The following is a 55085-nucleotide window of genomic DNA, read 5'->3' on the forward strand; positions in this document are numbered from 1 at the left end:
TACTCGTTGATGGCGGCGACGACGCCGGCACCGACGGTGCGGCCGCCCTCGCGGATGGCGAAGCGCAGCTTCTCCTCCATGGCCACCGGGACGATCAGCGTGACGTCCATGGTCACGTTGTCGCCCGGCATCACCATCTCGGTGCCCTCCGGCAGCGTGCACACCCCGGTCACGTCCGTGGTCCGGAAGTAGAACTGCGGCCGGTAGTTGGTGAAGAACGGCGTGTGGCGCCCGCCCTCCTCCTTGGTCAGGATGTAGGCCTCGGCCTTGAACTTCGTGTGCGGCTTCACCGAGCCCGGCTTGCACACCACTTGGCCCCGCTCGACGTCCTCGCGCTTGGTGCCGCGCAGCAGAACGCCGACGTTGTCGCCCGCCTGGCCCTGGTCGAGCAGCTTGCGGAACATCTCGACGCCCGTCACCGTCGTCTTGGTGGTCGCCCGGATGCCGACGATCTCGACTTCCTCGCCCACCTTGATGATCCCGCGCTCGACCCGGCCCGTCACCACCGTGCCGCGGCCCGAGATCGAGAACACGTCCTCGATCGGCATCAGGAACGGCATGTCGATCGGGCGCTCCGGCTGCGGGATGTAGCTGTCCACCGTCGCCATCAGCGCCAGGACGGCCTCCTTGCCGATCTTCGGCTCCTTGTCCTCCAGCGCCATCAGCGCCGAGCCCTTGGTGATCGGGATGTCGTCGCCCGGGAAGTCGTACTTCGACAGAAGCTCGCGCACCTCCAGCTCGACCAGCTCCAGAAGCTCCTCGTCGTCGACCATGTCGACCTTGTTGAGGAACACCACCAGCGCCGGAACGCCGACCTGACGCGCCAGCAGGATGTGCTCGCGGGTCTGCGGCATCGGGCCGTCGGCCGCCGACACGACCAGAATCGCGCCGTCCATCTGCGCCGCGCCCGTGATCATGTTCTTCACGTAATCGGCGTGCCCGGGGCAATCCACGTGCGCGTAGTGCCGGTTGGCCGTCTCGTACTCCACGTGCGCCGTCGAGATCGTGATCCCGCGCGCCTTCTCCTCCGGAGCCTTGTCGATCTGGTCGTAGGCCGTGAACGTCGCCCCGCCCGTCTCCGCCAGAACCTTCGTGATCGCAGCCGTCAACGACGTCTTGCCATGATCAACGTGGCCGATCGTGCCGATGTTGCAGTGCGGCTTCGAACGCGTGAATTTTTCCTTGGCCATGATTCCCGTTCCTGCGGCGGGGACCGCTCGGTCCCCCGGATCCTGGTCGGCCGCCCCGAACTCGGTCAGGGGCGAAAAACGCGGTCCGCTTAGAGGGTCGGCCGCTCGCGATCAAGGTCCGGCGCAAACCGCGGCCCGGCACGGCGCGGCGCTGTCAAGCTGCGGCCCCGGACCATGAACCGGTAAGTATTGATACCCGCCGATATCGGTGGACGCTTTCGGGCTACACTGTGGCATCGAGGGCATAGCGGAAGTGCGGCAGCCAAGCTTAACTGCGGCAACGATAGATCGCCTGGATCCCGCTATCATGATGAAGAAGCTTCTCCTCGCAAGCGCCGCGACGGCCCTGGTCTCGACGGCCGCCGTCGCCGCCGACCTGCCGCGCCGCGCCCCGCCGCCGGTGTTCACCCCGGTGCCGGTCTTCACCTGGACGGGCTTCTACGCCGGTCTCGAGTCGGCCTACACCTTCACGGATCGCGAGCGCATCACCACGGCCGGCGTCCTGCCGGGCAACGCCAACAACGTGGCGCTCGGGCGCCGTCCGGCGCTGACCTCGACCTCGCAGGACGGCTTCGCCAACATCGGCGGCACGGCCGGCTACAACTACCAGTTCACACCCGGCTCGGGCATCGTGGTCGGTGTCGCCAACAGCATCGACTGGACGGACATCACCAAGAACCGGGTCGTCCTCGGCACCGGCAACGTCGCGGGCGGCCCGCCGAACATCAGCCAGTACCGCCAGAGCCTCGACTGGCTCGGCACGCTCACGGGCCGCGTCGGCTACGCGTTCGACCGCGTGCTGGTGTACGGGATGGGCGGCCTCGCCTACGGCAACGTGTTCCACGACGCGAACTTCTACACCCCCGGCGGGGCCCTGCAGTTCGCCGGCCGCTACGACGACTTCAAGACCGGCTTCGCCTACGGCGGCGGCATCGAGTTCGCGCTGCCCACCGACAGCTTCCTGAACAACTTCGCGGTCGGCCGCTACCTCGGCATCAAGTACGACGCCATCACGGTCAAGGCCGAGTACCTGCACTACGATCTCGGCAGCCAGAGCGTGCTCGTCGGCGCCATCCCGGGCGTCGGCACCGGCGCGTACATCTCGCGCTTCCGGACCGAGGGCAGCATCGTCCGCGCCGGCTTCAACTACAAGTTCGGCGGCTTCTAGGCGTCAGAACGATCGGTCCGGGATCGCATTCCCGGGCCCCCCTTCGAGGGCGTGTGCCGGAACCGGCGCGCGCCCTTTTTCGTGCCCAAGCAAAGCCCCTGCAGGGATACGGCAACGGCATAGGGACTACGATACTCGCAGGGATGCCGGAATCACCCAGACGGCCGAGTCGTCACCTTGTCATCCCGGGGCCGCGACGTGCAGCCCGGGATCCCGATCCACCGCGGATCAAGACCTTGCACTGTCAGTGGCACCGGATTGACCGCCTCCGGCCTGCCCCTGCGGGTCCGGCCTCGCCTGCAGCGCCTCGGCGTGACGGGGCAGTCGATGGAACGGCCAATCTCATCACCGGCAGATGACAAGATCCGAGAGGTCAGCCCGCCGCTCGGACGAGCCCTTCTCTCGTCAGATCGCCCGGCGCGCGGGGACCACGCCCGCGTGCGCGCGAGCCGCGCCATGCGGCGGCCCCGACCTGGGATCGGCCCCGCTCAGCAGGCGCGCAGATGCGCGATCAGCCGTTCCGCCCCCGTCTCCGGAGCCCCGGTGTTGAGGATTCTCAGATCGGCATCGACCTGCGCCTCACGGGCGAGGCGTGCGGCGAGATCGCCATCCTCCGGCCGGCCCCGGGCCGCGAGGCGCCGCGCCAGGATCTCGGGGGGCGCCGCGATCTCGACGACGCTGACCTTCGGACAGGCCGCCCGGGCCTCGGTGACGATGCGACGGGAGACGTTGCAGACGACCACATGGCCGCCGGCCACCAGACGGCCCGCTTCCGCCGGGAGCGCATAGCCCAGGCCGTGGGCGCGCCAGCTCAGGATGAAGCGCCCCGCCGCGCAGCCTTCCGCGAAGCCGGCCTCGTCGATCTGGTCGTTGTCCTCGTCCGCCGACGGGGGGCGCGTCACGAGGCGACGGGGGAAGACGTAGCGCGGATCATCGGCCAGCGCCGTCCGGGCCAGCCGGATCAGCGTGTCCTTGCCGGCCCCGCTCGGGCCGACCACGAGGACGAGGCAGCCCGGCATCAGGCGACCCGCAGGCCGGCGCGCCAGACCTCGCGGACCACCGGCACGCCGTCGGCGCGCTTCACCCGCACCAGATCGGCCCGCAGGCCGGGTTCCAGGGCGCCGCGGTCGGTCAGGCCAGTGGCCCGGGCGGGGTTGATCGTGACGGTGGCCAGCGCCTCGGGGAGCGTGATCGAAGGAGCCTGCTCGGGCAGCAGGAAGGCCGCCATCAGCAGGCTCGCCGGCACGTAATCCGAGGACAGGATGTCGAGATGGCCGGCCTCTGCCAGTGCCAGGGCGGCGACGTTGCCGGAATGCGAGCCGCCGCGGATCAGGTTCGGCGCGCCCATCATCACGGTGATCCCCTGCCCGTGCGCGGCCTCCGCGGCCTCCAACGTGGTGGGGAACTCCGCGAGGGTCACGCCCTCGCCCGAAGCCAGCTCGACATCCGCCAGGGTGGTGTCATCATGGCTCGCGAGTGGGATCCCCATCTCGCGGGCGAACTGGACCAGGGCCGGCCGATTCTGCGCGTTGAGCGCCCGGCCGTCCCGGATCTTGCGCGCGGTGTTGGCGCGGATCTCGTCCAGGGGCCGGCCGCCGCGGGAAGCGTAGGTGTAGTACTTCTCCATGTCGCGGAACTGGCGCTGGCCCGGGGTGTGGTCCATCAGCGAGATCAGGCCCACCGGGTAGCGGGCCGTGAAGGCCGCCACCGTGTCGAGCACGTCCGTTGAGGGCAGCTCGCAGCGCAGATGCGTGCGGTGCTCCGCCCGGAACAGGTCGCCCTCCCGCGCGGCGGCGATCGCCCCAGCGAGTTGCTCCAGCTCCGAGCCCAGGCCGCTGCCGTCCGGATCGCTGCCGGCGCGCAGCGAATCGAACACCGTGGTGATGCCCGAGGCGGCGATCTGCGCGTCGTAGGCCAGGACCGCGCCGAGCGGGTGCCAGCGCACCTTGGGCCTGGGGGCGAAGTGGCTCTCGAGATGGTCGGTGTGCAGCTCGATCAGCCCCGGGATCAGGTGGTCGCCGCCGAAGTCGAGGCCGCGCACGGGCGCTCGCCCGGTGCCGATCTCGGCGATGGCCCCGTCGACCACGGCGAGCCAGCCGTGCTGCACTCGGTCCGGCAGGACCAGGGTCGCGTTCTCGATGATGAGATCGTCCATCGTGACTCCTCAGGCTGCCCGGGCTTGCGCGAAGCGCGTGACGTCGACCACCCGGGTGGCCACAGCGTCGCGCATCTCGCTGTCGTGGAAGATGCCGAGCACGCCGGCCCCGGCCGCCAGCTTCTCGCGCACCAGTTCGGCCACCACGGCGCGGTTGCGGGCGTCGAGGGAGGCGGTGGGCTCGTCGAGCAGGAGCAGCGGCCGGTCGGCGATCAGCCCCCGGGCGATGTTGACCCGCTGCTGCTCGCCTCCCGAGAAGGTCGCTGGGGGCAGGCTCCAGAGCCGTTCGGGCAGATTGAGCCGGGCGAGCAGGTCCTTTCCGCGCGCGCGGGCCGTCGCCGCGTCCAGGCCGCCCTCGCGGCCGGCGGCCTCGACCACGTCGAAGGCCGAGACCCGCGGGATCACCCGCAGGAATTGCGAAACGTAGGCGATGACCCGGGTCCGCAGGGACAGGACCACCCGCGGGTCGGCCCGAACCATATCGACCGCGGCGTCGCCGTCGCGGACCAGGATCGCCCCGGCGTCGCAGCGGTAATTGCCGTAGGCCATCTTCAGGAGCGAGGATTTGCCGGCCCCCGACGGTCCGCCGAGCACCACGCACTCACCCGCCGCCACCGAGAGGCTGACGCCGTCCACCACCGGCAGCACGACGCCGCCGCGCAGGTGCAGGGTGAAGCTCTTGGCGACATCCTGGAAGGTCAGAAGCGCGGTCATGCGGCGAGCACCGAGGAGACGAGGAGCTGGGTGTAGGCGTGCTCGGGATCGTCGAGCACCTGGTCGGTGAGCCCGGTCTCGATCACCCGGCCGGCGCGCATGACGGCGATTCGGTGCGAGAGCAGGCGCGCCACCGCGAGGTCATGGGTGACGATGATCACCGCCAGCCCGAGTTCCGCCGAGAGCCGCCGGATCAGGTCGAGGAGCCGGGCCTGGACCGAGACGTCGAGCCCCGAGGTCGGCTCGTCCATCAGCACGAGGCGCGGCCCGGTGACGAGGTTGCGGGCGATCTGCAGGCGCTGGCGCATGCCCCCCGAGAACTGGCTCGGCGGGTCGTCCACGCGGCCCGCCTCGATCTCGACCCGGCCGAGCCAGTCGAGCGCCTGCCCGCGGATGCGGCCGTAATGGCGCTCGCCCATCCCCATCAGCCGCTCGCCGACATTGCCGCCGGCCGACACCGCCATGCGCAGGCCCTGGCGCGCATCCTGCCGGACGAAGCCCCAATCGGTGCGCATCAGCCGGCGCAGCTCGGCCGGCCCGAGATCGGCGAGGTCCTGGGTCTGCCCGTCGCGCATCCGGTAGCGCACATGTCCCGAATCGGGGGCCAGCTCGCCGGCCAGCAGGGACAGGAGCGTCGACTTGCCCGAGCCCGATTCGCCCACGATCGCGAGCACCTCGCCCTCGGTCACGTCGAGATCGATCCCCGCGCAGGCCAGCCGGTTGCCGTAGGCCTTGCTCAGGCCGTGCGCGGAGAGGAGCGGCGCGCTCATCGGGTGGCCTCCGCGACCCGGGTCTCGCAGATGTCGGTATCCGAGCAGACGTACATCCGGCCTCCGGAATCGTCGGTGACCACCTCGTCGAGGTAATGGCCGCGGGCGCCGCAGAGCGCGCAGGGCGCGGTGAATTCCTGGACCCGGAACGGATGGTCCTCGAAATCGAGGCTGCGCACGCGGGTGTAGGGCGGCACCGCGTAGATGCGCCGCTCGCGCCCCGCCCCGAAGAGCTGAAGCGCCGGGCAATCGTCCATCTTGGGATTGTCGAATTTCGGCGTCGGCGACGGGTCCATCACGTAGCGGCCGGCCACCTCGACCGGATAGGCGTAGGTGGTGGCGATGTGGCCGTGGCGGCTGATGTCCTCGTAGAGCTTCACGTGCATGGCCCCGTACTCGGCGAGTGCGTGAAGCTGGCGGGTCTCGGTCTCTCGCGGCTCCAGGAAGCGCAGGGGCTCGGGGATCGGCACCTGATAGACCAGGGTCTGGCCCTCGGAGAGCGGCGTCTCGGGGATCCGGTGGCGGGTCTGGATGATCGTCGCCTCGGTGGTGCGGGTCGTGGTCGCGACCCCGGAGGTGCGGGCGAAGAAGCGGCGGATCGAGACCGCATTGGTGGTGTCGTCGGCGCCCTGGTCGATCACCTTGAGCACGTCCGCCCGCCCCAGGATCGCCGCCGTGACCTGCACGCCGCCGGTGCCCCAGCCATAGGGCATCGGCATCTCGCGGGAGGCGAAAGGCACCTGATAGCCCGGCACCGCGATGGCCTTGAGGATGGCCCGGCGGATCATCCGTTTCGTGCCCTCGTCGAGATAGGCGAAATTGTAGCCGGCTTCGGACGAACCCTCCTCCCCCTTTCGGGGCGGGAGATGACCCACCCGCTCGGGGATCCCTGTCGCGCTCATTCGGCGGCCTCCTGCATCCCGGCCCGGTCGCGGCCCTGCTCGAATTCGGCGCGCAGGCGCCGGACGAGCTCCAGCTCCGCCTGGAAATCGACGTAGTGGGGCAGCTTCAGGTGCTCGACGAAGCCGGTCGCCTGGAGGCTGTCGCAATGGGCGAGGACGAATTCCTGGTCCTGGGCCGGGCTTGCCACCGGCTCGCCGAGTTCCTCCGCACGAAGAGCCCGGTCGACCAGAGCCATCGCCATGGCCTTGCGCTCGCTCTGCCCGAAGCTGAGCCCGTAGCCGCGGGTGAATTGCGGCGGCGCCGCCCCCGAGCCCTTGAACTGGTTGACCATCTGGCACTCGGTGAGCCGGACCCGTCCGAGCGGCACCGCGAAGCCCAGCTCCTCCGGCACGAATTCCACCGCGACCTCGCCGACCCGGATCTCGCCCACGAACGGGTGGGTCCGGCCGTAGCCGCGCTGGGTCGAGTAGGCGAGGCCGAGCACGAAGCCCTCGTCGCCCCGCGCCAGCGCCTGGAGGCGCAGGGCCCGGTCAGCGGGGTAATCCACCGGCTCCCGGGTAAGGTCGCCCACGGGGGCGCCGTCATCCGGGGGAGAGGCCTCGATCAGGCCGTCCTGGGCCAGCAGGTCGGTGACCCGCGGGCAGGTCCCGGCATCGTCCCGCGGCTCCGCCTCGGCGGCCGGTTCGACGGCCCCCTCCGCGGCGAGGGCGAAATCGATCAGCCGGTGGGTGTAGTCGAAGGTCGGCCCGAGCACCTGGCCGCCGGGAAGATCCTTGAAGGTGGCCGAGACCCGGCGCTCCACCGCCATGGCGCCGGTATCGACGGGTGTCGAGGCGCCGAACCGCGGCAGCGTCGTCCGGTAGGCGCGGACCAGGAACACCGCCTCGACCACGTCGCCGCGGGCCTGCTTGAGGGCCAGAGCCGCGAGGTCGGGGTCGTAGAGCGAGCCCTCGGTCATCACCCGGTCGACCAGCAGCGCCATCTGCTCGCGGATCTGCGCGACGGAGAGTTCCGGCACGGCCGCATCGCCCCGGCGCGCCTCGGCGAGGAGCCGGTGGGCGTTGTCGATGGCGGCCTCTCCGCCCTTCACGGCCACGTACATGGCTAGCCCTCGGTGACGGCGGTGGAGCGCGGGAGACCGGCGACGCGGCCGGGGGCGGTGAGGATCAGGTCGACGCCCAGCGGGAAGCCCACACGGTTCCCGGCGCACTGGGCGACGAAGCCCTCCGGAAGCGGCGTCAGCGTCACGCGCACGGCGCCCTTGATGCCGGGGCCGGTGAGGCGAAGGCCCTCCCCCGGGGTGATGGCGTCGAGGGCGAGCACCAGGGTGGTGGCGGTGTCGGGATAGGCCGGCGTGCCTTGGGCGAACCGGTCGAGCGGGGGGCAGCGCGCCGGGTCGCGGATCAGCGCGAAGGCGGCCTGCGCCGGATCGTCGGTCAGGGGCGCCCCGGTGTGGAAGCGCAGATACGCGGCGACCTCGGGCACGTCGGCCAGGGCGGCGTCGAGCCAGACCGGCGTGTCGGCATCGGTGAGCGTCAGGGCGACGGCGGCGAGTTCAGGGGTCAGGGGCGCGGGCGGCGCGAGGCCGGGGGCGAGCGGCCGCGACAGGCCGGGCCGGGCGAGCGCGTCCATCACGGCGCGGAAGGTGCCCTGTGCGTCGTGGACCGGATCTGTGAAGCCGGCTGCGAGCATGCTCAATCCTCCCCGCGAGCCAGGGTCAGGAAGTCGACGCGGGTGGCGGCGGTGCGCCTTGCGGCCCGTTGACGTGCCGCGTCGGCCCGCCGGGCGGCAGGTTGCAGGGCCGCCTCGACCCGGGCGCGCCGGGCCGGGTCCTGCCAGAGGGCGTCGAGGGTCGCGGCGAGCCGCGCCTTCGCCCGGTCGCGGCCGAGATGATAGGCGAAGCCGGTAGTCCCATCCGGGACCCGGATCGCCGCCCGGGTCACGCTGACCTCGCCGAGGTTGAACGGCCGCCCGTCGCCGCCGATCCGGCCCGTGGCCATCACCAGCCCGGTCTCCGGCGGACGCAGATCCTCGGTGACCGAGACTTCGAGCGCCCGCAAGGCTGCGTCCAGATCGTCCCGGCTTGCATCGGCGCAGAGCGCCATCACGGCCTGCCGCGCCGCGATCTCCTCGCGTCCCGGGTCAATCGGGCTCGTCGCCATCGCGAATCCCTCAAACGGTTCGTTGTCTAGTCGTGTAGACAACTAGCGCGCCGTGCGCAAATGAAGTTTGGATGACGGCATGGATGCGCATGAGCAGGCGCCCGGCCTCGTCCGGGGAGAGGGGCTGACGGCGTGGCGGCAGATCGCCGACGCGCTCACGGCCGACGTCGTGGCGGGGCGGTACGCGCCGGGGCAGCAGTTGCCGACCGAGGCGGCGCTCGCCGCGCGCTTCGCCGTCAACCGGCATACGGTGCGGCGGGCGCTCGCCGCCCTGGCAGAGGGCGGCCTGGTGCGCGCGAGCCAGGGGCGGGGCACCTTCGTCGAGGAGGCGCCGCTCGCCTACCCGATCGGTCCGCGCACCCGCTTCTCCGAGATCGTCACCGGGGCGGGGCGCGAGGCCTGGGGCGACCTGGTCGCCTCGGTCACCGTCACGGCCGGCCCCGACCAGGCCGAGGCCCTGTCGCTGCCCCCCGGCGCGCCGGTGCTGGAACTGCTGACGATCCATCGCGCGGACGGCGCCCCGATCTCGACGGCGCAGACTTGGCTGCCGCTGCCGCGGTTTTCCGGTTTCGCAGATGCCTATGCCGCGCGCGGCTCGATCACCCGGGCGTTGGCGGCCTGCGGCGTCCACGACTACACCCGGCTCTCGACGCGCATCCGTGCCCGCCCGGCCGACGCCCGCGAGGCGGAGCGCCTCGACATCGCGCCCGGGCGGGTCGTCATGGTGGTGTCGAGCGTCAACGTCGACCCCGCGGGCGCGCGCATCCAGGCGAACCGGACCCTGTTCGCCGCCGACCGTGTCGAGCTGGTGATCGGCGGGTGAGGTCGTCCGAGCCCGCGATCGTATGATCGCGACCGCGCGGTGAGACTGAGACGACCCGACCCCGAACTCAGGGCTCCAGCGAGGGTGTGGAATTCCGCCGGCGCCTGCTCGTTCACAGCGTCACTCCGGGATCCGCTTCGCGGCCCCGGGGGTGACGCGGTGGTTTTTTATGCTGTAGGCGCTTCATCACCCGGCCGCCGGTCCTCTTCGTCAAACGAACGCTTCAGCGCGCGGCCGGCCCGATGATTGCCCGGCGCAGGCGGGTCGAGACCCAGTCGATCGCCGCCACGGTGACGAGAATCATCAGCACCAGGAACGCGACCTGCTTGAGTTCCAGCACGCGGATCAGTTCGGTGAGGTACTGGCCGATGCCGCCCGCCCCGACGATGCCGATGATCGTGGCCGAGCGGGTGTTCGATTCGAAGAAGTACAGCACCTGGCTCGCCAGCACCGGCAGGACCCCGGGGATCAGCCCGAAGCGGATGCGGTGGAGGGCGGAGCCGCCCGAGGCGACGACGCCCTCCCCCGGACGCCGGTCGCAAGTCTCGATCGCCTCCGCGAACAGCTTGCCCAACGCCCCGAAATCCGAGGACGCGATGGCGAGCGCCCCCGCGAAGGGACCGAGGCCGACGACATTGATCCAGATCAGCGCCCAGATCAGCACGTCCACCGAGCGCATCACGTCGAGGCCGCGGCGCACGGCGAAATGCGCGAACGGGTTGGGCACGACGTTTCGGGCGGCGAGAAGCGCCACCGGAAAGGCCAGGATCGCCGCCGTGAGGGTGCCCAGGAAGGCGATGCCGAGGGTCTCGCCCAGCGCGTGCAGGAAAATCCGGAGATGTCCTTCGGGGGACGGGGGCAGCATCAGCGCCGCGAAGGCGCCGAGGCGCCCGAGCCCGTTGAGGAGCCGCCCGAGCGAGAAGTCGAACTGCCAGAACCCGAACCCTGCGAGTCCGGCCAGGAGGCCGAGAACCGCCAGCGTGCGCGCCCGCGCGACCCGATCGGTGCGAAACTGCGCCGGATACCGGGCGCGCAGCCGCGGGAGGTCGGCCCGGGCCGCCGCCCGCAGGGCTTCGGGGCGGGCGGCGTTCATCGGGCGTCCTCCGGGCCGCTCAGCCGATGGCGGACCCGCTCCGTGGCGAGGTCGATGCAAACGACGGTCAGGATTATGAGAACGAGGATCGCACTCACGTCCGCGTAGTAGAAGTTGCGGATCGCGGCCAGGAACTCCTGGCCGATCCCGCCGGCGCCGACGAAGCCCAGCACCGCCGCACCGCGGACATTGATCTCGAAGCGCAGCAGCGCGTAGGAGGCGAAATTCGGGAGCACCTGCGGCACCACGGCGAAGCGTACGGTCTCGATCCACGAGGCGCCCGCGGCGGACAGGCCTTCGACGGGACGCATGTCGATGTTCTCGACCACCTCGGAGAACAGCTTGCCGAGCGCCCCCGTGGTGTGGATCGCGATGGCCAGCACGCCGACCATCGGCCCGAGGCCGAAGGCGATCACGAAGATCAGCGCGAACACCACGTCCGGGACGGTGCGGCACACCTCCAGGAAGCGCTTGGCGAGGATGCGCACCCCGCGCGACCGCACCAAGTTGGCGGCGGCGACGAAACTGAAGGCGAAGCCCGCGATCCCGCCGAGCAGCGTGCCGAGATAGGCCATCAGCAGGGTCTCGCCGAGGAGCGCCAGCCAGCCGGGCAGCCCCCAATACCAGGCGCGGACGTCCGCCAGCGGCTGCGCGAGGCCGATTGGCGGCAGGATCTGCGCGATATAGGCGGTGAACTTGCCGATGTTCTCCACGAAGACGAGCGGCCGCACCTCGGCGGCCAGCCCGGCGAGCAAGGCCAGCGCCGCGACGATGGCGAAGCCGGCCAGCGTGCGGCGGCGCGCGGCGCCGCTCGCCGCCGCGTACAGGCCGGAGAGGGCGGCTTCCCGCTCCGGCGGCAGGGGGGTCAGGCCGCGCAAGGCGGACGCGCCCGGATCAGGACTTCTTGCGCTGCTCGTCGTTGAACTTCAGCATGTCGATGATCGGCTGATAGTCCTCGATCGTCACCGGGGTGAGGTCCTGGTCCTTGCCGTCTGAGAGGCGGTCGAACGCCGCCTTGTCGGCGCGCGGCAGGTCGATGAAGGCCTGGCGGATCTTGCCCTTCAGGTCGTCCGGCAGGCTGGCCAGCATGGCGTAGGGCCCTTCCGGCAGGAAGTCGGACTTGAACACCACCCGGAAGTCCGACTGCTGCATCGGCGTGCCGTCCGGCTTCTTGAGCATGCCCTTGGCGGCCATGCGGGTGACCATCGTGTCGGTCTCGGAGTTCCACAGGTTGGCGGCGGCGTCCACGGTGCCCTGGGTCAGCGCCAGCACGGCGTTCTCGTGGCTGCCGGCAAAGACGGCTTTGGCGAAGAACTTGTCCACATCGTAGCCGGCCCGTTTCAGGAAGAAGCGCGGCGCCTGGTTCCCGGAGGTGGAGTTCGGGTCGACAAGAGCGAGGTTCTTGCCCTTCAGGTCCTCGATCGTCTTGTACGGGCTCTTGGCCAGCACGTAGATCACCGAGTAATAGCCCGAGACGCCGGTCTCGTGCTTCGGGTTCACGATCGGCTGGATCTTCACCCCGGTCATCACGGCCCGGGAGAACGAGGCCGCGCCGTAGAACGCGATCTGGATGTTGCCGGCACGCTGGCCCTCGATCACAGCGGCGTAGTCGCTGGCCACCCGCAGCTTCACCGGTACGCCGACCGCCTTGGTCAGGTAGTTCGCCAGAGGCGCGTAGCGGTCGGTGGTGCCGCTGGCATTCTCCATCGGGATCACCGCCAGGGTCAGCTCGGGATACTGGGCCTTCCAATCCTGGGCGGCGGCCGGCAGGCCGAGAAGAGCGAGCCCCGCGGCGGCGCCGGCGAGGGTGCGTCGGGTGATCATCGTGTCGTCCTTCGTCAGTGTGTGGAAGATGGACCGGCCGGCCAGTGGCCGGCGGCTTTGGTCAGGCTTTTCCCGGTCCGTCGTCGGGCCCCGAAGAGCCGTGCGCCCGGCTCAGGCGCCGATGGCGGCCTCGCGGACGGGGCGCACCGGAACGCTGCCGGACCTCCCCGGCAGGGCCGCCCGCTGCTCCGCCTCGCGCTTCGCGGAATCGTCCAGCACCTCGCCGGCCTCCAAGCCGTAGAGCCGGCGCGCCACGTCCTCGGTAAGGTCGAAGGGGCCGCCCTCGAACACCACGCGGCCGGCCGCAAGGCCGACGAGGCGGTCGCAATAGGCGCGGGCGAGGTCGAGCGAGTGCAGGTTGCACAGCACAGTGATGCCGTAGCGCCGGTTCACGTCGGCGAGCGCGTCCATCACGAGGCGCGTGTTGCGCGGGTCGAGGGACGCCACCGGCTCGTCGGCGAGCAGGATCTCGGGCTCCTGCACGAGCGCGCGGGCGATGGCCACGCGCTGCTGCTGCCCCCCCGACAGGCCGTCGGCCCGCTGGCCGGCGAACTCGCCCATGTCGAAGCTCTCCAGGGCGGCGAGCGCCATCGCCCGGTCCTCCTCGGACCAGAGCCGGAGCAGGGAGCGGTGTGTCGGCACATGACTGAGACGCCCCATCAGGACGTTCGTCATCACGTCGAGGCGGCCGACCAGGTTGAACTGCTGGAAGATCATAGCGCAGCGCGTACGCCATTCGCGCAGAGACCGGCCCGTCAGCGTCGTGACGTCGCGCCCATCGTACAGGATGCGCCCGGAACTCGGGTCGACGAGACGATTGATCAGGCGCAGCAGGGTCGATTTTCCGGCGCCGGACCGGCCGATCACGCCGACGAAGCTGCCGCGCTCGATCCGCAGCGACACGCCGTCCACGGCGCGGCGGCCACCGTACTGACGCGTGAGATCCTCGACGACAATCATACATCCATCCGCTGCGGGGCGGCCGCAGCTAAACGCCGATTACACGACGATTGGATGACGAATACGGGTTCGATTCCGGCCTCCGGGCACCCAGATCTTATGTTAGGCGGCTAAATCACGACTCAAAGCTCGTACCGATCCAGGAAAGCCTCGATCGGAAGGGCGCGGAAATCCGGGAGCGCCCGGCGCAGGCGCCCGTGGTCCCAATCCCACCAGGCGAGGCGTTCGAGACGCGCGGCAATCGGTTCGGGAAAGCGGCGCCGCACCGGCCGGGCCGGGTTGCCGACCACGATCGTGTAGGCCGGGACATCGCGCGTGACGATCGCCCCCGCCCCGACCACCGCGCCAGTGCCGACCGTGCGGCCGGGCAGGATCACCACCCCGTGGCCGATCCAGACGTCGTGTCCGATCGTCACGGGGCTGGCCCGGCGGCGATCGAAGAAGGAATCCTCGTCCGTCTCCTCCGGCCAATAGGCGCGGGCCCGGTAGGTGAAATGCGCCTGCGCGGCGCGCTCCATGGGGTGGTTGCCGGGGTTGATCCGCACACTGGCGGCGATCGAGCAGAACTTGCCGATGGTGGTGTAGATCACCTCGCCGTCCTGGGCGATGTAGGAATAGTCGCCGAGGTCCGTCTCGGTGAGGCGGGTGCGGGCGCCGACCTCGGTGTAGCGACCGAGCCGGCACTTTTCGATCCGGGCGCTCGGGTCGAGGGCGGGTTCGAGGCCGAGGAGCCGCTCAGCCATGGGCCCGCCCGAAGGGCAGGCGCGCCAGGAGCCGGAACGGCTCGATCCCGTCCTGGGACAGGAGGCACACGGCATCGATCACCAGGGGCTCCGGGCCCGAGGCCGCGTAGGCTTCGGCGAGGCGCACATGCCAGGCGTCGCGCTCGGGCGCCGGCAGGGCGTCGGTCAGCGTCATGTGGAACCGAAAGGCCTCGAAGACGTGCGGATAGCCCCAGCGCTCCAGCAGCGCGCGGCCTCGCGGGCCGAGGCGCTCCGGGCGGCGCTTGGCGCGCTCGCACTCCGTCAGGGGCGCCCGCCAGGAATCGAGGGCGGCGACACACTCGGCGGCGAGCAGGCCGAGTTCCGGCGGCGGGGCCTCCGGCACCAGGGCGAGGAACGCGCCGAGCGCCGCGACCGTCAGCGGCCCGACCGTCACCGGGGGATGTGCGGCCGCGAGGCCTTGCGCCGCCGCGATGAGATCGGCTTCCGCTGCGCCCGGCGCGAGGCGCATCGGCGCCTTGAGGGTGGCGTGGAAGCCGTAGACCCGGGCGCCCGCCGTGACGGCGGCGAGGTCGCCGAGGCTGCTCGGATGCTGCACCGCGGCGCCGGAGGTGACGTCGCAGCCGAGCACGGCGTTGCCGAAGGCCGCCAGACGCGAGCCGGGCGCGGGGAGCCAGTAGAGGGCGTAGCGGCGCGTCACGACTCGGCCTCCGGTCAGCCTGCGGTCACGCCGTCGGCGCGCAGGCGCGGTCGGCGCCCGCCCGGCGCGGGCGCACATCCATGGCGTTGCCGCGCCACACGATGGCGCTCTGGACCCAGGCCCCAAGCCAGATCGCCGGGATCAGGGCGTCGCGCACCAGGAAGGCCGCCAGCATGCGCGGCGAACGGTGCCAGCCCGCGCGGGTCGCGAGCCGGTGCTCGGCCAGATAGCACAGAGCGGCGAGGCCGGCAGCACCCGCGAGCCCGGCGAGGCTGCCGGCCCAGAGCGCGACCAGGAGCGCCGGCAGCAGCACGCCGCTGCCGATCTCCGGGGCGAAGAACAGCGGGAAGGTCACCCGCCGCAGCCGCGCCCAGCGCAACTGCCGCGCCCAGACCTCGCCGAAGCCGCGCGGTCCGAGCGGCTGCTCGAACGGGCTCGCCACGAGATAGACGCGCTTGCCGGCGGCACGCACCAGCTTGGTGGCGGCGGCATCCTCGGCGATCTCGGCCGCGAGCGCCTGCAGACCGCCTTGGGCATCCAGGAAGGGCTTGTGCCAGAGCATGCTCTTGCCCTGCGCGAAGCCCAGCCCGAACGTCTCGGCGGCGTATTGCCAGCGCGCCTGGAGCGTGTTGAGGAACGCGCATTCCACCTCGGCCATGAAGCTGGCCGGGCGGGCGCCCGCGGGGGTCGAGCAGACGAGGCCGGTATCGTCCCGCCAGGCGGCCTGGAGGCGCTGGAGATAGTCCGGCGGCATGGCCACGTTGGAATCGGCGAGCACGACCCAGTCGTGGGCGGCGGCGCGCCAGCCGCGCAGGCAGTTGTTCAGCTTCGGATTGTCGCTGACGCGCTCGTCGCCGAGGATCAGGCGGGCCGGCACGTGCGGGTGGGCGCTGACCAGGCGCTCGACCATCGGGACGATCGGATCGGCCGGATCGGCGACGCAGAAGATCAGCTCGTAGGCGGGATAGGCGAGGCGGAAGCTGCGGGACAGCATCTCCTCGCTGAACGCCTCCACCCCGCGGAGCGGCCGCACCAGGGAGACGGGCGCGCCGGCCGGGAAGCGCGACGGGCCGTGGACCTCTCCGATGCGCCGGCCCGCGATCGCGATGCTGGCGATCTGAACGAGGGCCAGGAGCGCGCCGAGGGACAGGGCCGGCACCGTGGCGTCTATCATGCAGATCCCTCGTGCGATCACTCGACCGGTCGCTAGCGGCCGGACCGCGTCAGTCGTGTGACAGGGCTGGAGGCTCCCCGAGGCCGCCGCACTGTCGAGCGGCGGCCCGGGCTGCCCTCGCCAGCCTCAGAACCGGAGGACGAAGTTGCCCTTGACGGCCTGATCCTGCGCCCGGGCGCCGACCTGGCCGGTATAGGCCACCCCGAGCGTGGCGTTCGGCGCGACCGGCAGGTCGAGCCCAGCCTGCGCGACCAGCGCATCCCGGTCGATCGGGACGCCCGCGCTCAGGAAGGCCGGCCCCGTACCGAAGCGCAGCAGCGCTGCCGGGACCACGTCGCCGAATGCCCGCCGGTAGCCGACGAGCCCGTGCGCCGTGACCGGAAGTCCCAGGCCCAGATCCAGGCTCGTCTGCGCCCGCACGCCCGCCGTGGCCGCCCCGAGATCGTAGTCGCGCGCGGAGCTCACCAGCGCCGCCGCCCCGCCGGTCTCCGCGAATCCGTCCCGCCGGATGCCGACATAGGCCGCACCCACGAACGGCTCGATGTAGCTCTGCGCCGCCGGAGCCGGGCCCTCCGTCGACACCAGGACCGCCGGCGCCGCGAACGCGAACCGGTAGCCGATCTCGCCGAAGCCCTGCAGCGTGGAGCCGCCGCCGTGCCCGGTCGGGCTGTCCGACAGCCCATAGAGCACGCTGCGCCGGGTGCGGGTGTCGGTGTCGGCGTAGACCGCCCCGAATCGCAGCGACAGCGGGCCGAGCTCATAGCCGCCGTAGACGCCGCCGAAGCCGCTCTTGAGCATCGCGCTCTCCAGCCGGCCAAACCCCGCGCGGCGGCCGGCGCTGTCGAGGCTCGCCTCGGTGTAGCCGCCGACCACGCCGAGCTGGAACCCGCCCGGGAGGCGCAGGTCGAACCCCGCCGCGAAGCCCGCGATCTGCCGGTCGAGGTCGAACGCGTTGCCGCCCCCGCCCGCGGTCCCGAACGCGCCGAAGCCCTGGCCCCAGACGCCGAACACCTGCGGGTCGAGGGTCCGCACCGGCACGCTGGGGATGACCGGCGCCCGGCCCGGGAGGTCGGCCGTGTAGACGGCCGGCAGGCGGCCGTAATCCACACCCGCGCCCGAACCGCCCCAGCGCAGGCGGTCGAGCACCGCCTCGCGCACGAAGAAGGCGGTCTCGTAGGCGGCGGACACGGTGCTGGCGTGAATGTCGCCCGACAGCGCACGGAAGCCGTCGGCCGCCTCGCCCGCCGTGAACGCCACCGCGCCGTCGTAGGCCCGACTGCCGGCACCCGCGGCCTGGATCGCGTTGGCCGCGGCCACGCCGTTGCGGCTCGTGGCGCTGGCGGCGAGCGGCACGTCGTTGCGGGTCAGCGTCAGGTCGACCTCTGTGGGCCCGTAGCGCAGGCCCGGGGACAGGAACGCGAGGTTCGCGGTCACGCCGGCGAACTGGCCGGAGACGCCGCCAGTGGCGGTCAGGATCGCGTAGGTGGTGCGCGGCTTGTAGGCGTCGGACGCGGCCAGCACCTGCACGGTGCCGCCTGCCAGCGCGGCGGTACCGCCTGCCGCGATCCTGTCGGCCTGGCCGGCGGCGTTGGCCTCGACCCGGTAGGTCGCGCCCGGCGCGAAGGCGACGGTGCCGGTCACGTTCAGCGTCCCGATAGAGCTGCCCGGCGCCACGACACCGCCCGACAGCGCGTTGAGGCCGCCCACCGTGCCCGAACCGCCGAGCAGGCCGCCGGCATTGACCGAGACAATGCCCGTGATGGTGCCGTTGGCGTAGAGCACACCGTCGCTGCCGATGCCGACGTCGCGGGTGAGCCGGTCGGTGGCGTCCATCCGCAGAGTGCCGGTGACGTTCCCGAAGTAGCCGGCGGCCGCATAGAGGTCGATGCGGCTCCAGTAGCTCAGCGGGCTGCCGTAGAAGGCGGCGAGCGCGTTGGCCTCTGTGTTGACGACGATCTGGTTGATCGTGGCGGTGGCGAGCTGGCCGTAGAGGCCACCGTTGGGTGCGATGGTCCTGGCCGCGCCGGTGGAGCCGCCGTAGAGCGGGGCGAGGAGGATCGAGGCATCGGGCCCGCCGGCGGGCGCGGCCTCGCGGGGGGCCTGGGCCACGGAGAGGGTCGGCAGGCCGTAGGTGAGGCGCGTCTGGTAGGCGGCCTGGTTGGCGGCGGACGGGACGTAGGGGTTGCCGGCGGCGTTGGCGGCGCTGCCCGCGCAGGCCGCGACGGTGTTGCCGCACTGCGCGGCGAGGTAGGCCTGGATCTCAGTCTGGGCCCGGATGAACTGGGCGGGCAGGTTGATCGCCGTTCCGGTCATGGCGGCGTTGTTGATGTAGGCCGGGTTTGTGAAGGCCTGCGCGAGGTCGTAGGCCGCCAGCGCCCGGCTGCCGATGATGTCGAGCGGGTAGTGCACGCCGAGCACGATGCGGTCGTTGGCATAGTCGGCCGCGCGGGCGAGCATGTTCTGATACTGCTGCGGCATCAGCATCGCCAGCAGGATGCCGTCGGTATAGGCGTAGGTGGTGTGCCCGCTCGGGAAGGACGGGTTCGTGGCGATGCCGTTGAGCGCCGTCGGGTCGAAGGCGTTGAAGCGGGCCGGCGCCACCTGAACCGGCCGCGAGGAGCCGTAGATGTCTTGGCCGGGCTGGGTGTTGGTCACCCCGTAGGCGAGGTCGTAGACGCTGTTGGTGGTGTTGGGCAGGCCGTTGTAGGTCGGCAGCACGTAGCCGGCCGGCGCCACGGCCGGCACCGCCACGTAGTTCGCCGGGGTCACGCTCGGATTGGTGGCCGCGCCGTTGGCGAAGTAGTTCTTGGCGACGCCCAGGTTGTTGCCCGAGAACGCATACGCACTGGCCAGAAGGCTGACCACGCCGCCGAGGGGTCCGTTGGTGCCCTGGGCGACGCCGCGCTGGTAGATCGGGCCGAGCTGGGCGCCGAGGCCGCCCACGAGCTGCTGCGGGACGATGCCGTTGATCGGAGTCTGGGCCTGCAGGCCGCCGGCGAGATTGGCGGCGACGCCGTAGGTGCCGAGGCCGATCGCCGACAGGTCGTTGCCGACCGAGCCGAGCAGGTTCTTGTCGCTGATGGCCTGCTGCTGCTGGGCGAGGCCGGCCCCGGTGTTAACCGCGAGCGATTGCGACAGGTTCAGACTCAGCGTCGCCTGCCCGGTTGCCGTCGCGTTGAGCGCGAGATAGGGCGCCAGCAGGTTCAGGACGTTGACGCCCGAGGGTGTCGTGTTGACCGTCTGCGCCTGTGCGCCCGAGCTCAGAGCCGCGACCAGCAAGGTCGCGACCGAGACTCCGTGCCTGAAAGTCATGATTGGCCCCCTGATTCCGCGGCCATTCGGCCTGCGGCGGGAGATTTAGCGAGATCTACGAGAACGGATTCGTCATAATGCAGTCATAATTCTTGTCGTTTCTGCCTGTGCCAATGGAGCAACAGATCTATAATTTAGCTGCATCGCCGATTTATTTTTGGTATATTTCGTAATTACGATGATCTGTCGGAAAACTTTCGAGAATTATTTGGTTAATAATCAGAATTTGAGGAATTTATACGATAAACGGCGGTCACATTACTGTATAGTACGTCATCGAACCGTCATCGGGCCATATTAATCCGGGTCGCCAACACAACCGCCGCGCGAGGGTTCATGTCCGATTCCGCCGTGATGCCGTCGGGGGCTGTGAGGGCCGGGCCCGAGGGTAGGCCGCGCCTGGACCACGGGATGACCATGGGCGGGGCGGTCGCCTTCCTGCTCGTGCTGGTGGCCGGCCTCGCCTACGCGGTCGTGAGCCTCATCACCGACATGAACGCCGTCGGCGAGGCGCCGCTCGCCTATGGCGCCTTCGCGCTGCTCGGGCTGGCGCTGCTGATCGCCCTGGGCTTCGAGTTCGTGAACGGGTTCCACGACACGGCCAATGCGGTGGCCACGGTGATCTACACCCACTCGCTGCCGCCTCTGGTGGCGGTTATCTGGTCGGGCGTCTTCAACTTCCTCGGTGTGATGCTCTCGTCCGGCGCGGTGGCCTACGCCATCGTCACCCTGCTGCCGGTGGAGTTGATCCTGAACGTCGGCTCGCAGGCCGGTTACGCGATGATCTTCGCCCTGCTGCTGGCCGCCATCATCTGGAACCTCGGGACCTGGGCCTTCGGGCTTCCGAACTCCTCGTCGCACGCCCTGATCGGCTCGGTGCTCGGCGTCGGCCTCGCCAACCAGCTGATGAACGGGGGCGACGGCACCTCGGGCGTCGACTGGGGGCAGGCGCTCAACGTGTTCAAGGCCCTGCTGTTCTCGCCCGTGTGCGGCTTCGTCCTCGCCGCGCTTCTGCTGCTGGCCTTGAAGTTCGCGGTGCGGCGCAAGGATCTCTACGAGGCACCCGCGGGCGATGCGCCGCCGCCGCCTTGGATCCGCGGCCTCCTGATCCTGACCTGCACCCTGGTGTCGTTCTTCCACGGCGGCAATGACGGGCAGAAGGGCATGGGCCTGATCATGCTGATTCTGATCGGCGCCGCTCCCACAGCCTACGCGCTGAACCGCACCATGTCGGACGACACGACCCCGGGCTTCATCCAGACCTCGACGGCGGCGAGCCGGGTGTTCTTTGCCCGCACGGGCGGCGCACCGCTTCCGGAGGCTGCGCAGGCGCGGCGGTCCGTGACGGATGCCCTGAAGAGCAAGGACCTGAACCAGCCGCAGGTCTTCGCCGCGCTCGCCGCACTCGCCGACGACATCGCCGCCAGCGTGAAGAGCTACGGCGCGCTCCGCACGGTGCCGGCCGCGCAGACCCAGAACCTGCGCAGCGACATGTACCTCGCTGCCGACGCGGTGCGCCTGCTGCCGGGCGCCGGAGCCGACCTGTCGGAGGCCGACACGGCGACCCTGAAGCGCTACACGGGGCTGCTCAACGACGGCACCCGCTACATCCCGGGCTGGGTGAAGGTCTGCGTCGCGCTGGCGCTCGGACTCGGCACGATGGTCGGCTGGAAGCGGATCGTCGTCACGGTAGGCGAGCGGATCGGCAAGACCCACCTCACCTACGCCCAGGGCGCGTCGGCCGAACTGGTCGCCGCCGGCACGATCGGGCTGGCCGAACTCTACGGGCTGCCGGTCTCGACCACGCACATCCTGTCGTCGGGGGTGGCCGGGACGATGGCGGCCAACGGCTCGGGCCTGCGGATGTCCACCGTCCGCAACATGGCGCTCGCCTGGGTGCTGACCCTGCCGGCCGCCATCACCCTGGCGGCGGTGCTGTTCTTCATCCTGCGCCACGTTTTCTGACGCGGCCGGGGCCCGGCGCCGGCCCGCGGGAGAACGGCGACGTCTGCAGCACCGCCCCGAAAAGTGGCCGCCGGCTTCCGGGAAAACCCGATGCAACGCGAAGCGACAGCGCATCGTCCCGGACCCGGTATCCAGGACCATGCGCTGGCAGGGCCAGGGCCGTTTCCGTAATCTACGGAAACGGCCCTGGCTGTCGTGGACGCGCCGGCACGCTCCGCGCTGGAGGCCGCGGCATCCGGAACCCTCACGGGCGCGACATGGCGCGCACGAAGGCCAGGCAGGTGCGGCGCGCGGCCACGCTGTCGATCGCCATGAAGGCCGTCACGAGGTCGGCCGCCTGGGCGACCGCCTCGCCCGGCTCGGCCTCGTCCGGGAAGAACGCGGCGACCGGCAGGCTGAGCCTGCCGGCAATGCACTCCAGCATCGCCTCGCCGCGGACCGTCTCGGGCTTCAGATCCAGCGGTCGTCTCATGGCGCAAGCCACCGCTCAGCCCACCTTGTGGCCGAGCTGGATCGCCTTGGCGATCTGCGAGCGCCGGGCGGCATAGCCGGGCGCGACCATCGGGTAGTCGGCGGGCAGGCCGTAGCGGACCCGGTAGCGCTCGGGCGTGAGGCCGTGGGCGGTGAGGTGCCGCTTCAAGGTCTTGTAGGATCGGCCGTCGATGAAGCTGATCAGCCCCTCTTGCTTGATCGAGGCCTCGATCTGCGCGGCGCTCGGGCCGCTCCAGGACGACGCGGAGGCCGATGTCGCCCCCTGCAGCACCGAGATCGCCGTGTGAACCTGGTCGATCAGCACCGGCAGGTCCCCCACGCCCACACTGTTCCGCGAGACGTAGGCGGCGACGATCGCGCCGACCTTTTCGAGCAGGAACGAGGAGCGGGATTCGAGTGGGTTGGTCATGTGAGGAGTCACTGTTCGATATCTTCTTATCAATACCCCGCGCTTGTCGACCGGAGGTTGAACCACCTCGTGATCAAACAACTGCAAGAGTCCCCACCGGCGGCGGGCTGTTTAGATCACCTCAAGTTGCGCTGCGGCATCTCTTGAAGACAGAAACAATATACAATATGTGTTTCACCGCGTTTGTCCGAAGGCGCGGAACCCTTTTTCCCTTCGCGCGGATTGGGGTCCGCAAAGACAAGTTACTTTTGACTCCATTGTTTTCGACCGAAGGCTTTAACCCGAGGAACAGCTTCAAGCTTTGGTGCGAGACGCTGTTCGAGCGGTTCGTGCCCCTTGAGCAAGAGCGCCTGGACAACGGGCCATTCGAGGGCAAGCTGGATATCGCTGAAGTTGCCCCCTTACTGATAATCCGAATGGCCCAGGGCGCCCTGCGAAGCGAGGCGACGCGCGATGTGCGCCGGCGCAACGGCAAGGACGGCACGGTCGTCGTGATCTTCCAGCTCGCCGGCTGCAGGAGCTGTTCCACGAGCGCGGCCAGCACATTTCCGACTGGCTCTGGCAGCGCCGCCTGGAGGACGCAGCCAAGCGCCTGGCCGACCCGGGCTGCGCCCACCTGCCGGTCGGCACCCTGGCCTACGGAAGCGGCTTCGCCAACCGGGCGCATTTCTCCCGCCGCTTCAAGGACCGCCACGGGATGGCTCCGTGCAAGGATCGCGCAGCGGCGTTCACGGGCACCCCGTAGCCCCGCTCGACGCCCTTGCGGTGGGCGACCTCCAGGTCGTGACGCGTTTCGACGGCTCGGCCCTCGCGATCGGAGGCCGGCACGACGTCGTCCAGACACGCAATGCAGAGGGCGCGAACAACCCTGAAGGCCCCCGGTCTTGAGGCAAATCCATGTTCAGGAGGGGAGATGGTGGGATCGCCAGGACGAACGCTGCCGTGGTCGCACGGCAGCCCGGCACGGCTCGCGTCGGGGCCTGTCCCGGATGGCCAGGACAGAAAAGGACTGTGCCACCCCCAGCCGGTGCCCGGATTTGCTCGCGATCGCGCCACCGAAGCGGACCGGAAGCCTGGAGATGTAATTTTTTACAGACGGCTTTGTATTTATTCTTCTCGGCTGACCATAGATCAGATACACAACCTAGACGATCCATATTGATTGTTCAACATAATGGTAGTATATTTTTTTGACTGTTTACTCGCCGGCATTAATAATTGCCGATCGCTGGGCTTTTTAGTAATTACTAATATCGATCATGAGAACATTGTTTTCGACCGCCGAGATACACCCCCGTAATAGTTTTGAATCCTGGACCGAGACCGTTTCCAAGCTTGGGATACCCCTCAAGGAGAAGCGCCTCGACGACGGTCCGTTCACAGGCACGCTGGAGACAGCCAGTGTCGGCCCCCTGCTCATGGGACGCGTCTCGCATGGGGCGATCCGCAGCGAGGCCACGCGCGACTTGATCCGGCGCAACAACAAGGACGGCATGGTGGGCGTGCTCTTCAAGCTCGCCGGCGTGTCGACGAGCAGCCAGGATGATCGGGCGTCCGTGCAGCGGCGAGGCGACCTGATGGTGATCGACATGCGACCGGCCGTGCACGTTATCGAGCGCAGGCAGCCAATCCCTGTTCCTGGAACTGCCGCGCGAGCGCCTGGAGAGCGTGCTCGGGTCAGCCCGGCTCTACACGGCCCTGACGGTCCGGTCGGACCTCGGCTCCACCGCCCTGGCGATGCGCTTCTTCCAGGAACTGATCCGGGTGCACCGCCAGCTCGCGCCCGAAGCGGCCGGGCGTATGGCCTCGATCGGCGTGGACCTGATCGTGGCCGCCATCGCCGAGCGGCTGGCCCAGGAGGTCCCCCGGCCGCTCCACGGCACCGTCGTGGTCCAGCGCGCCAAGGCCCATGTCGAGGCCCACTTGAGCGATCCGACCCTGGATCCGCCCCGGCTCGCGGCGGCGATGGGGGTGTCCCTGCGCCGGCTGCAGGAGCTGTTCCACGAGCGCGGCCAGCACATTTCCGACTGGATCTGGCAGCGGCGGCTGGAGGACGCGGCCAAGCGCCTGGCCGACCCGGGCTGCGCCCACCTGCCGATCGGCACCCTGGCCTACGGAAGCGGCTTCGCCAACCAGGCGCACTTCTCCCGCCGCTTCAAGGACCGCCACGGCATGACCCCGCGCGAGTACCGGTTCGCGGCCCTCGTGAGCGTACCTTCGGCCGCCGCCGGGTGAGCCGCGCCATTCGGTCGCCCGTCCCGGTCAGCCAAGCCCGTTCAGGCTCACCGGAAACGTGCGTAGAATCCTCCCATGCAACCCCTGTTCTCGACACACGGTCTGCATCCGCGTGACAGCTTCAAGCGCTGGCGGGAGATGCTTTCCGAATTGGGCGCGACGGTTGAGCTGCAGCGCCTCGACGACGGTCCGTTCGAGGCCAGGATGGAGGTCGCCAGGGTCGGTCCCATCGCGATGACCCGCAGCACGATGGGCGCCGTGCGAAGCGAGGCGAAGGCCGGCCTGATCCCGCGTCACGGCAGCGACGGGCTGGTCATGGCGACCTTCACGCTCGCCGGCGCGGCGACGGCTTTCCAGGATGAGCGGAGTTCGGTGCAGAGGCCAGGCGACCTGGTGGTGATCGACCATCGGCCGACCGTGCTGACATCGAGCGCAGGCAGCGGATGCTTGGTCCTGCAATTGCCGCGCGAGCGCCTGGAGAGCGTGCTCGGGCCCACCCGGCTGTACACGGCCCTGACGGTCGGGTCGGACCTCGGCTCCACCACGCTGGCGATGACGTTCTTCCAGGAGCTGATCCGGGTGCACCATCAGCTCGCCCCCGACGCGGCCGCCCGCATGGCCTCCATCGGCGTGGACCTGATCGTCGCCAGCATCGCCGAGCGGCTGGCCCAGGATGTGCCCCGGCCGCTCCACGGCACCGTCGTCGTCCAGCGCGCCAAGGCCCATGTCGAGGCCCACTTGAGCGATCCGACGCTGGATCCGCCCCAGCTCGCGGCCGCAGTGGGGGTGTCCCTGCGCCGGCTGCAGGAGCTGTTCCACGAGCGCGGCCAGCACATTTCCGACTGGATCTGGCAGCGAAGGCTGGAGGCCGCGGCCAAGCGCTTGGCCGACCCGGGCTGCGCCCACCTGCCGATCGGTATCCTTTCCTATGGCTGCGGCTTCGCCAATCAGGCGCACTTCTCCCGCCGCTTCAAGGAGCGGCACGGCATGAGCCCGCGCGAGTACCGGTTCGCGGCCCTCCTGGGCGCTCCGTAGGCCGGGGCGCGGGGCCGGTTCAGGGGCCGCGATCACTCCGGCGCAGGCTCGCCGGCATCGCGAACAGCAGGAGTGCGGCCGCCACGAGGCAGAGCGTCCCGATGACGTAGAGGGCCGGCGTCGTCGACCCGGTCAGGTCCTTGACCCAGCCGACCATCACCGGGCTGACGATGCCACCGAGCTGCCCCAGGGTGTTGATCAGCGCGATGCCGCCCGCCGCCCCGACGCCGGTGACGAGCTTGGCCGGCAGCGTCCAGAAGGTCGGGATCGAGGCGACGATCCCGGCCCCCAGCAGGGCCAACGCGACCATCAGCGGCACGATCTGCCGGTCGAACAGGCCGGCGGTGAAGAAGCCGAGAGCGGCGGCCACCGCGAGCCCGGCGACGAATTTCGGCCGCTCGCCGGAGGCGTCGGACAGGCGCCCGACCACCACCATGCTGATCGCCCCGCAGATGTAGGGGATCGCGGTCAGGAAGCCGACATAGGCGGCGCCGCTGCCGCTGGCGGTCTTGATCAGGTCCGGCCCCCAGAAGTTCAACCCGTAGGAGCCGATCTGGAGGAGGAAATAGATCAGACCGATGAGCAGGAAGCCCGGCTGGCGGATGGCGCCGAGGAGCGAGTGGTCGCCGATCTCGCGGTTGTGGTGGGCGATCCTGTCGGTCAGCAGATCCTTCTCCGGCTCCGTGAGCCAGCGGGCGTCGGCGATCCGGTCGTCGAGACGCATCAGCACCAGGGCGCCGAGCACGAGGCAGGGCAGGCCGCCGGCCAGGAACAGCCATTGCCAGCCCGCGAGCCCCGCGACGCCGTTGAGGCCGCCGAGGATCAGGCCGGCCACCGGCGCGCCGAGGATGCCCGAGAAGGCCGAGGCCACGAACAGGAACGCGGTGATCCGGCCGCGGTGCGAGGCCGGGAACCACAGGGTCAGGTAGTACAGGATGCCGGGGGCAAAGCCCGCCTCCATGGCGCCGATCACGAAGCGCAGGACGTAGAAGTGCCATTCGGTACGGATGAAGATCATCAGCGCCGTGGCGATGCCCCAGGAGATCATGATCCGGGCGATCCAGCGACGCGCGCCCACTCGGTAGAGGAACAGGTTCGAGGGCACCTCGAAGATCACGTAGCCGACCACGAACATGCTCGCGCCTAGCCCGTAGGCGACGTTGCTGAAGCCGAGCTCGCTCTGGAGCTGGAACTTGGCGAAGCTGATGTTGATGCGGTCGAAGAACGCGAACAGGTAGCAGACCATGATCAGCGGCATCAGCCGCCACGCCACCTTCCGGACGGTTCCGGCCTCGGTCACGTCCTCCGGGCGCGCGACGGCGCCGGTTACCGCGATGGTCATCGATATCCTCCCTGGCGTTGCGCGGCCGCGCGTCGAGGACGGGGGGCCGGATGCGCGGGGCCGCCTTCGGGTGGGCGGCTTCGTCGCGCGGCGATTGTCGGAGTCAGGCGCCCTGCGGAACCGGGTGGAGGTCGCAGGGTCGGCCGGCCTTGGCGACCTGGCCCGGCACATCGTGGCCGACCAGCCGCGGCAGGTCGCGGGACAGGGCGATCAGGGCGGGCAGGTCGAGGCCGGTGGGGATGCCCATCTCGTGGGCCATGCTGACCAAGTCCTCGGTGCAGATGTTGCCGGTGGCGCCCGGGGCGAACGGGCAGCCGCCGAGGCCGCCGAGCGCCGCGTCGAAGCGGCGTGCGCCGGCCTGCCAGGCCGCGAGCACGTTCGCGAGGCCGACCCCGCGGGTGTTGTGGAAGTGCAGGGTCAGGCGCTCCGCCGGGACGAGGGCGAGCACCCGCGTGACCAGCCGCTCCACCTGCCGCGGATTGGCCATGCCGGTGGTGTCGGCGAGCGTCACGCCGGTGATGCCCAGCGAAAGGTAGCGCTCGACCTGCGCGATCACCCTGTCGTCCGGCTGGCCGCCCTCGAACGGGCAGCCGAAGGCGGTCGCCACCGTGGCATTGATGCTGACCGGGGCACCGCGCACCGAATCCATGATCCGCGCGAAGCCGGCGATCGAATCGGCCGGGCTCATGCCCATATTGGCGCGATTGTGGGTCTCGCTCACCGAGGCGACGAGGTTGATCTCGTCGACGCCCGCCGCCAGCGCCCGCTCCGCGCCCTTGGGGTTCGGCACCAGGGCCACGTAGACCGTGCCGGGCCGGCGCCGGATTCTGGAAAACACCGCGGCGGCGTCGCGCAGGGCCGGCACCGCCTTGGGCGAGACGAAGGACGAGACCTCGATGCGGGAGAAACCCGTACCCGAGAGCGCGTCCACGAGGGCGATCTTGTCCGCCGTCTCGACCCAGGCCGCCTCGATCTGGAGACCGTCGCGGGGCGCGACCTCCTGGACGAGCATCGCAGCGTCGGTCATTTCACGGCTCCCGCGTCGCGCAGCCTCTGGATCGCGGCGGCGTCGAGGCCGAGGTCGGACAGAACCGCGTCGGTGTGGGCACCGAGCGCCGGGCCCTGCCAGTGCACCGCCCCGGGGGTACCCGAGAGCTTAGGCACGATGCCCGGCATCTTCACCGGCGTGCCGCCGGGGAGTTCCGCCTGGAGGATCATGTCCCGGGCCTGGTAGTGCGGGTCGGCGACGATGTCGGCCACCGAGTAGATCCGCCCGGCCGGGACGTCCGCGGCATCGAGCAGAGCGAGCACCTCCTCGACGCTCCTGGCCTTCGACCAGTCGCCGATCACCCCGTCTAGCATCGCGGCATGCTGCGAGCGGCCCTCGTTCGAGCGCATCCGCGGGTCGTCAGCGAGGTCGGGGCGGCCGATGGCGTTCATCAGCCGGCGGAAGATCGGGTCGCTGTTGCCGGCGATCACGACGAAGCCGCCGTCCTGGGTCGGGTAGGTGTTGGACGGGGTGATGCCGGGCAGCGCGCCGCCGGTGCGGGTGCGGATCTCGCCGAGCAGGTCGTATTCGGGGACCAGGCTCTCCATGACGTTGAACACGCTCTCGACCAGCGAGACGTCCACCACCTGCCCGCCGCCGCCGTTCACCTTGACGTTCAGGATCGACATCAGCGCGCCGATCACGCCGTGCAGCGAGGCCAGGGTGTCGCCGATGCTGACCCCGACGCGCGCCGGGGGGCTGTCCGGCGAGCCGGTGGTGTAGCGGATCCCGCCCATGGCCTCGCCGATGGCGCCGAAGCCGGGCCGGTCGCGGTAGGGTCCGGTCTGGCCGTAGCCGGAGATGCGCACCATCGTGAGCTTCGGGTTGAGGGCCGAGAGCACGTCCCAGCCGAGCCCCAGCTTCTCCAGGCCGCCGGGCCGGAAATTCTCGACCACGACGTCGGCGCTCGCGGCGAGGCGCTTGACGATGTCGAGCCCGTCGGGAGACTTCAGGTTGACGGCGATAGACTTCTTGTTGCGCGACTGGAGGTACCACCAGAGCGAGGTGTCGCCGTGCATCTTGCGCCAGGTGCGCAGGGGGTCGCCGCCCTCGGGCGCCTCGACCTTGATCACCTCGGCGCCGAATTCGGCCATGAGCTTGGTGGCGAACGGCGCGGCAATGAGCTGGCCGAGTTCCAGCACGCGGATGCCGCTGAGCGGACCTGACACCGTCGTTCTCTCCCTGTCTTTGCACCGAGAATACGACCGGCAGGCCGGCGAAGTCCAAACGCGATGCGCCAGCCTGCGTTCTCCGGATGCGAACGCTCGGCACCGTGCGCCGAAGCGGTCACCGGTTCGGCGCAGGCCAGGATGCGGGAGCGAAACCGTCAGCCTCCGGCCGTGCGCAGGTGGTCGAGGAGCAGGGCGGCGGCCGGCGGCAGGGCGCCAGGCCGGACCACCAGGGTGAGCGTCCGCGTGGCCCACGGGTCGGTCAGCGGCACCGCGGCGAGCCGCATCTGCGGCCCGAGCAGGGCGTAGACCCCCGCGGGGATCGTTCCGAGGCCCATCCCGGCCTGCGCCATGCGGCAGATCCCGTCGAAGCTCGGCACGTGGATCCGCAGGCGCAGCGGGCGCCCGAGGCGCCGGGCCTCGTCCCGGAGGGCCGCGTAGATCGAGCTCTCGGCATGGAGGCCAACATGATCGTAGTCGAGGGTATCGGCGAGGGCGACCGCGCCGCGTCCGCTGAGCGGGTGGTCGGCCGGCATCACCAGAACGAGGTGGTCGCCGCGATACGGGTGGGCGGAGAGCGAGCGGGTATCGGTGCCGCCGGCGCAGATCCCGAGATCGGCAACGCCCTCCTCGACGCCGAGCACCACGCCGCCGCTCGGCCGCTCGGCCAGGTCGACGCGGATTCGCTCCTGAGCGGCCAGGAAAGCCTGGAGGTCCTCGGGCAGGAACTGGACGATGGCCGACAGGTTGGCGAGCATCCGCACGAAGCCGCGCACTCCGTGCGCGTGCTCGGCGAGTTCCAGCGCCATCTGCTCCGCGCTCGCCAGCATCCGGCGGGTATGGTGCAGCAGGGTCTCGCCGGCCGGCGTGAGGCGCATGCCCCGTGGCTCGCGCGTGAGGAGCGCGCAGCCCAGCGCGTGCTCCAGCTCGGCTAGGCGCTTGCTAACCGCCGAGGGGGCGATCGCCGCCCGCCGCGCGGCGCCGTTGAGCGTCCCCGCCTCGCAGATCGCCGCGAACAGGCGGAGCGTCTTGAGGTCGAGGCGACTCAGGGTGGCTGCGGCGGGGAGCGGGTCGGGAATGTCCGCGTGCCTCCCGGTCGGCGGCATCCGGCCAGCGCCCTCAGTCCCGCGACCCGACCGGCTGGCCATGCGTACCGTAGCCGAGCTTCGCGCCCTGCCGGTTGACCAGGCCGAAGCGCAGGACCGCCTGCTCCAGATAGTCGACGGCGTCCACGAGATGCGCACGCGCCGCCGCGATCGTCTCCTCGCCCTCCTCGACCGGCGTCTCGGCGAGCTTCACCGCGGCGATCAGGACCCGGTCGCGCTCCTCCTCGATACGCCGGTCGCGCTCGACATGGCCGCGGACCTTGGCGTCGAAGGCCTCGATGACGGACCAGGGCAGCGCGTCCTTGTCGACCGGTGGCCGGAAGGCCAGCGCGTGCCGCCGCGCCGCCGCGGCCGCCGCTCTGACATGGTCGGCGAGTTCTGCGTCCATCTCGGTCTCTCCGCGCAGCCATGCCTGCCGTCGCGAACGTCGGTCCCGCCCGGCCGGTGCCGATGCCGTTATCGGGCCGCGCCGCAAACCTTCAAGCAGCAGGCGCCGGGGGCCTTACCTTGGCGGTTCGAGCCCTTATCTCTCGCGAACGTGATCGGTGGACCGGGCCCGGTCCGGAGGGGAGTGACTCCGATGGAATCGATATCGAATGCCGGCCCCCTGCGGGCGACCGCCGCGGCCCGTCTGCTCGGCCTGCTCGCGGTGGTCCTGGTCGCCACCGGGCTCTCCGGCTGCGGGGCGATCAACCGGGTGCCGACCCTCCAGGAGCAGGCGAAATCAGCCTGGAGCGAGGTGCAGAACCAGTACCAGCGCCGCGCCGACCTGATCCCGAACCTCGTCGAGACCGTGAAAGGCTACGCCCAACAGGAGAAGGACGTGCTGATCGGCGTCACCGAGGCGCGGGCCAAGGCGTCGAGCGTGAAGGTCGACGCCTCGACGGTCACCGACCCGCAGAAGTTCAAGGAATACCAGGACGCCCAGAACCAGCTCTCGGGGGCGCTGGGCCGGCTGCTGGTGACGGTGGAGAAATACCCCGACCTCAAGTCGAACCAGAACTTCCTCGCCCTGCAATCCCAGCTCGAGGGCACCGAGAACCGCATCGCCGTGGCCCGGCGCGACTATATCGGCGCGGTCCAGGCCTACAACACCGAGGTCCGCACCATCCCGGGCCGCTGGATCGCCGCGATCTTCTATCCCGACGCCAAGCCGATGGAGACCTTCACGGCGACGCCGAATGCCGACCGGCCGCCGAACGTGAAGTTCTAGGGGCGGCCGATGGGCCGGAGCATCCCGACGCGGGTGCGGCTCGCCCTCGCGCTCGGCGTCCTCGCCGTCTGCCTCGCGGTCTACGCCGTCGGGGCGCTGGCGGCCGACCTGACCTTTCCGGCGCTGACCGGCCGCGTGGTCGACGCGGCCGGCATCCTCACGCCGGACCAGCGCGGCAAGCTGGACGCCAAGCTGAAGGCGCACGAGGACAAGACCTCGGACCAGGTCGTCGTGGCCACCGTGCCGAACCTCCAGGGCACCACCGTCGAGGATTATGCCAACCGGCTGTTCCGGGCTTGGAAGCTCGGGCAGGCGAAGACCAATAACGGCGCCCTGCTGCTGGTGGCGCCGGCCGAGCGCAAGGTGCGGATCGAGGTCGGCTACGGGCTCGAAGGGGCGCTCACCGACGCGCTCACCCGGGTGATCATCGCCAGCGCCATCACCCCCCGCTTCAAGACCGGCGACTATTACGGCGGCCTCGACGCCGGCGTCGACGGGATGCTGTCGATCCTGTCGGGCGACGCCCAGGAGTGGCAGCGCAAGCCGCAGGTGCGCACCGACGAGGTCGATCCCGCGCAGGTCGCGGCCCTCGTTCTCCTGTTCCTGGTCGTGCTGTTCGTGGCCTGGCGGATGACCCGAGGCGGCAATCGGGGCGGTCCGGCGGGCCGCCGTGGCGGCATCGTCCTCCTGCCGGGGCCCGGCTCCGGGGGATGGAGCGGCGGCTTCTCGGATGGCGGATCGTCCGGCGGCTTCGGCGGCGGCTTTTCCGGTGGGGGCGGCTCGTCCGGCGGTGGAGGGGCCTCGGGTGACTGGTAGGATCGCGGAGGTGCTCTCCCCGGAGGCGTGCGCGCGTCTCGCCCGTGCGGTGTCCCGGGCCGAGGCCGGCACGTCCGGCGAGATCGTCGTGATGATCAGCCGGCGCGCGGGCACCTACCGGTCGGTGGTGCTGCTCGCGGCCCTGATCGCCGCGCTGATCCTGCCCTGGCCGCTGATCGCTCTGACGGGCTGGAGCGCCGCATCCATCCTGCTGGCGCAGGCGGCCCTGGTGGCCGCGATCCTGGCAGCGAGCCAGAACGAGCGGCTGCGCCTCACCCTGGTGCCCCGCCGCCTGCGTGGCGCCCGGGCCCGGGAGGCCGGGCAGCGTGCCTTCTGGTGCCGGGGCCTGAACCGGACCCGGTCCCGCACCGGCGTGCTGCTCTACCTGTCGCTGGCCGAGCGTCACGCCGAGATCGTCACCGACCTGGAGGTGCTGCGGCATATCCCGCCCGAATCCTGGGATGGAATCCTCGCCGATCTCGTCCGGGCGCTGGCGCGCGGCGATGTCGAGGGCGGCCTGACGGCGGCGGTCGAGCGGGTCGGCACCTGCCTGGCGGAGCATCTCCCGGCCGGTCCCCGGGATCCGGACGAGTTGCCGAACCGGGTGATCGTCGCCGATTAGAGCGCGCCGCATCGTTGTGCGCGGCCGCACCAAGTCGTCCCGGTCGCCGGTAACTGCGCCGGCCCGCGAGCGATTCAGCCTGTACGGGCCCCGCGCGTCGCGCGGTGCCCCCGGATCGTCGTCGCATACCGTCGACGAGACCGCCCAGAGAGACGGAGCGATGCGGATAACGGCGGCATCGCCCAAGGAGGCCGTGATGAAGATCCTGATCGCCGCGACGCCGCTCACCGGCCACGTCAACCCGCTGCTCGCCATCGGCTGCGAAGCCGCCGCCCGCGGCGACGAGATCCTCGTGCTCACCGACGCGGCCTTCCGGCCGAAGGTCGAGACGGCGGGCCTGCGCTTCACGCCCTATGCCGACAACGGTTCGGCCGCGTTCCGCGAGACCGGCCTGCCCGCCGGACCGGAACGCTACCGGCGCGAATTCCAGCGGCGTTTCATCGATCCCATGCCGGTGCAGGCCGCGGCCCTGCGCGCGCTGATCGCCGACGAGGCGCCGGACGTGATCGTGGCCGGCAGCATGTTCCTCGGCGTGCTGCCGCTGCTCCTCGACACCGCCCCGCGGCCGCCGATCGTCACCGCCAATGTCAGCTTCCTGTTCCTCGACCGGCCCGATCACGCCCCGGTCGGCCTCGGCCTGCCGCCGGCGCGCGACCGGGCCGAGCGGATCCGCTACGCGGCCATGAAGGCCGGCATGGACGCAGCCTTCGCCAACCCCGTGCGCGCCTACGCGGACGGCCAGCTCGCGCGGCTCGGCCTGCCGCCGCTCCCGGCCTCCCTGCCACACTCGATCGTCGTGCTGCCGGACCTCTTCCTCCAGCCCACGGTGCCGGGCTTCGAGTACGATTACGGCACCCTCCCCCCGGGCGTGCGCTTCATCGGCCTGCTCCAGCCCTCCGCCCCGCCGGCGCCGCTGCCGGACTGGTGGCCGGAGCTGTTGCGGGCCAACGCGGCGGGCAAGCCCGTCGTGCTGGTCACCCAGGGCACCCTCGCCAACGCGGATTTCGGCGAGCTGGTCGAGCCGGCGCTGGCCGCCCTCGCCGACCGGGACGACCTGCTCGTCCTGGCCACCACCGGCGGACGGCCGGTCGAGGCGCTGCGGGGACCGGTCCCGGCCAATGCCCGCGTCTCGGTCTTCCTGCCGTTCCGCGAGTTGCTGCCGCGGGTAAGCGTGCTCGTCACCAACGGCGGCTACGGCAGCGTCTCGCAGGCACTGGCGTCCGGCGTGCCGATCGTGTCGGCCGGGCTCACCGAGGACAAGGCGGAGGTAAACGCCCGCATCGGCTGGTCCGGCGTCGGCCTCAACCTCGCCACCAACACCCCGAGCGCCGAAACCCTGCGCGAGGCGGTGGCGCGGGTGCTCGACGAGCCCGGCTTCCGGCAGCGCGCCGTCGCGCTGCGGGAGGCCTTCGCGGCGCGGGACGCGATGGCCGGCATCCTGGGCGCGGTCGACGACCTCGCCCGCTCCGGACCGGTGCGTGGCGGCACGGGCGCCGCGATCCCGCTGGCGAGGTCGGCATGAAACCGGCCCTCGACCGCGCGGCGTTGCGCGTCGTCGTCGATCTCAACCGCTGCCAGGGCTACGCCCAGTGCTGCTACGCGGCGCCGGACGCCTTCACCTTACGCGGGCATGAGATCCTGTTCTACGATCCCGCGCCTCCGGCCGAGCGGCGCAGCGCGATCGAGCGGGCCGTGCAGGCCTGTCCGGTCCGCGCCATCAGCCTCCAGGCCGGGGCGGATGACGGAGGCGCAGCATGAGCCCGGAACCCGCCGGCATCGTCGTGGTCGGGGCATCGCTCGCGGGCCTGCGCGGGGCGGAGGCCCTGCGGCGTGGCGGCTATGACGGGCCGCTGACCCTGGTGGGCGCCGAGGCCCACCGCCCGTACGACCGACCGCCGCTGTCGAAGCACGTGCTCGCCGGGGAGCTGTCCCCGGAAGCGACGCGCCTGCCGGAACTGGCTTCCTTGCGCGCCCGCTGGCGGCTCGGGAGCGCGGCGGTGGCGCTCGACCGGACGGCCCGCGCCATCCGGCTCGCGGACGGAGCCGCTCTGGCCTACGAGAAGCTCCTGATCGCCACCGGGGCCGAGGCCCGGCCCTGGCCGGTCGAGACCGGCGGCGGGCTCGCCGGCATCCACACATTGCGCGGTTGCGACGACGCGGCCGCCCTGCGTGCCGACCTCGTGGCAGGCCCGCGCCGGGTGCTCATCGTCGGCGGCGGCCTGATCGGCTGCGAGGCGGCCTCCTGCCTGCGCGACCTCGGCCTGCCCGTGACCCTGGTCGATCCCAACCCGACGCCGCTGGCCCGCTCGCTGGGAACCCTGGTCGGCGGCGTGGTCGCCGCGTGCCTGCGCGAATCCGGCGCCGTGTTCCGCCCCGGCACGCAGGTTCTGAGCTTCGAGGGCGACGAAGCGGGCCGCGTGGCCCGGGCCCGGCTGGCGGATGGGGGCGTCATTGAGGCCGATCTCGTCATCGCGGCGCTGGGCGCCACTCGGGCGACCGGCTGGCTCCGCGGGGCCGGCCTGATGGCCGATGCCGGCGGCCTCACCTGCGACGCGGCCTGCCGCGCCCGCGACACGGACGGCGCGCCCTGCCCCGACATCTATGCCGCCGGCGACGTGGCGCGCTGGCCGATCCGCCTCTACGGGGGCCGCCCGGTGTCGGTGGAGCACTGGGGCAACGCCGTCGAGCAGGCAGTCCATGCCGCCCGCAACATGCTGGCCGGCCCCGGCGACCAGCGGCCCTACGAGCACCTGCCGGCCTACTGGTCGAGCCAGTTCGGGATCAACATCAAGGCGGTGGGCCTCACCGAGGGGGCGGATTCGATCGCGGTGGTGCAGGGCTCGCGCGCGTCCCGGCGCTTCCTCGCCGTCTACGGGCGGGCCGGGCGCAGCATCGCGGCGGTTTCGTTCGACCAGGCGCGGTGGCTGCCCGCCTATGCCGCGGCGATCGCGGCCGGGGCCGCCTTCCCGCCGATCGTCGACGCCACCGACCAGCCCCGTGTGGAGACGGCCGTCCCCGGCTTCCCGCCGTCGCGCGCTTCCCGCCCCGCCGAGCCCGCCCATGCCTGACGACGCGCTCTTCTCCGCGGTGATGGACCCGGCCAACCGCGCCGACCCCTACCCGCTCTACGCCCGGCTGCGCCAGCGCCCGGTCTGGCGCCAGCGTGGCGGCAGCTACGTGGTGAGCAGCCATGCGGCGATCCGCGCCCTGATCTTCGATCCGCGCCTCAGCTCGGAGGACCTGCCGCCGCCCCGCCGGCCGCGCACCGGCAATCCGCTCAGGGATTTCATCCTGAACCCGATCAAGAACCGCATCAGCGCGACGCACCGCCCGCTGATCTTCCGCGACCCGCCCGACCACGACCGGCTGCGCAGCCTGGTGATGCGTGAATTCTCGATCGCCCGGGTGCTCGGCCTGCGCGAGCGGATCGCCCGGGAGGTGGACCACCTCCTCGATGCCTGCCGGGGGCGCCCGGAGATCTGCTTGGTGAGCGACCTCTCGTACCCACTGCCCGTGGCGGTGATCTGCGAGCTGCTCGGTGTCCCCGAGGCGGACGAGCCGCAGTTCCAGGCCTGGGCGACGCAGCTCGCCACCGCGGTGGAGCCGGATGCGCGCCACGATGCGGAGACCCGCCGCCAGATCGTCGGCGCCTTCGACGAGATCGCGGCCTACATGCGCGACCTCATCCGCGAGAAGCGCCGCCGCCCGGCCGACGACATGCTCAGCGGCCTGGCCGCGCCCGGGCCGGGCGGCAGGAAGCAGATGAGCGACTTCGACCTCATCGCCACCTCGGTCCTGCTGCTGGTCGCGGGGCACGAGACCACTGTGAATCTCGTCACCAACGCCATGCTCACCCTGCTGCGCCACCCGCCGGAGCTGGACCGCCTGCGCGCCGACCCGGAGCGGGCGCCGCGGGTGATCGAAGAGGTGCTGCGCTACGAGCCGCCGGTGCATTTCCGGACCCGCAAGGCGCTGGGCTCGATCGCGCTCGCCGGCGAGACGATCCCGAAGGGCGCCCCCGTCATCCTGCTCTTCGCCGCCGGAAACCGCGACCCCGAGCGGTTCGCCGCGCCCGACCTCTTCGATCCCGACCGACCCGACATCCAGCATTTCGGCTTCGGCGGCGGCCTGCATTACTGCGTCGGCGCGCCCCTCGCGCGGCTCGAGGCCGAGATCGCCCTGGTGGCGCTCAGCCGCCGCCTCGTCGCCCCGCGGCTGCTGCGCGATCCGCCACCCTACCGGCCGGGCGCCTCGCTCCGCGGACCCGAGCAGCTGGGGATCGGCATCGACGGGATCGCCTGAGAGGAGGCCGGAGTCCCGGGAAGGTCGATCTCGGCCCGCAAGCCACCCCCGGGCCGGTTCACCAGGCGGATCTCGCCGCCATGGGCACGCACCGCGGAGCGGGCGATCGCGAGCCCGAGCCCGATGCCGCCGGTCTCGTCGCTGCGCGCATCGTCGAGCCGGGTGAAGGGCTCGAACAGGCTCTCGACCCGGCCCGTCGGCACGCCCGGGCCGTCGTCCTCGACCTGCACCCGCACCACGTCCCGGTCCTGCGCGACGGTGATACGGGCGCAGCCGCCGTAGCGGATCGCGTTCTCCACGAGATTGTCGAGGGCCCGCCGGAGGGACACGGGCCGGCCGTGGAACGGCAGCGCCGCCGGGGCCGAGAGCGTCGCGTTCCGGCCGAGCGCCCGATGGTCGTCGACGAGCGCGCGCGCCATCCCGGCGAGGTCGAAGGTTTCCGGCGCCTGCGCGACCACGTCGTCGCGGGCGAAGGTCAGCGTCGCCTCCACCATCCGGCGCATCTCGGCGAGCGTACGCACCATCGGCTCGCGCAGCTCCGGATCCTCGACCATCTCGGCGCGCAGCCACAGGGAGGCGATCGGGGTGCGCAGGTCGTGGCTGATCGCCGCCAGCATCCGCGTTCGATCCTCCACGAACGCCCGGAGCCGTGCCTGCATCAGGTTGAAGGCGGCGCTCATCCGGGCGAGTTCGCGCGGGCCGCGCTCCGGCAGGGGTTCGACCGCGGCGCCGCGGCCGACCTGCTGGGCCGCGGCCGCGAGGGCCGAGACCGGGCCGACCACCCCGCGCAGGCCGAACCCGACGACGACGAGCACGGCGGCGACGCTCGCGGCGAGCTGGGCGAGGCCGATCCGCAGCCAGGGCGGAGTCGGCAGGAATACCGGCGCCTCACCGTTGAGCCAGCGCCCGTCCGCCAGCCGCACCGAGACCCGCAGCGCCTCAGGGGGGGCCCGGCGCGGCGCCTCGTCCGGATCCTCGCCGAGATCGCGCTCGACCAGCTTGAGCCGCGCCGAACCGGGATCGATCCGCATCCGGCGCTCCAGGATCGCCGCGAGCCGAGTCTCGTCCGGGTCCATGGCTGCGGCCTCGACCGTGCTGTCCGCGCCGATCGAGAAATGCCGGCGCGGCGAGCCGTAGGCCGCGATGACGCCCGGCACCGCCTCGGGGGGCACCCGATCGATGAGGCGCGCCAGCGTCGCAACCCGGTCGATGACCTGCGTTCGCCCGGCGGCGCGCCCGACCCGGGTCGTCTCCTGGGCGAACATCGCGAAGGCGGCCGCCTGCGCCGCCACCACGGCGAGCACCAGCAGCAGGCCGAGCCGGCCGCCGAGGGAGCGCGGGACCGGGGACCTCACGGGTTCGCCCGCATGTCAGAGTTCCCGCACATCGGCGGCGAGCACGTAGCCGCCGCCCCAGACCGTCTTGACCAGACTCGGTCTGGCCGGATCGCGCTCCAGCTTGCGCCGCAGGCGGCTGACCTGGTTGTCGATGCTGCGGTCGAAGGCCTGGGCGGCGCGGCCGGCGGTGAGGTCGAGGAGCTGATCGCGGGAGAGGACGACGCGCGGGCGCTTGGCCAGCGCGGCCAGCAGCCGGAACTCGGCGGTGCTGAGCGGGACGGCACTCCCGTCCGCATCCAGGAGTTCGCGCCGGTCGGTGTCGAGGATCCAGCGGTCGAAGGCGAGCCGGCGCGTGCCGGCCTCGTCGCGGCTCCGCGGCAGGGCGTTGGCCCGGCGCAGGAGGTTCTTGACCCGGGCGAGCAGCTCGCGCGGGTCGAACGGCTTCACCACGTAATCGTCCGCGCCGATCTCCAGGCCGACGATTCGGTCGGTCTGCTCGGCCATGGCGGTGAGCAGGATCACCGGCGTGTCGTGCACCTCGCGGATGTGCCGGCAGAGGGACAGGCCGTCCTCTCCAGGCATCATCACGTCCAGGATGATCAGGTCGATCGCCCCGTGCGCCAGGGCGGCCCGGGCGGCGGCGGCGTCTGCGGCGACGCTGACCCGCAGGTCGTGCCGCCGCAGGTAGGCGGCCAGCGGATCGCGGATGTCGCGGTGATCGTCCACCACCAGGACGTGCGCGTCGTCCATGCCTCGTCTCCCTGCCCGGTCGGCGCTCGTCAGGGCGGTATACCGCCGGGCTTCGCGCGTTTCCCGGGGAACATGTCGCAAAGTGTATCGGCACGCGGCCCGCGCGACAGCCCGCGACACTTCCGGCCCCGGCCGGCATAATCGCGCGACATCGACCGGCGACAGTCCCGCCCCGTGCCGAGTCAGGCACGTCGGAACGGTGCAGGGCGATGACCAGCGACGCGGCGCTCGCGCTCAACAGGTTCGGGATCGGGGCGCGGCCGGGCGAGGCCGCCCGCATCGCCAGCGACCCGCGCGGCTTCCTTTTGGCGCAGCTCCGCATCCCGGAGGCGGCGCTGATCGCGGAGCCGGGCCTGCGCGCCTCCGACGCCGCCGTGCGCGACCTGGCTCAGGCACGGCGCGACAGGCGCGCGGAGGCGGCCCTGGCCGCCGGCGCGCCGCCCGCGGAGGTCACCCCGATGATACCGGCCACCGGAGCTGAGGCTCCGCCGGCCCCGGGGGCGCTGCGGCGCGACATCTACCGGGACGAGGTCGCCGCGGGCCTCGCCCATGGCGCCGCCACGGATTCCGGCTTCGTCGAGCGGCTGGTCCTGTTCTGGGCGAACCACTTCGCGGTCTCGGCCGACAAGGGCCCGGTCCACGTGCTGGCCGGCGCGTTCTCGCGCGAGGCGATCCGGCCGCACGTGCTCGGGCGCTTCGCCGACCTCCTGCGGGCGGCGGCGCGGCACCCGGCGATGCTGGTCTACCTCGACAACCAGCGCTCGGTCGGCCCCCTCTCGCCGGCAGGTGCGCGGGCGGGGCGCGGCCTCAACGAGAATCTCGCCCGCGAGACCCTGGAGCTGCACACGCTGGGCGTCGACGGCGGCTACGGGCAGGCCGACGTCATCGGTCTCGCCCGGGCGCTCACGGGCTGGGGCTGGGTGCCGCCGCGGGCCGATGATCCGGAGGCCGGCCGGTTCCGGTTCGTCCCGAACCGCCACGAGCCCGGGCCAGCGACGGTTCTGAGCAAGACCTACCCGCCGGGGGGTGCCGAGCAGGCAGAGGCGGTGCTCGACGACCTCGCCCGGCATCCGTCCACCCCCCGCCACATCGCCAGGAAGCTCGTCGCGCACATGATCGCCGACGATCCGCCCGAGCCCGCGGTGGCGCGCGTGGCCGCGGTCTTCCGGGACAGCGACGGCGACCTCGCCGCCACCGCGGCGGCCCTCGTCGCGACACCGGAGGCCTGGGAGCCAGCGCCGCGCAAGCTGAAGTCCCCGTCCGAGTTCGTGCTCAGCGCCCTGCGCCTGCAGCCGGCACTCGACCCGCGCGATCCGGCGCTGATCCGCACGCTGACCGAACTCGGCCAGCGCCCGTTCACGCCGCCGAGCCCACGGGGCTTCCCGGACGACGCAGCCTCCTGGCTCGCGCCCCACGCCTTCCGGGCCCGGGTCGAGTGGGCCTGCCTCGCCTGCGAGCGGGCGCCGCCCAAGGCCAACCCGGCAGAGCTGGCCGACGACGTCCTCGGTCCGCTTCTGTCGGCCGAGACCCGCCGGGAGATCGCTCGCGCCGAGACCGGGGCGCAGGGCCTCGCCCTTCTCCTGATGAGCCCCGAATTCCAGCGGAGATAGGCCGATGTCCTGTGAGACCCCGACACGCCGTGGCCTGCTCGCTGCCGGATCGAGCCTCGCGGCCTGGGCGCTGATACCCCGGCTCGCCTCGGCCGCGACCCGGGACCCGCGCTTCGTGCTGGTGATCCTGCGTGGCGCCCTCGACGGCCTCGCCTTCCTGCCGCCTGTGGGCGACCCGGCCTACGCGTCCCTGCGCGGCGACCTCGCGCTCCCGACCACCGGGGCGGGGGCGGCCCTGCGGCTCGACGGCATGTTCGGCCTCAACCCGAACATGCCGGGGCTCAAGGCGCTCTACGACGACGGCCAAGCCCTGATGCTGCACGCAGTGGCCACGCCCTATCGCGAGCGCTCGCATTTCGACGGCCAGGACGTGCTGGAGAACGGGACGCCCGGCCCCGCCGGGGCCGAGACCGGCTGGCTCAACCGCGCCGCCTCGGGGATGCCGGCGCTCGGCCGGGTTCAGGACAGTGGCCTGTTCGTGGCGGGAGCGACGGTGCCCCTGGTGATGCGCGGCCCGAGCCCGGTGATGAGCTGGTCGCCCGGCTCCCTGCGGGCGCCCGCCGACGATATGCTGGCGCGGCTCGGCCGGCTCTACGGCGACCGCGACCCGCAGCTGCTGGGGGCGCTCACGGAGGGCCAGCGGCTCGACGCAGCGCTCGGCCGCGGGACCGGCGGTCCCCGCGGGCCGGCCGGCGCCTACGTCGCCCTGGCGGGCGCGGCCGGGCGCGCCCTCGCCCGCCCGGACGGGCCCCGGATCGCGGCGCTCGCGCTGGACGGCTGGGACACCCACGCGGCGGAAGGGCCGGCCTCCGGCCGCCTCGGCCATCTTTTGCAGGGGCTCGACGCGGCGCTGGCCTCGCTCAGGGCGGAGCTCGGGCCCGCCTGGGCCCAGACCGTGGTGGCGGTCGCCACCGAGTTCGGGCGCACCGCCCACGCCAACGGCACGGACGGGACCGACCACGGCACCGCCGCCGCCGCCTTCCTCGCCGGAGGCGCCGTCAAGGGAGGCCGCGTGATCAGCGACTGGCCGGGCCTCGCACCGGCCGCGCTCCACGAGGGCCGCGACCTGCGCCCGACCCGCGATCTCCGCGCCGTGCTCAAGGGCGTGCTGCGTGACCACCTGGGCCTTCCCGACGGGATGCTGGCCCGCACCGTCTTCCCGGGCAGCGGAGATGTCGCGCCCCTGCGCGACCTCCTGGCCTGAACCCCGATTCCGGGCCCTGCGCCCCGGAATGCCGGCGCGGCCGCAGAGCCGGCGCCGATCCCGCAACCATGACGGAGGAACAATCGAATGCCGAGACATCTCGTCCCCGCCGCGCTGCTCGCGGTCGGACTCGCCGCACCGCTGCCGGCCTCGGCGCTGCCCCTGGCCGGACTCGCCGCGCCCGACGCGCCGATCGTCCAGGTCTATGGCGGCTGCGGCCCCTACGGCCATCGCGGTCCCTATGGCGGCTGCCGGCCCGGAGGGCAGTTCGGCGGCTACGTCCGGCGCGCCTGCCCGCCGGGCTTCCACATCGGGCCATACGGCCGCCGGTGCTGGCCCAATCGCTGACCCTCGATCCCGGGAGGACATCATGCGTACGCATTGGATCGCCGCCGCCGTCATGGCCCTCGGCCTGACCGGCGCCACAATGGGCGCGGCGCAGGCTCGGGACGGCTGCGGCCCCGGCTTCCACCGCGGCTTCTACGGCTATTGCCGGCCGAATTTCGGGCCGCCCCGGCTCGTCTACCGGCCGGGCTTCTACGGCTACCGCCGCTTCGGCTGGCACCGATGGGGCGGTTACCGCCATGTCGGCTGGCATCACGGCTGGCACCGTCGCTGGTGAACCCGCCCGGATGTTCCGGGACGAACCCGGCCGCGCCGCCCAGGCGGCGCGGCCACAGCAGCGGAGAAACGACAGATGATCAGGCAGGTCCTCATCGGGCAGGCGCTCGCCCTGTCCCTCGTCGCCCTCCTTCCGGCCGCCGCCCGCGCCCAGGCGGGCGAGGCCGTGCCGCCCCTGGCTGTCGGCGCCCAGGATCGGTCCGGCGCGGGGCTGGAACAGTTCACGGCGGCCCACCGCGAGCGGATGATGCGAGCCGACAGCGACCATGATGGCCGCATCAGCCTGACCGAGTGGACGGCGTGGCGGGCTTCCCATCCCGGCCCGGCGGGGAGCGGCCCGGCCAGGCGCTTCCGCCGGCTCGACACGAACGGCGACGGCTTCCTCACGGCGGATGAGATCGACGCCGTCGCGGCCAAGCGCTTCGCCCGCCTCGATGCCGACCACGACGGTACCCTGTCCCACGCGGAGCGAAGGCAGGCTCGGGCACCCGGCGAGGCAGCGACGCGGGACCGCTAGTTGCGGTCCTCCAACCTCCTCGGCGGCCGAATGCGATGACGGATCCGGATGTTTCCCGTGAAACATTCGGACCTCTCGCGGCCCTCGCCGCCCTGCGCATCTGTGCCCGGCCAACCGGATCAACCGTTGATGCCGCCGCCGTAACGACAGGGATCCGGCGCCTCCCGATCGATCGGAGTCGGCGTTCCATGGCGGAGGCGACGCCGAATGCCGCGGGAACCGGATTTCCGGGCCAGGCTTGCTGGATAGGCGGCAGGCTCGAACCCGCGCTTTGCGCGGGCCCCGGTCCTCGGGGGCTGTGCGAACGTATCGGGTGATCTCGAACCGAGCGGCTCCCGTGCCGTGGGGAACTTGACCGTGACGCTCGGGACTTGCCCTGGCGAGGCCGCGTCCTGTGGCCGCGCTTCCCCACGATCCGGAGAACCGACGCGATGAAGGCCCTCTGCTGGCACGGCAAGAACGACATTCGCTGCGACACGGTCCCGGATCCGGTCATCGAGGATGCCCGCGACGTGATCATCAAGGTGACGAGCTGCGCGATCTGCGGCTCGGACCTCCACCTGATGGACGGCCTGATGCCGACGATGGAGTCGGGCGACGTGCTCGGACACGAATTCATGGGCGAGGTCGTCGAGGTCGGTCAGGGCTTCACCAAGTTCAGGAAGGGCGACCGCATCGTCGTGCCCTTCAACATCAACTGCGGCGACTGTCGCCAGTGCAAGCTGGGGAATTATTCGGTCTGCGAGCGCTCGAACCGCAACGCCGAGATGGCGGCCGCCCAGTTCGGCTACACCACTGCGGGGCTGTTCGGATATTCGCACCTGACCGGCGGCTACGCGGGCGGTCAGGCTGAATACGTCCGCGTGCCCATGGCGGATGTGGCGCCCATGAAGGTGCCCGACGGCATGGACGACGAGTCGGTCCTCTTCCTCACCGACATCCTGCCCACCGGCTGGCAGGGCGCCGAGCATTGCGGGATCAAGGGCGGCGAGATCATCGCGATCTGGGGCGCGGGCCCGGTCGGCCTGTTCGCGATCCAGTCGGCCAAGATCATGGGTGCGGGGCGCATCATCGCCATCGAGACCGTGCCCGAGCGCATCGCGCTCGCCCGGAAGGCCGGCGCCACCGACATCATCGACTTCATGAACGAGGACGTGTTCGAGCGGATCAAGGAGATCAGCAAGGGCCTGGGCGCGGACGGCGTGATCGACTGTGTCGGCATGGAGGCGAGCGCCGGCCATGGCGGCGTCACCGGCGTGCTGGCCACGATCCAGGAGAAGCTGACCGCGACCGAGCGTCCCTACGCGCTGGCCGAGGCGATCAAGGCGGTGCGGCCCTGCGGCATCGTCTCGGTGCCCGGCGTCTACGGCGGCCCGGTGCCGATCAACATGGGTTCGGTGGTGCAGAAAGGCCTGACCCTCAAGAGCGGCCAGACCCACGTGAAGCGCTACCTGGAGACGCTCACCAAGCTGATCCAGGAGGGCAAGTTCGACATGACCTCGATGATCACCCACCGCTCCACGAACCTCGCGGACGGCCCGGACCTCTACAAGGCCTTCCGCGACAAGACCGACGGCTGCGTGAAGGTCGTCTTCCACCCGAACTGAGCCCCGCGCGCCGAACGCCGCGGCTGGCGCCCCGGTCCGCAGGACCGGGGCCGCACCCCGTCTTTCCGATTTTCCGAGGGACCCTTCCAAGATGACGATGCCGGCTGCCCGCCCCCTGCTGCCTCTCCTCCTCTGCGCCGTCGCCGGGCCCGCCCTGGGCCAGGCGCCCGCGGCCGTGACCACCCTAATGCCCGCCAGCGCCTCGGCACTGACGCAGGTCGCCCGCTTCCAGCATCAGGTGACCGGCGTCACGGTTTCGGAAGACGGGCGGATCTTCGTGAACTTTCCGCGCTGGACCGAGGACGCCCCGGTCTCGGTGGCGGAGCTGAAGGACGGCCAGCCCGTCCCCTACCCCGACGCCGAATGGAACAGCTGGCGCAACGCCCGGAAGGACGAGGTCGACCCCAGGACCCACTTCGTCTGCGTCCAGAGCGTGGTCGCCGACCGAAAGGGCCGGCTCTGGGTGGTCGACGCCGCCGCTCCCGCCATGGCGGCCCTGCTCAAGGACGGCCCGAAGCTGGTCGCGATCGACCTGAAGAACAATGCGGTCGCCAAGACCATCGCGCTCGATCCGTCGATCGCCCCGCAGGGCTCCTATCTCAACGACGTGCGGATCTCACCGGACGGCAAGACCGCCTACCTCACCGATTCCGGCGCCGAGGGCGCACTTGTGGTGGTCGACATCGACTCCGGGACGGCCAAGCGGATCCTGGCGGGCGCCCCCGCGACCATGCCGGACTCGGCCGTGACCGTGACCTACGACGGCAAGCCCCTGCGGCGGCCGGACGGGCGCGGCGTCGAGTTCTCGGCCGACGGCATCGCCCTCTCGCCGGACGGCAAGACGCTCTACTGGCAGGCGATCAAGGGCAAGACCCTCTACAGCCTGCCGACCGAGGCGCTCACCGGAAGGGCGATGTCGGCGATCGGACCGGAGACCCGTTCCGACAAGAGCCTGGCCGCCAAGATCGCCACCGTGGGGGAGAACGGGCCGGCCGACGGGCTGCTCATCGCCCGGCACGGCGGCCGGATGTACGTGACCTCGCCGCAGGACGATTCAGTGAAGGTCCGCGACCTGTCGTCCAAGGATTCCGGCCTGACCACGCTGGTGCAGGATCCGCGCCTGCGCTGGCCGGATACGCTCAGCGAGGGGCCGGACGGGACGATCTATGTCACGACCTCGCACATCCAGGACTCCGCCTTCTTCAAGGAAGGTGCGCCGATCTCCCTTCCGACCGAGCTGTGGAGCCTCAAGCCGCAGGCCGGTCCGCGCTGAGGCCGGCCCGTTCGGCGGTCGGCGCCGGGTAGCCCGAGCCTGGGCCGCGTCCAGGCCGTAGCGCCACCGGTCGCCATCGTAGTCCCAGACGCCCGCCTGGGCCGCCCACAGGGCCGCGGCTTTCCCCGTGAGGGGGTTCGGATTCCGGCTTCGGAGGGATGATCCGGCGGCGGCATGGCACGTCCCGCGAGAGGCTTCCGACGTTTGGGCGGCCGTCTATCGATCGTCGAACGACAGTCGCGCACGTATCCGTGCGGCCGATTGCCCGTCCGTCACGACGTCTTATTTACTTATGTTGATTTTTGAACGGGTGGCGCCGCGTGTCCGGACGGACAGGCTGTGCGGCTTGTCATGCCGGCAGGTCCTCGGCCCTGGACCCTAGACCCTGCGGGCCGCATTCGGCGTTCCATAGCCGCGACGTCCGCTGCCCGAGAACCAGATGTGCAACCTCTACAGCCTGCGCACCGGTCCCGCGGACCTGCGCCGTGCCTTCGGGATCGCCCGCGATCGCACGGGAAACCTGCCGCCGCTGCCGGCGATCTTTCCCGACCAGATGGCGCCGGTGGTCTGGAACGGGGATGCCGGCCGGGAACTCGCGATGATGCGCTGGGGCATCCCAGGGCCGAAGGCGTTCGGCGAGCATCCCGTCACCAACGTGCGCAATGCCGCGAGCCCGCACTGGCGGCCCTGGCTCGGGACCGCGCAGCGCTGCCTCGTACCGGCGACCGCCTTCAGCGAATACGCCGACACCAAGCCGCGCAAGACCCCGGTCTGGTTCGCCCTCGACGCGGACAGGCCGCTCTTCGCCTTCGCGGGCCTCTGGCGGCCGTGGACCGGCGTGCGCGGGACCAAGCGCGAGAACCCGGACCGGCTGGTGCAGGAGCACCGCCTGTTCTCCTTCCTGACCACGGAGGCGAACGGCATCGTCGGTCCGGTCCACCCGAAGGCGATGCCGGTCCTGCTCACCACGCCGGAGGAATGGGCGACGTGGCTGGAGGCCCCCTCCGCGGAAGCGCTCAAGCTGCAGCGCCCGCTGCCGGATTCGGCGATGCGGGAAGTGGCCCGCGGCGCGCGGTCGGACGGAGCCGAGACGGATCCCGAGGCGTGAGCCCGTCAGCTCGCGTCACTGGACCGGGCCGCCCTCCCGTGCCTGAAGCAGCCGCAGCGCCTCGCCCAGAACCGCGTTCAGATCCGCCGCGCCCTGCGGGCTGAGCGGGAGGCCGACCCGCTGGCCGTGGATCGTGTCCAGGACGACCATCGCGAGATCTTCGCCGATCAGCAGGCTGGGCTGGGGCAGGCAGAGCGGCAGGACGAAATCGCCCTCGACCTCGCCGAGGACATCCACCGCATCCGCGGGGCGAAAGGGCTTCTTCGGGTCGTTCATCGCGGCCTGTCCTCGCGGGCAACTCCGGCACGACGGGTGGGCGGCCCCGACATGCGGAGCCGGTCGGGGCGCCGGCCTAGAGTTCGATGCGGAAAAGTGGAATCCGGTTTTCCGAAATCATCATGCGGCACCACAGGGTTGGAGCCTGTTGCGGCTGCCGTGCGCCAGCATCAGGCACTATGCGGCCGGGCCGCGCTTGCGCGCCGGGAGGCGCAGCGACCGGACCGTCAGCGTATCGATGTCCAGGGATCCGACCTCCAAGGATCCGACCTCCAGGGATCCGACCCGGGCGCGGCCGACCGAGAGACGGCCGATCGCGAAGGCACCGAGCGCCACGGCGCCGAAGGCCGCGACCCCGATCGCCAGCGCTCCCAACGCGGAGGCGCCGACCGCACCGGCCCCGACGGCCCCCGCCCCGAGCACGGCCGTGTCGCGGGGCGGAGCGGCATCGACTGCGCGGCGCCTCGGCTCCTCCGGAACCCTGGATACGCTCATGCGGGATCCTCTTGCGGCAGGCCTGTAGGTATCGCCCCCGATCGAGGGCGCGGCAAGGCCGGACCCGTCGTGTCGATCCGGCATACCGGCCGTTAACCGCGTTTTCACGCCGCCGGGGCGACACTGCCGCATGATCCCGGCCCGCCCGGACCGCGCGTCCGCCGGGCCGCGAGGACGCCGCCCGAGAGCGCCCCCTTGCCCAACCTGCTCCCCGCCTTCACGATCTTCGCCCTCGGCTGCCTGCTGATCCATATCGGGCGAGCCTACGCCCGGGCGACCACGGTGCTGCTCTCGGCCACCGCCCTGATGCTGAGCCTGACCCTCGGCAGCCTGCTCTGCCACCGACTCGGATTGCCCTCCGGCTCCGCCGAGGCCGGCGCGCTGTACTGGCCGGCGCCCGACCGCACCGATCGGTAGAGGCGCGTGCGGTAGGCCTCCGCGACCGCCCCCGGCGCATCCGCGGCGTCGGCTGAGACCGTCCGGTCGGCCAGGATGCGCCCGAGGCCAGGGACGGTGCCGGGCGGGATCGAGGCCGTCACGGCCAAACGCGGATCGCCACAGGACGGCGCAGCAGGTCCCGGTCGGAGGTGATCGCGCAGCCCTCCACGCGCAGGCTCGCGTAGGTCAGGAGCGCGCCGTCGCCGACGTCGTCGAAGTTGCGCCCCTGCGCCCCCGGATCGAGGAGCGACGGGTAGGCGATCAGCGGCGCCGTGGCGGTGCATGGATCGTCGTAGAGGGTCGCGCCTTCGAGCAGCAGGCGCGGCGTGTCCCAGGCGATCAGGTCGCGCGATGTGGTCCAGTAGAAGCCGGAGCGCGCGAAGCCCGCGCCGGCCTTGGCCATGAACACCGCGATCCAGGCGCCGCTGGTCCGGTGGCGGACAACGGCCCCCACCGGACCCGGGAACGGCCCAACCGTCCGGCAGGTGGCGGACGGCTTCAGGGCGGCACGGTAGGGGTCCGGGAAGGCGGCGGTGAAGCCGGTGCCGGTCCAGGCGCGCCACCGGGCCGGGTCGGCGGGATCCTCGCTGCGGAACAGGCAGACCCCCGCCTCCTGGTCGCTGCCGGGGCGGTCCCAGCCCGTGGTCGAGGCGAGGAAGTAGCGCCAGCGCCCGTCCGAGACGATGTTCGACGGGTTGAAGAAGCCGCGATGGCGGCCCTGGTCGACCTCCTGGCGGAACGGGGCGCCGGCCACCACCACGGGCGGGCTCCGCCGCTGGAAGCTGCGCCCCCCATCCGCCGAGGCTGCGGCCGTGATCGTGTTGTACCAGCACGCCATGTAGGCCGTCGCCCGGCAGCGGCCGGGATGTTCGTTGGCCTGATATTCGTGATGCAGGAGCGCGGCTACGTGCCTGCCGTCCTCGGTCCAGGTGGCGGTGATCCAGGATCGGTCGTCATAGGCCGCCGGATCTGCCTTCTCGCCCGAATCGAGCACGACCGTGCAGTCGAGCTTGAGATGGTCGAGATCCGGCCCGCGCAAGGCTCGGTTGCGGTAATGCATGCCGAAGACCGCCACCGCACCGGCGGCATCCCGGAACGCCCGGGCCGGCGCGTCCGGGACATCGGCCCCGTCGCAGGCATCGCGCCCGGCTTTGAAGACGATCGCGGGCGGCCCGACCAGGGTCAGGGCCGACAGGGGCGGCTCAGCGCCGGCCCGGGCCGGCGGTAGGGACGGGAGGAAGAGCGCCAACAGGATGGCCGCGATTTCGAAGCGCCGCCTCTTCCCTCCCCTCTCTGCGGGCGCGGATACTCTGCGCAGCAGGGGGGGAGAGAGGCAGCGCGACGGTCCAGAAGGTGAGCCCGGTTGCGACGTTTCCGGATGCGGCGCTGCCCGCTCCCGACCCGGCCTGACGGCCGGCCCACCTTCCCCCGCAGAGGGGGGCGGGAGAAGCGGCGTGGGCTCGCGCTCCGCGCCGGCCATCCGATACGCCAAGCCCATGGACGAAATCCGGGTGCGTCCCGGCCGCGCCTGGACAAAGCGCGCGAGATTCGCTTGAGAACTCTTACAGAGTGCTTGCCGTCCGGCCGTCGCCCGAAAGACTTTCATGCTCCTCCTGATCCTCGGGCTCGTGCTGTTCCTCGGCACGCACGCTTTCTCGATGGCCCGCTCCCGGCGCGCCGCGATCGTCGGGGAGATCGGCGAGGGGCGCTACAAGCTCGGCTACACCGCCCTGTCGCTGCTGGGCCTGGTGCTGATCGGGATCGGCTTTCACGATTACCGGCTCGCCGGCTACATCCCGGTCTGGGACCCGCCGGTCTGGACCCGCCACCTCGCCCTGACGCTCGTGTGGCTCGCCTTCATCTGCCTCGCCGCCGCCTATCTGCCGGGCCATATCCGGGCGAAGGCCAAGCACCCGATGCTGCTCGCCGTGAAGATCTGGGCCACGGCGCATCTCCTGGCCAATGGCGATCTCGGCTCGATCCTGCTGTTCGGCGGCTTCCTCGCCTGGGCGGTGGCGGCCCGGATCAGCGCCAAGCGCCGGGCGCTCGCCCCCGGGGCGGTGGTCGCCCAGCACGGCGCCGCCGCCGCGGCCCCGCAGGGCTGGCGCAACGACATCCTGGCGGTGGTGATCGGGACGGCGGCCTGGTTCGTCTTCGCCCGCTACCTGCACTACCCTTTGATCGGCGTGCCGGTCTGGCCGGGAAGCGCCTGAGGCAGCCGCGGCACGCCCGCTGTCGCCAATCCGGCGCCCGTGTGTTAGGCGCGGGGCCCGATAGCTGCGCGAGGTGGCCCGCCGACAGGCGCGGCCCGGGATATGATGGCCGAGAACAACGAGTTCATCCGCGAGGTCGACGAGGACTATCGCCGCGACCGGATCCTCCAGATCTGGAAGCGCTACAGCGGCGTGATCATCGCGCTCGCCGTGCTCGTGGTGGTGGGGGTCGCCGGCTGGCGCTACTGGCAGAACCAGCAGCGCGCGGCCGCCGAGACGGCCTCGGTGCAGTTCGACGAGGCCAACCGCCTCGCCCGGGACGGCAAGGTCGCGGAGGCCGACAAGGCGTTCAACGCGCTGGAGCAGCAGGGCCCGGCCGGCTACCGCCTGCTCGCTCGGTTCCGGGCGGCGGCGGAGACCGGCAAGCGCGAACCGGTGGCGGGCGCGGCGGAGTTCGACAAGCTCGCGGACGATACCCGTCTGGGCGACGGCCTGCGCGACCTCGCGCGGCTGCGCGCCGCGCTGCTGCGCCTCGACGGGCCGAACCCGGACGCCGCACTCACCAACCTCCAGGGGCTGGCTGCCGGCACGCCGTTCCGCCACACCGCCCGTGAGATGCTCGGGCTCGCCGCCCTGAAGAAGGGCGACTTCGAGGAGGCGGGCCGCTGGTTCGACCAGATCGTGGCCGATCCCGAGACCCCGCGGAACCTGCGCGAGCGGATCGAGGTCTACGCGGCGATCGTCGCGGGCGGCCCTGTCACCGTGACCGAGGCCAAGCCCGAGGCTGCCGCCCCGCCCCCGCCGATCACACGCTGATTTTTCTTCGGACTTTTCGAGACCCATCATGGATATGCCGACCGTCGCGATCGTCGGGAGGCCGAACGTCGGCAAGTCGACCCTGTTCAACCGCCTCGTGGGCAAGAAGCTCGCGCTGGTCGACGATCGCCCGGGCGTCACGCGCGACCGGCGCGAGGGCGACGTCGCATTCGGTGGCCTCCATTTCCGGGTGATCGACACCGCCGGCCTCGAGGAGTCGGACGCCGCCACCCTCACGGGCCGGATGCGGATGCAGACCGAAGCGGCGATCCTCGCCGCCGACGCGGTGCTGTTCGTGATCGACGCCCGCGCCGGCGTGCTGCCGGCCGACCAGCCCTTCGCGGAACTGGTGCGCCGGGCCGGCTGCCCGGTGATCCTGATCGCCAACAAGGCCGAGGGCGGTGCGGGCCTCGCCGGCGCCTACGAGGCCTTCACCCTCGGGCTCGGCGACCCGATCCCGTTCTCGGCCGAGCACGGCGAGGGCCTGGGCGAGCTGCACGAGGCCCTGAAGGGCGCGCTGCCCGCCCGCGACGAGGACGACGACGAGGATGACGACGCTCCCGGGGGCCGCTCCCTGAAGGTCGCCATCGTGGGCCGCCCGAATGCCGGCAAGTCCACGCTGATCAACCGCATGCTCGGCGAGGATCGGCTGCTCGTCGGCCCCGAGGCCGGCATCACCCGCGATTCGATCTCGCTCGATTGGGAATGGCGCGGGCGGCGCATCAAGCTCCACGACACCGCCGGGATGCGCCGCCGCGCCCGGATCGACGACAAATTGGAGAAACTCGCGGTCTCGGACGGGTTGCGCGCCGTGCGCTTCGCCGAGGTGGTGGTGGTGCTGCTCGACGCCACGATCCCGTTCGAGAAGCAGGACCTCACCATCGTCGACTTGGTGGAGAGCGAGGGCCGCGCCCTCGTGATCGGCCTCAACAAGTGGGATCTCGTGTCCGACCAGCCGGGCCTGCTCAAGCAGCTGCGCGAGAATTGCACCCGGCTGCTGCCGCAGGTGCGCGGGGTCTCGGTGGTGCCGCTGTCGGGTCTCGCAGGCGACGGCGTCGACAAGCTGATGCAAGCGGTGGTGCAGGCCGCCGAGGTCTGGGACAAGCGGATCTCGACCTCGCGCATCAACGACTGGCTGAACGAGGCGACCTCCCGCAACCCGCCCCCGGCAGTGTCGGGCCGGCGGATCAAGATCCGCTACGCCACCCAGGTGAAGAGCCGGCCGCCGCATTTCGCGCTGTTCGGCAACCAGCTCAACGCCCTGCCGAAATCCTATACCCGCTACTTGGTGAACGGCCTGCGCGAGGCCTTCGACCTGCCGGGCACGCCGATACGGCTGAGCCTGCGGACCTCGCAGAACCCGTTCGACAAGGGCTGATCGGGCCCGTCAGCGCGAGGCTTCGGCGATCCAGTCCACCGCGGCCGCAAGGGCGGCCCGCTCGTCACGGCCCTCGGCCAGCGCGACCTCGTAGGCCGCCACCTGCTCGTCCGCGCTGGTGCCCTGGGCGACGATCGCCCGGGCGCGGGCGACCTCAATCGTACAGCCCAGCGCCGCCGCATCCTCGGACACCAGGGCGAGGACGGATTCCAGCGCCTCGGAAAACAAAACCGCCTCGCCCCGAGCCTCGTCGATCAGCGCGGCCCGCACGCCGCTGTGCTGGGCCCGCCACAGGTTCTCCGAGGCGAGCGCCCGCGAGACGCCGTCGAGCCCGGCATTGAGGTCGGGCCGGCGTACGCACAGGCGCACGAGACAGCGGAACAGGGCGGCGACGCAGAGCGAATCGTCGAGCCGGGTGCAGGCATCGGCGATGCGCAGCTCCAGGGTCGGGAATTTTATGGATGGGCGCAGGGACCACCACAGGAAGCTCGCGTCCGCAATGGCGCCGGACCGGGTCATGATCGCCACGAACCGTTCATAGGCGGCCGCGTCGGCAAAGATCTCCGGAAGGCCGCTGCGGGGCAATTCGCCGAACACGCTGAGGCGGTAAGCCATCAGCCCGGTCGCCTCGCCCTGCCAGAACGGCGAGGAAGCCGAGAGCGCCAGCAGCAACGGCTGGAACGGAAGCAGCCGGTTCATCAGGTCGACCCGCGCATCCGGGTCCGGCACCTCGACATGGACATGCATGCCGCAGATCAGCGCCCGCCGGGCCGCGATGCCGACATCGGAGAGAATGCCCTTGTAGCGCGCGCCGTCGGTGGCGGTCTGGCGCGACCAGCGCGCGAGCGGGTGGGTGCCGCAGGCGAGCAGGCTCAAGCCGTTCTCGGATGCGATGCCGGCCAGCGTCGCCCGCTGGCCCCGTAGGTCTTCCCGGGCGGCCGTCGCGTCGGTGAGGGGCGGCGTACAGACCTCGACCTGCGCGGCCACCAGCTCGCGCCCGGTCTCGGGCAGCTCGGCCTTCACGCGCGCGTGGAACCCGGCGAGGTCGCCCCGCGGCGTGCCGCGGGTCTCGGCATCGGCGAGGAAATACTCCTCCTCGATGCCGAAGCGGTAGCTGTGGGCGCTCATCGTCGTCTCCGGCCAACCATCGCCACCACATAGAGGTCACAGGCGCGGTTTCGACGGTGTCGACCGTCGCTACTCAGAGACGACCTGGGGCCCGGCGTCCGAGCGACGGCAGCCATCCTGTCGTCGAACGTCGCCAAGGTTGCGGAAAGGCGCCGGCCCACGGCGATGTCGAGGACATCGGGTGTCCGGAGCCTGATGTCGAGCCGGCGCAGGAAGCCCGCAGCGTCGGCGACATCCGACGGGCCGAGATCGACGTGCTCGGCGACCTCGGCACGCCATCGATCGAACTCCGCGATGGCCGTCCGCGCCCGCGCCCTCGATCTCTCCCATCCGCCCCCCTCGCCCGGGTGCGGATGCAGATTCTGCCGCGGCGAAGTCGCTGACGACGGGTGTCGGCGCCCAGGATCTGAAAGTCCGTCGGGAGGGCGTCGTATCCAGCCGCTCAAACGATACGCGGCGGTCCGCCCACGAGCCAGGCCGGGTCGAACCAGCGGTCGGCCTCGCCGTCATAGGGCAGGCGCGTGATGTCCCAGTGCTGGATGTACCGGGCGTAGACGTCCCACACCGCGATACCGCCGCCCACGAAGATCCGCCGGCCCGAATAGCGCCTGAGCACCTGCTCGGGATCCTCGTGGCTGCGGATCACGTCGATGGTGCGGTCCTTGAAGGCGAACTCGGGCACCGAGGCCACGGTCTTCGGGCCAGCGATCAGGACGTGGCCCATGGTGAGCGCGAAGAAGCGCGTCACGTCCTCCACGAACAGCGGGTCGGTGTTGCCCTCCCAGGGTAGCTGGCCGTTCAGGCCGAGCTGGCCCCGCAGGCCGATCGCACAGATGCAGCGGACGTCGATCATGAGTGTGGTCCGGTTCGCTTGGCCGCCGCGGCCGCGG

Annotated in this window: 56 protein-coding genes and 1 pseudogene; 26 read left to right on the forward strand and 31 right to left on the reverse strand. The window is 71.3% G+C overall.

The window, feature by feature from the left end; all coding sequences use genetic code 11:
- Positions 1 to 1190, reverse strand: a 1190-nt coding sequence (gene tuf, locus Q8W67_RS13750) for an elongation factor Tu (protein ID WP_305546344.1), incomplete at its 3' end; no start/stop codon positions are given.
- A gap of 307 nt (positions 1191 to 1497) precedes the next feature.
- Between tuf and Q8W67_RS13755 the strand changes: the two genes are divergently transcribed.
- Entirely contained in the window at positions 1498 to 2358 is an 861-nt protein-coding gene (locus Q8W67_RS13755) for an outer membrane protein (protein WP_305546346.1), read from the forward strand.
- 488 nt (positions 2359 to 2846) lie between these two features.
- Here the strand turns inward: Q8W67_RS13755 and phnN are convergent, their stop codons facing one another.
- Genes phnN through phnG form a run of 8 tightly spaced genes read right to left on the reverse strand, consistent with a single transcriptional unit; the run spans position 2847 to position 9062 of the window.
- On the reverse strand, positions 2847 to 3377 hold the full coding sequence (phnN, locus tag Q8W67_RS13760) for a phosphonate metabolism protein/1,5-bisphosphokinase (PRPP-forming) PhnN (RefSeq protein ID WP_305546348.1): 531 nt from the start codon (positions 3375 to 3377) through the stop codon (positions 2847 to 2849).
- Positions 3377 to 4513 carry an alpha-D-ribose 1-methylphosphonate 5-triphosphate diphosphatase gene (locus Q8W67_RS13765; protein ID WP_305546350.1) on the reverse strand — a complete coding sequence of 379 codons (1137 nt, stop codon included), beginning with the start codon at positions 4511 to 4513 and terminating at the stop codon, positions 3377 to 3379. The genes phnN and Q8W67_RS13765 overlap by 1 nt, the downstream gene beginning before the upstream one ends.
- Positions 4514 to 4522: 9 nt before the next feature.
- A complete protein-coding gene (phnL, locus tag Q8W67_RS13770) occupies positions 4523 to 5227 on the reverse strand; it encodes a phosphonate C-P lyase system protein PhnL (RefSeq protein ID WP_305546352.1) in 705 nt (234 codons plus the stop codon).
- Positions 5224 to 5997, reverse strand: coding sequence for a phosphonate C-P lyase system protein PhnK (phnK, locus tag Q8W67_RS13775; protein WP_305546354.1), 774 nt, complete (start codon positions 5995 to 5997; stop codon positions 5224 to 5226). Before phnK ends, phnL begins: the two co-directional genes overlap by 4 nt.
- Positions 5994 to 6899, reverse strand: a complete 906-nt coding sequence (locus Q8W67_RS13780; RefSeq protein ID WP_305546357.1) for an alpha-D-ribose 1-methylphosphonate 5-phosphate C-P-lyase PhnJ — start codon at positions 6897 to 6899, stop codon at positions 5994 to 5996. Before Q8W67_RS13780 ends, phnK begins: the two co-directional genes overlap by 4 nt.
- Positions 6896 to 8002, reverse strand: coding sequence for a carbon-phosphorus lyase complex subunit PhnI (locus Q8W67_RS13785; RefSeq protein ID WP_305546359.1), 1107 nt, complete (start codon positions 8000 to 8002; stop codon positions 6896 to 6898). The genes Q8W67_RS13780 and Q8W67_RS13785 overlap by 4 nt, the downstream gene beginning before the upstream one ends.
- A 2-nt stretch (positions 8003 to 8004) precedes the next feature.
- Complete coding sequence (gene phnH / locus Q8W67_RS13790; protein ID WP_305546361.1) at positions 8005 to 8592, reverse strand: phosphonate C-P lyase system protein PhnH; 588 nt, start codon at positions 8590 to 8592, stop codon at positions 8005 to 8007.
- A 2-nt stretch (positions 8593 to 8594) separates the two neighbouring features.
- On the reverse strand, positions 8595 to 9062 hold the full coding sequence (phnG, locus tag Q8W67_RS13795) for a phosphonate C-P lyase system protein PhnG (protein WP_305546363.1): 468 nt from the start codon (positions 9060 to 9062) through the stop codon (positions 8595 to 8597).
- Between the two features lie 79 nt (positions 9063 to 9141).
- Here phnG and phnF point away from each other — a divergent pair, with 79 nt between their 5' ends.
- Positions 9142 to 9885 carry a phosphonate metabolism transcriptional regulator PhnF gene (phnF, locus tag Q8W67_RS13800; RefSeq protein WP_305546365.1) on the forward strand — a complete coding sequence of 248 codons (744 nt, stop codon included), beginning with the start codon at positions 9142 to 9144 and terminating at the stop codon, positions 9883 to 9885.
- A gap of 223 nt (positions 9886 to 10108) precedes the next feature.
- Here phnF and phnE (Q8W67_RS13805) read toward each other — a convergent pair whose 3' ends face one another.
- The 8 genes from phnE (Q8W67_RS13805) to Q8W67_RS13840 form a co-directional block, all read right to left on the reverse strand.
- The gene (gene phnE, locus Q8W67_RS13805; RefSeq protein ID WP_305546367.1) at positions 10109 to 10978 is read right to left on the reverse strand and encodes a phosphonate ABC transporter, permease protein PhnE; all 870 of its coding nucleotides are present in this window, start codon (positions 10976 to 10978) and stop codon (positions 10109 to 10111) included.
- Positions 10975 to 11856: a phosphonate ABC transporter, permease protein PhnE gene (gene phnE, locus Q8W67_RS13810; protein WP_305546369.1), complete on the reverse strand. Its 882-nt coding sequence runs from the start codon at positions 11854 to 11856 to the stop codon at positions 10975 to 10977. Before phnE (Q8W67_RS13810) ends, phnE (Q8W67_RS13805) begins: the two co-directional genes overlap by 4 nt.
- 16 nt (positions 11857 to 11872) lie before the next feature.
- Entirely contained in the window at positions 11873 to 12802 is a 930-nt protein-coding gene (gene phnD, locus Q8W67_RS13815; RefSeq protein ID WP_305546371.1) for a phosphonate ABC transporter substrate-binding protein, read from the reverse strand.
- Positions 12803 to 12913: 111 nt separating this feature from the next.
- Complete coding sequence (gene phnC / locus Q8W67_RS13820) at positions 12914 to 13762, reverse strand: phosphonate ABC transporter ATP-binding protein (protein ID WP_305546373.1); 849 nt, start codon at positions 13760 to 13762, stop codon at positions 12914 to 12916.
- Between the two features lie 122 nt (positions 13763 to 13884).
- The gene (locus Q8W67_RS13825) at positions 13885 to 14505 is read right to left on the reverse strand and encodes a chloramphenicol acetyltransferase (protein ID WP_305546375.1); all 621 of its coding nucleotides are present in this window, start codon (positions 14503 to 14505) and stop codon (positions 13885 to 13887) included.
- Positions 14498 to 15184, reverse strand: coding sequence for a DUF1045 domain-containing protein (locus Q8W67_RS13830; RefSeq protein ID WP_305546376.1), 687 nt, complete (start codon positions 15182 to 15184; stop codon positions 14498 to 14500). The genes Q8W67_RS13825 and Q8W67_RS13830 overlap by 8 nt, the downstream gene beginning before the upstream one ends.
- Positions 15185 to 15209: 25 nt before the next feature.
- On the reverse strand, positions 15210 to 16358 hold the full coding sequence (locus Q8W67_RS13835; RefSeq protein WP_305546378.1) for a ceramide glucosyltransferase: 1149 nt from the start codon (positions 16356 to 16358) through the stop codon (positions 15210 to 15212).
- A gap of 126 nt (positions 16359 to 16484) precedes the next feature.
- Complete coding sequence (locus tag Q8W67_RS13840; RefSeq protein ID WP_305546380.1) at positions 16485 to 19670, reverse strand: autotransporter domain-containing protein; 3186 nt, start codon at positions 19668 to 19670, stop codon at positions 16485 to 16487.
- Positions 19671 to 20006: 336 nt separating this feature from the next.
- Here Q8W67_RS13840 and Q8W67_RS13845 point away from each other — a divergent pair, with 336 nt between their 5' ends.
- Complete coding sequence (locus Q8W67_RS13845) at positions 20007 to 21635, forward strand: inorganic phosphate transporter (protein WP_305546382.1); 1629 nt, start codon at positions 20007 to 20009, stop codon at positions 21633 to 21635.
- Positions 21636 to 21879: 244 nt separating this feature from the next.
- Here the strand turns inward: Q8W67_RS13845 and Q8W67_RS13850 are convergent, their stop codons facing one another.
- Both Q8W67_RS13850 and Q8W67_RS13855 read right to left on the reverse strand, forming a co-directional pair.
- Entirely contained in the window at positions 21880 to 22107 is a 228-nt protein-coding gene (locus Q8W67_RS13850; RefSeq protein WP_305546384.1) for a hypothetical protein, read from the reverse strand.
- Between the two features lie 15 nt (positions 22108 to 22122).
- A complete protein-coding gene (locus tag Q8W67_RS13855; RefSeq protein ID WP_305546386.1) occupies positions 22123 to 22536 on the reverse strand; it encodes a MucR family transcriptional regulator in 414 nt (137 codons plus the stop codon).
- A 544-nt stretch (positions 22537 to 23080) separates the two neighbouring features.
- Here Q8W67_RS13855 and Q8W67_RS26840 point away from each other — a divergent pair.
- The 4 genes and pseudogenes from Q8W67_RS26840 (at position 23081) to Q8W67_RS13870 (ending at position 25806) form a co-directional block, all read left to right on the forward strand.
- Positions 23081 to 23281 carry a helix-turn-helix domain-containing protein gene (locus tag Q8W67_RS26840; RefSeq protein WP_370693879.1) on the forward strand — a complete coding sequence of 67 codons (201 nt, stop codon included), beginning with the start codon at positions 23081 to 23083 and terminating at the stop codon, positions 23279 to 23281.
- 514 nt (positions 23282 to 23795) lie between these two features.
- Positions 23796 to 24074: pseudogene (locus Q8W67_RS26845) on the forward strand (AraC family transcriptional regulator); the annotation flags it as partial.
- 130 nt (positions 24075 to 24204) lie between these two features.
- Positions 24205 to 24771, forward strand: coding sequence for a helix-turn-helix domain-containing protein (locus tag Q8W67_RS26850; protein ID WP_370693875.1), 567 nt, complete (start codon positions 24205 to 24207; stop codon positions 24769 to 24771).
- 75 nt (positions 24772 to 24846) lie between these two features.
- The gene (locus Q8W67_RS13870; RefSeq protein ID WP_305546388.1) at positions 24847 to 25806 is read left to right on the forward strand and encodes a helix-turn-helix domain-containing protein; all 960 of its coding nucleotides are present in this window, start codon (positions 24847 to 24849) and stop codon (positions 25804 to 25806) included.
- A 19-nt stretch (positions 25807 to 25825) separates the two neighbouring features.
- On the opposite strand, the gene Q8W67_RS13875 is transcribed toward Q8W67_RS13870, so the two are convergent.
- From Q8W67_RS13875 to Q8W67_RS13895, 5 genes are all read right to left on the reverse strand, one after another.
- Positions 25826 to 27148, reverse strand: coding sequence for an MFS transporter (locus tag Q8W67_RS13875; protein WP_305546390.1), 1323 nt, complete (start codon positions 27146 to 27148; stop codon positions 25826 to 25828).
- 103 nt (positions 27149 to 27251) lie between these two features.
- Complete coding sequence (locus Q8W67_RS13880; RefSeq protein ID WP_305546392.1) at positions 27252 to 28175, reverse strand: hydroxymethylglutaryl-CoA lyase; 924 nt, start codon at positions 28173 to 28175, stop codon at positions 27252 to 27254.
- The gene (locus Q8W67_RS13885) at positions 28172 to 29365 is read right to left on the reverse strand and encodes a CaiB/BaiF CoA-transferase family protein (protein ID WP_305546394.1); all 1194 of its coding nucleotides are present in this window, start codon (positions 29363 to 29365) and stop codon (positions 28172 to 28174) included. Before Q8W67_RS13885 ends, Q8W67_RS13880 begins: the two co-directional genes overlap by 4 nt.
- 158 nt (positions 29366 to 29523) lie before the next feature.
- Entirely contained in the window at positions 29524 to 30471 is a 948-nt protein-coding gene (locus Q8W67_RS13890) for a LysR substrate-binding domain-containing protein (RefSeq protein ID WP_305546396.1), read from the reverse strand.
- 13 nt (positions 30472 to 30484) lie between these two features.
- Positions 30485 to 30859, reverse strand: coding sequence for a hypothetical protein (locus tag Q8W67_RS13895; protein WP_305546398.1), 375 nt, complete (start codon positions 30857 to 30859; stop codon positions 30485 to 30487).
- 192 nt (positions 30860 to 31051) lie between these two features.
- On the opposite strand from Q8W67_RS13895, the gene Q8W67_RS13900 reads away from it, so the two are divergent.
- From Q8W67_RS13900 to Q8W67_RS13930, 7 genes are all read left to right on the forward strand, one after another.
- Positions 31052 to 31684 carry a LemA family protein gene (locus Q8W67_RS13900; protein WP_305546400.1) on the forward strand — a complete coding sequence of 211 codons (633 nt, stop codon included), beginning with the start codon at positions 31052 to 31054 and terminating at the stop codon, positions 31682 to 31684.
- A 9-nt stretch (positions 31685 to 31693) separates the two neighbouring features.
- Positions 31694 to 32500 carry a YgcG family protein gene (locus tag Q8W67_RS13905; RefSeq protein WP_305546402.1) on the forward strand — a complete coding sequence of 269 codons (807 nt, stop codon included), beginning with the start codon at positions 31694 to 31696 and terminating at the stop codon, positions 32498 to 32500.
- Positions 32490 to 33122, forward strand: coding sequence for a TPM domain-containing protein (locus Q8W67_RS13910; protein WP_305546404.1), 633 nt, complete (start codon positions 32490 to 32492; stop codon positions 33120 to 33122). Before Q8W67_RS13905 ends, Q8W67_RS13910 begins: the two co-directional genes overlap by 11 nt.
- A 196-nt stretch (positions 33123 to 33318) precedes the next feature.
- A complete protein-coding gene (locus tag Q8W67_RS13915; RefSeq protein ID WP_305546406.1) occupies positions 33319 to 34644 on the forward strand; it encodes a glycosyltransferase in 1326 nt (441 codons plus the stop codon).
- Entirely contained in the window at positions 34641 to 34880 is a 240-nt protein-coding gene (locus Q8W67_RS13920) for a ferredoxin (RefSeq protein WP_305546408.1), read from the forward strand. Before Q8W67_RS13915 ends, Q8W67_RS13920 begins: the two co-directional genes overlap by 4 nt.
- On the forward strand, positions 34877 to 36190 hold the full coding sequence (locus tag Q8W67_RS13925; protein ID WP_305546410.1) for an NAD(P)/FAD-dependent oxidoreductase: 1314 nt from the start codon (positions 34877 to 34879) through the stop codon (positions 36188 to 36190). Before Q8W67_RS13920 ends, Q8W67_RS13925 begins: the two co-directional genes overlap by 4 nt.
- Positions 36183 to 37424, forward strand: a complete 1242-nt coding sequence (locus tag Q8W67_RS13930; RefSeq protein WP_305546412.1) for a cytochrome P450 — start codon at positions 36183 to 36185, stop codon at positions 37422 to 37424. Before Q8W67_RS13925 ends, Q8W67_RS13930 begins: the two co-directional genes overlap by 8 nt.
- Here the strand turns inward: Q8W67_RS13930 and Q8W67_RS13935 are convergent.
- Together Q8W67_RS13935 and Q8W67_RS13940 are read right to left on the reverse strand one after the other, a co-directional pair.
- Entirely contained in the window at positions 37358 to 38779 is a 1422-nt protein-coding gene (locus Q8W67_RS13935; protein WP_305546414.1) for an ATP-binding protein, read from the reverse strand. The genes Q8W67_RS13930 and Q8W67_RS13935 overlap by 67 nt on opposite strands.
- Positions 38780 to 38794: 15 nt before the next feature.
- Positions 38795 to 39511, reverse strand: coding sequence for a response regulator (locus Q8W67_RS13940; protein ID WP_305546416.1), 717 nt, complete (start codon positions 39509 to 39511; stop codon positions 38795 to 38797).
- Positions 39512 to 39720: 209 nt separating this feature from the next.
- Here Q8W67_RS13940 and Q8W67_RS13945 point away from each other — a divergent pair, with 209 nt between their 5' ends.
- From Q8W67_RS13945 to Q8W67_RS13980, 8 genes are all read left to right on the forward strand, one after another.
- Entirely contained in the window at positions 39721 to 41121 is a 1401-nt protein-coding gene (locus Q8W67_RS13945) for a DUF1800 family protein (protein ID WP_305546418.1), read from the forward strand.
- A gap of 4 nt (positions 41122 to 41125) precedes the next feature.
- The gene (locus tag Q8W67_RS13950; RefSeq protein ID WP_305546420.1) at positions 41126 to 42325 is read left to right on the forward strand and encodes a DUF1501 domain-containing protein; all 1200 of its coding nucleotides are present in this window, start codon (positions 41126 to 41128) and stop codon (positions 42323 to 42325) included.
- Positions 42326 to 42412: 87 nt separating this feature from the next.
- Positions 42413 to 42673, forward strand: coding sequence for a GCG_CRPN prefix-to-repeats domain-containing protein (locus Q8W67_RS13955; RefSeq protein ID WP_305546422.1), 261 nt, complete (start codon positions 42413 to 42415; stop codon positions 42671 to 42673).
- A gap of 22 nt (positions 42674 to 42695) precedes the next feature.
- Entirely contained in the window at positions 42696 to 42947 is a 252-nt protein-coding gene (locus Q8W67_RS13960; RefSeq protein WP_370693876.1) for a GCG_CRPN prefix-to-repeats domain-containing protein, read from the forward strand.
- Between the two features lie 75 nt (positions 42948 to 43022).
- A complete protein-coding gene (locus Q8W67_RS13965) occupies positions 43023 to 43463 on the forward strand; it encodes an EF-hand domain-containing protein (protein WP_305546424.1) in 441 nt (146 codons plus the stop codon).
- 431 nt (positions 43464 to 43894) lie between these two features.
- Entirely contained in the window at positions 43895 to 45070 is a 1176-nt protein-coding gene (locus Q8W67_RS13970; RefSeq protein ID WP_305546425.1) for a zinc-dependent alcohol dehydrogenase, read from the forward strand.
- 91 nt (positions 45071 to 45161) lie between these two features.
- Entirely contained in the window at positions 45162 to 46343 is a 1182-nt protein-coding gene (locus Q8W67_RS13975) for an L-dopachrome tautomerase-related protein (protein ID WP_305546427.1), read from the forward strand.
- A 439-nt stretch (positions 46344 to 46782) separates the two neighbouring features.
- Positions 46783 to 47451, forward strand: coding sequence for an SOS response-associated peptidase (locus Q8W67_RS13980; protein WP_305546429.1), 669 nt, complete (start codon positions 46783 to 46785; stop codon positions 47449 to 47451).
- A 15-nt stretch (positions 47452 to 47466) separates the two neighbouring features.
- Here the strand turns inward: Q8W67_RS13980 and Q8W67_RS13985 are convergent, their stop codons facing one another.
- Positions 47467 to 47727, reverse strand: a complete 261-nt coding sequence (locus Q8W67_RS13985) for a hypothetical protein (protein WP_305546431.1) — start codon at positions 47725 to 47727, stop codon at positions 47467 to 47469.
- A gap of 177 nt (positions 47728 to 47904) precedes the next feature.
- Positions 47905 to 48222 (reverse strand): hypothetical protein, encoded by a 318-nt coding sequence (locus Q8W67_RS13990; RefSeq protein WP_305546433.1) that lies wholly within the window; start codon positions 48220 to 48222, stop codon positions 47905 to 47907.
- A 195-nt stretch (positions 48223 to 48417) separates the two neighbouring features.
- Between Q8W67_RS13990 and Q8W67_RS13995 the strand changes: the two genes are divergently transcribed.
- Positions 48418 to 48639 carry a hypothetical protein gene (locus Q8W67_RS13995; protein WP_305546435.1) on the forward strand — a complete coding sequence of 74 codons (222 nt, stop codon included), beginning with the start codon at positions 48418 to 48420 and terminating at the stop codon, positions 48637 to 48639.
- Positions 48640 to 48757: 118 nt separating this feature from the next.
- Here the strand turns inward: Q8W67_RS13995 and Q8W67_RS14000 are convergent, their stop codons facing one another.
- Positions 48758 to 49912 carry a hypothetical protein gene (locus tag Q8W67_RS14000; protein ID WP_370693880.1) on the reverse strand — a complete coding sequence of 385 codons (1155 nt, stop codon included), beginning with the start codon at positions 49910 to 49912 and terminating at the stop codon, positions 48758 to 48760.
- A gap of 352 nt (positions 49913 to 50264) precedes the next feature.
- Between Q8W67_RS14000 and Q8W67_RS14005 the strand changes: the two genes are divergently transcribed.
- The 3 genes from Q8W67_RS14005 (at position 50265) to der (ending at position 53067) form a co-directional block, all read left to right on the forward strand.
- Positions 50265 to 50873, forward strand: coding sequence for an NnrU family protein (locus Q8W67_RS14005; RefSeq protein WP_305546437.1), 609 nt, complete (start codon positions 50265 to 50267; stop codon positions 50871 to 50873).
- A 105-nt stretch (positions 50874 to 50978) separates the two neighbouring features.
- Positions 50979 to 51689, forward strand: a complete 711-nt coding sequence (locus tag Q8W67_RS14010) for a tetratricopeptide repeat protein (RefSeq protein ID WP_305546439.1) — start codon at positions 50979 to 50981, stop codon at positions 51687 to 51689.
- Between the two features lie 28 nt (positions 51690 to 51717).
- Positions 51718 to 53067, forward strand: a complete 1350-nt coding sequence (gene der, locus Q8W67_RS14015) for a ribosome biogenesis GTPase Der (RefSeq protein WP_305546441.1) — start codon at positions 51718 to 51720, stop codon at positions 53065 to 53067.
- A gap of 9 nt (positions 53068 to 53076) precedes the next feature.
- On the opposite strand, the gene Q8W67_RS14020 is transcribed toward der, so the two are convergent.
- Together Q8W67_RS14020 and Q8W67_RS14025 are read right to left on the reverse strand one after the other, a co-directional pair.
- The gene (locus Q8W67_RS14020; protein WP_305546443.1) at positions 53077 to 54195 is read right to left on the reverse strand and encodes a carboxylate-amine ligase; all 1119 of its coding nucleotides are present in this window, start codon (positions 54193 to 54195) and stop codon (positions 53077 to 53079) included.
- A gap of 442 nt (positions 54196 to 54637) precedes the next feature.
- The gene (locus Q8W67_RS14025; RefSeq protein WP_305546562.1) at positions 54638 to 55048 is read right to left on the reverse strand and encodes a dihydrofolate reductase; all 411 of its coding nucleotides are present in this window, start codon (positions 55046 to 55048) and stop codon (positions 54638 to 54640) included.
- Between the last annotated feature and the right edge of the window lie 37 nt (positions 55049 to 55085).

This window comes from Methylobacterium sp. NEAU K, from assembly GCF_030700285.1.
Classification (GTDB): Bacteria; Pseudomonadota; Alphaproteobacteria; order Rhizobiales; family Beijerinckiaceae; genus Methylobacterium.

Excerpts from the sequence above, each read along its gene's own strand:
- Q8W67_RS13755 (WP_305546346.1), top strand. The coding sequence starts at position 1,498 with ATGATGAAGAAGCTTCTCCTCGCAAGCGCCGCGACGGCCCTGGTCTCG.
- phnN (WP_305546348.1), bottom strand. The coding sequence starts at position 3,377 with ATGCCGGGCTGCCTCGTCCTCGTGGTCGGCCCGAGCGGGGCCGGCAAG.
- Q8W67_RS13765 (WP_305546350.1), bottom strand. The coding sequence starts at position 4,513 with ATGGACGATCTCATCATCGAGAACGCGACCCTGGTCCTGCCGGACCGA.
- phnL (WP_305546352.1), bottom strand. The coding sequence starts at position 5,227 with ATGACCGCGCTTCTGACCTTCCAGGATGTCGCCAAGAGCTTCACCCTG.
- phnK (WP_305546354.1), bottom strand. The coding sequence starts at position 5,997 with ATGAGCGCGCCGCTCCTCTCCGCGCACGGCCTGAGCAAGGCCTACGGC.
- Q8W67_RS13780 (WP_305546357.1), bottom strand. The coding sequence starts at position 6,899 with ATGAGCGCGACAGGGATCCCCGAGCGGGTGGGTCATCTCCCGCCCCGA.
- Q8W67_RS13785 (WP_305546359.1), bottom strand. The coding sequence starts at position 8,002 with ATGTACGTGGCCGTGAAGGGCGGAGAGGCCGCCATCGACAACGCCCAC.
- phnH (WP_305546361.1), bottom strand. The coding sequence starts at position 8,592 with ATGCTCGCAGCCGGCTTCACAGATCCGGTCCACGACGCACAGGGCACC.
- phnG (WP_305546363.1), bottom strand. The coding sequence starts at position 9,062 with ATGGCGACGAGCCCGATTGACCCGGGACGCGAGGAGATCGCGGCGCGG.
- phnF (WP_305546365.1), top strand. The coding sequence starts at position 9,142 with ATGGATGCGCATGAGCAGGCGCCCGGCCTCGTCCGGGGAGAGGGGCTG.
- phnE (WP_305546367.1), bottom strand. The coding sequence starts at position 10,978 with ATGAACGCCGCCCGCCCCGAAGCCCTGCGGGCGGCGGCCCGGGCCGAC.
- phnD (WP_305546371.1), bottom strand. The coding sequence starts at position 12,802 with ATGATCACCCGACGCACCCTCGCCGGCGCCGCCGCGGGGCTCGCTCTT.
- phnC (WP_305546373.1), bottom strand. The coding sequence starts at position 13,762 with ATGATTGTCGTCGAGGATCTCACGCGTCAGTACGGTGGCCGCCGCGCC.
- Q8W67_RS13825 (WP_305546375.1), bottom strand. The coding sequence starts at position 14,505 with ATGGCTGAGCGGCTCCTCGGCCTCGAACCCGCCCTCGACCCGAGCGCC.
- Q8W67_RS13835 (WP_305546378.1), bottom strand. The coding sequence starts at position 16,358 with ATGATAGACGCCACGGTGCCGGCCCTGTCCCTCGGCGCGCTCCTGGCC.
- Q8W67_RS13840 (WP_305546380.1), bottom strand. The coding sequence starts at position 19,670 with ATGACTTTCAGGCACGGAGTCTCGGTCGCGACCTTGCTGGTCGCGGCT.
- Q8W67_RS13845 (WP_305546382.1), top strand. The coding sequence starts at position 20,007 with ATGTCCGATTCCGCCGTGATGCCGTCGGGGGCTGTGAGGGCCGGGCCC.
- Q8W67_RS13850 (WP_305546384.1), bottom strand. The coding sequence starts at position 22,107 with ATGAGACGACCGCTGGATCTGAAGCCCGAGACGGTCCGCGGCGAGGCG.
- Q8W67_RS13855 (WP_305546386.1), bottom strand. The coding sequence starts at position 22,536 with ATGACCAACCCACTCGAATCCCGCTCCTCGTTCCTGCTCGAAAAGGTC.
- Q8W67_RS13870 (WP_305546388.1), top strand. The coding sequence starts at position 24,847 with ATGCAACCCCTGTTCTCGACACACGGTCTGCATCCGCGTGACAGCTTC.
- Q8W67_RS13875 (WP_305546390.1), bottom strand. The coding sequence starts at position 27,148 with ATGACCATCGCGGTAACCGGCGCCGTCGCGCGCCCGGAGGACGTGACC.
- Q8W67_RS13880 (WP_305546392.1), bottom strand. The coding sequence starts at position 28,175 with ATGACCGACGCTGCGATGCTCGTCCAGGAGGTCGCGCCCCGCGACGGT.
- Q8W67_RS13890 (WP_305546396.1), bottom strand. The coding sequence starts at position 30,471 with ATGCCGCCGACCGGGAGGCACGCGGACATTCCCGACCCGCTCCCCGCC.
- Q8W67_RS13895 (WP_305546398.1), bottom strand. The coding sequence starts at position 30,859 with ATGGACGCAGAACTCGCCGACCATGTCAGAGCGGCGGCCGCGGCGGCG.
- Q8W67_RS13900 (WP_305546400.1), top strand. The coding sequence starts at position 31,052 with ATGGAATCGATATCGAATGCCGGCCCCCTGCGGGCGACCGCCGCGGCC.
- Q8W67_RS13905 (WP_305546402.1), top strand. The coding sequence starts at position 31,694 with ATGGGCCGGAGCATCCCGACGCGGGTGCGGCTCGCCCTCGCGCTCGGC.
- Q8W67_RS13915 (WP_305546406.1), top strand. The coding sequence starts at position 33,319 with ATGAAGATCCTGATCGCCGCGACGCCGCTCACCGGCCACGTCAACCCG.
- Q8W67_RS13920 (WP_305546408.1), top strand. The coding sequence starts at position 34,641 with ATGAAACCGGCCCTCGACCGCGCGGCGTTGCGCGTCGTCGTCGATCTC.
- Q8W67_RS13925 (WP_305546410.1), top strand. The coding sequence starts at position 34,877 with ATGAGCCCGGAACCCGCCGGCATCGTCGTGGTCGGGGCATCGCTCGCG.
- Q8W67_RS13930 (WP_305546412.1), top strand. The coding sequence starts at position 36,183 with ATGCCTGACGACGCGCTCTTCTCCGCGGTGATGGACCCGGCCAACCGC.
- Q8W67_RS13940 (WP_305546416.1), bottom strand. The coding sequence starts at position 39,511 with ATGGACGACGCGCACGTCCTGGTGGTGGACGATCACCGCGACATCCGC.
- Q8W67_RS13945 (WP_305546418.1), top strand. The coding sequence starts at position 39,721 with ATGACCAGCGACGCGGCGCTCGCGCTCAACAGGTTCGGGATCGGGGCG.
- Q8W67_RS13950 (WP_305546420.1), top strand. The coding sequence starts at position 41,126 with ATGTCCTGTGAGACCCCGACACGCCGTGGCCTGCTCGCTGCCGGATCG.
- Q8W67_RS13955 (WP_305546422.1), top strand. The coding sequence starts at position 42,413 with ATGCCGAGACATCTCGTCCCCGCCGCGCTGCTCGCGGTCGGACTCGCC.
- Q8W67_RS13960 (WP_370693876.1), top strand. The coding sequence starts at position 42,696 with ATGCGTACGCATTGGATCGCCGCCGCCGTCATGGCCCTCGGCCTGACC.
- Q8W67_RS13965 (WP_305546424.1), top strand. The coding sequence starts at position 43,023 with ATGATCAGGCAGGTCCTCATCGGGCAGGCGCTCGCCCTGTCCCTCGTC.
- Q8W67_RS13970 (WP_305546425.1), top strand. The coding sequence starts at position 43,895 with ATGAAGGCCCTCTGCTGGCACGGCAAGAACGACATTCGCTGCGACACG.
- Q8W67_RS13975 (WP_305546427.1), top strand. The coding sequence starts at position 45,162 with ATGACGATGCCGGCTGCCCGCCCCCTGCTGCCTCTCCTCCTCTGCGCC.
- Q8W67_RS13980 (WP_305546429.1), top strand. The coding sequence starts at position 46,783 with ATGTGCAACCTCTACAGCCTGCGCACCGGTCCCGCGGACCTGCGCCGT.
- Q8W67_RS13985 (WP_305546431.1), bottom strand. The coding sequence starts at position 47,727 with ATGAACGACCCGAAGAAGCCCTTTCGCCCCGCGGATGCGGTGGATGTC.
- Q8W67_RS13990 (WP_305546433.1), bottom strand. The coding sequence starts at position 48,222 with ATGAGCGTATCCAGGGTTCCGGAGGAGCCGAGGCGCCGCGCAGTCGAT.
- Q8W67_RS14005 (WP_305546437.1), top strand. The coding sequence starts at position 50,265 with ATGCTCCTCCTGATCCTCGGGCTCGTGCTGTTCCTCGGCACGCACGCT.
- Q8W67_RS14010 (WP_305546439.1), top strand. The coding sequence starts at position 50,979 with ATGGCCGAGAACAACGAGTTCATCCGCGAGGTCGACGAGGACTATCGC.
- der (WP_305546441.1), top strand. The coding sequence starts at position 51,718 with ATGGATATGCCGACCGTCGCGATCGTCGGGAGGCCGAACGTCGGCAAG.
- Q8W67_RS14020 (WP_305546443.1), bottom strand. The coding sequence starts at position 54,195 with ATGAGCGCCCACAGCTACCGCTTCGGCATCGAGGAGGAGTATTTCCTC.
- Q8W67_RS14025 (WP_305546562.1), bottom strand. The coding sequence starts at position 55,048 with ATGATCGACGTCCGCTGCATCTGTGCGATCGGCCTGCGGGGCCAGCTC.